This window comes from Pseudoalteromonas sp. AOP31-A2-14 (genome assembly GCF_052378035.1).
GTDB lineage: Bacteria > Pseudomonadota > Gammaproteobacteria > Enterobacterales > Alteromonadaceae > Pseudoalteromonas.
Window position 1 is genome coordinate 3016371 of sequence record NZ_JBQSXI010000001.1, and the last position, 57671, is coordinate 3074041.

At 41.0% G+C, this 57671-nt stretch carries 48 protein-coding genes (2 of these 48 cut by a window edge); 21 read left to right on the top strand and 27 right to left on the bottom strand.

The features are described 5' to 3' along the window. Together metL and metB are read right to left on the bottom strand one after the other, a co-directional pair. On the bottom strand, positions 1-1432 hold the 5' portion of the coding sequence (metL, locus tag ACT3S9_RS13960) for a bifunctional aspartate kinase/homoserine dehydrogenase II (protein ID WP_441993104.1). Its footprint begins 914 nt before the window's first position; the window shows 1432 of its 2346 coding nt (coding positions 1-1432); the start codon lies at positions 1430-1432; the stop codon falls past the left edge of the window. A 4-nt stretch (positions 1433-1436) separates the two neighbouring features. After that, on the bottom strand, positions 1437-2702 hold the full coding sequence (metB, locus tag ACT3S9_RS13965) for a cystathionine gamma-synthase (protein WP_441993105.1): 1266 nt from the start codon (positions 2700-2702) through the stop codon (positions 1437-1439). Positions 2703-2935: 233 nt separating this feature from the next. Here metB and metJ point away from each other — a divergent pair, with 233 nt between their 5' ends. Then, positions 2936-3256: a met regulon transcriptional regulator MetJ gene (metJ, locus tag ACT3S9_RS13970; protein ID WP_441834083.1), complete on the top strand. Its 321-nt coding sequence runs from the start codon at positions 2936-2938 to the stop codon at positions 3254-3256. A 62-nt stretch (positions 3257-3318) separates the two neighbouring features. On the opposite strand, the gene ACT3S9_RS13975 is transcribed toward metJ, so the two are convergent. After that, positions 3319-4560, bottom strand: a complete 1242-nt coding sequence (locus ACT3S9_RS13975) for a malic enzyme-like NAD(P)-binding protein (RefSeq protein WP_441993106.1) — start codon at positions 4558-4560, stop codon at positions 3319-3321. Positions 4561-5074: 514 nt separating this feature from the next. Then, positions 5075-5290, bottom strand: a complete 216-nt coding sequence (rpmE, locus tag ACT3S9_RS13980) for a 50S ribosomal protein L31 (protein WP_441834081.1) — start codon at positions 5288-5290, stop codon at positions 5075-5077. Between the two features lie 243 nt (positions 5291-5533). Here rpmE and priA point away from each other — a divergent pair, with 243 nt between their 5' ends. The 5 genes from priA to ACT3S9_RS14005 all read left to right on the top strand — a co-directional run bounded on the left by priA (position 5534) and on the right by ACT3S9_RS14005 (position 10636). Further along, complete coding sequence (gene priA / locus ACT3S9_RS13985; protein ID WP_441992995.1) at positions 5534-7708, top strand: primosomal protein N'; 2175 nt, start codon at positions 5534-5536, stop codon at positions 7706-7708. Positions 7709-7727: 19 nt separating this feature from the next. Then, positions 7728-8258 (top strand): SPOR domain-containing protein, encoded by a 531-nt coding sequence (locus ACT3S9_RS13990; protein ID WP_444751000.1) that lies wholly within the window; start codon positions 7728-7730, stop codon positions 8256-8258. 80 nt (positions 8259-8338) lie between these two features. Next, the gene (gene hslV, locus ACT3S9_RS13995; RefSeq protein ID WP_441992997.1) at positions 8339-8857 is read left to right on the top strand and encodes an ATP-dependent protease subunit HslV; all 519 of its coding nucleotides are present in this window, start codon (positions 8339-8341) and stop codon (positions 8855-8857) included. A gap of 11 nt (positions 8858-8868) precedes the next feature. Continuing rightward, positions 8869-10197, top strand: coding sequence for an HslU--HslV peptidase ATPase subunit (hslU, locus tag ACT3S9_RS14000; protein WP_444751001.1), 1329 nt, complete (start codon positions 8869-8871; stop codon positions 10195-10197). A gap of 64 nt (positions 10198-10261) precedes the next feature. Continuing rightward, positions 10262-10636, top strand: coding sequence for a gamma-butyrobetaine hydroxylase-like domain-containing protein (locus ACT3S9_RS14005; protein ID WP_441992999.1), 375 nt, complete (start codon positions 10262-10264; stop codon positions 10634-10636). Between the two features lie 261 nt (positions 10637-10897). On the opposite strand, the gene ACT3S9_RS14010 is transcribed toward ACT3S9_RS14005, so the two are convergent. Both ACT3S9_RS14010 and ACT3S9_RS14015 read right to left on the bottom strand, forming a co-directional pair. Further along, complete coding sequence (locus tag ACT3S9_RS14010; protein WP_441993000.1) at positions 10898-11929, bottom strand: MJ1255/VC2487 family glycosyltransferase; 1032 nt, start codon at positions 11927-11929, stop codon at positions 10898-10900. Further along, complete coding sequence (locus ACT3S9_RS14015; protein ID WP_441993001.1) at positions 11926-12477, bottom strand: phosphatase PAP2 family protein; 552 nt, start codon at positions 12475-12477, stop codon at positions 11926-11928. Before ACT3S9_RS14015 ends, ACT3S9_RS14010 begins: the two co-directional genes overlap by 4 nt. Positions 12478-12691: 214 nt before the next feature. Here ACT3S9_RS14015 and rraA point away from each other — a divergent pair, with 214 nt between their 5' ends. Together rraA and ACT3S9_RS14025 are read left to right on the top strand one after the other, a co-directional pair. Continuing rightward, the gene (gene rraA / locus ACT3S9_RS14020; protein WP_441993002.1) at positions 12692-13189 is read left to right on the top strand and encodes a ribonuclease E activity regulator RraA; all 498 of its coding nucleotides are present in this window, start codon (positions 12692-12694) and stop codon (positions 13187-13189) included. Positions 13190-13191: 2 nt separating this feature from the next. Then, positions 13192-14250, top strand: coding sequence for a formimidoylglutamase (locus ACT3S9_RS14025; protein ID WP_441993003.1), 1059 nt, complete (start codon positions 13192-13194; stop codon positions 14248-14250). Positions 14251-14319: 69 nt separating this feature from the next. Here the strand turns inward: ACT3S9_RS14025 and hutI are convergent, their stop codons facing one another. Then, entirely contained in the window at positions 14320-15564 is a 1245-nt protein-coding gene (hutI, locus tag ACT3S9_RS14030; protein WP_441993004.1) for an imidazolonepropionase, read from the bottom strand. Between the two features lie 108 nt (positions 15565-15672). Here hutI and hutC point away from each other — a divergent pair, with 108 nt between their 5' ends. Beyond that, positions 15673-16380 carry a histidine utilization repressor gene (gene hutC, locus ACT3S9_RS14035; RefSeq protein ID WP_441993005.1) on the top strand — a complete coding sequence of 236 codons (708 nt, stop codon included), beginning with the start codon at positions 15673-15675 and terminating at the stop codon, positions 16378-16380. 128 nt (positions 16381-16508) lie between these two features. On the opposite strand, the gene ltrA (ACT3S9_RS14040) is transcribed toward hutC, so the two are convergent. Beyond that, positions 16509-17783, bottom strand: coding sequence for a group II intron reverse transcriptase/maturase (ltrA, locus tag ACT3S9_RS14040; protein WP_086960535.1), 1275 nt, complete (start codon positions 17781-17783; stop codon positions 16509-16511). An 802-nt stretch (positions 17784-18585) separates the two neighbouring features. On the opposite strand from ltrA (ACT3S9_RS14040), the gene hutU reads away from it, so the two are divergent. Both hutU and hutH read left to right on the top strand, forming a co-directional pair. After that, positions 18586-20259: a urocanate hydratase gene (gene hutU, locus ACT3S9_RS14045; RefSeq protein ID WP_441993006.1), complete on the top strand. Its 1674-nt coding sequence runs from the start codon at positions 18586-18588 to the stop codon at positions 20257-20259. Positions 20260-20268: 9 nt separating this feature from the next. Continuing rightward, a complete protein-coding gene (hutH, locus tag ACT3S9_RS14050; RefSeq protein ID WP_441994668.1) occupies positions 20269-21801 on the top strand; it encodes a histidine ammonia-lyase in 1533 nt (510 codons plus the stop codon). A 22-nt stretch (positions 21802-21823) separates the two neighbouring features. On the opposite strand, the gene ACT3S9_RS14055 is transcribed toward hutH, so the two are convergent. Together ACT3S9_RS14055 and ACT3S9_RS14060 are read right to left on the bottom strand one after the other, a co-directional pair. Continuing rightward, positions 21824-22594, bottom strand: a complete 771-nt coding sequence (locus ACT3S9_RS14055) for an NADP-binding protein (RefSeq protein WP_441994669.1) — start codon at positions 22592-22594, stop codon at positions 21824-21826. Between the two features lie 108 nt (positions 22595-22702). Continuing rightward, positions 22703-23671 (bottom strand): IS30 family transposase, encoded by a 969-nt coding sequence (locus ACT3S9_RS14060; protein WP_086959932.1) that lies wholly within the window; start codon positions 23669-23671, stop codon positions 22703-22705. A gap of 875 nt (positions 23672-24546) precedes the next feature. Between ACT3S9_RS14060 and hemN the strand changes: the two genes are divergently transcribed. Continuing rightward, positions 24547-25938: an oxygen-independent coproporphyrinogen III oxidase gene (gene hemN / locus ACT3S9_RS14065; RefSeq protein ID WP_441994663.1), complete on the top strand. Its 1392-nt coding sequence runs from the start codon at positions 24547-24549 to the stop codon at positions 25936-25938. Between the two features lie 120 nt (positions 25939-26058). On the opposite strand, the gene ltrA (ACT3S9_RS14070) is transcribed toward hemN, so the two are convergent. From ltrA (ACT3S9_RS14070) to ACT3S9_RS14085, 4 genes are all read right to left on the bottom strand, one after another. Continuing rightward, positions 26059-27333 (bottom strand): group II intron reverse transcriptase/maturase, encoded by a 1275-nt coding sequence (ltrA, locus tag ACT3S9_RS14070; RefSeq protein ID WP_086960535.1) that lies wholly within the window; start codon positions 27331-27333, stop codon positions 26059-26061. Positions 27334-28140: 807 nt separating this feature from the next. Continuing rightward, on the bottom strand, positions 28141-28653 hold the full coding sequence (locus tag ACT3S9_RS14075) for a DUF2489 domain-containing protein (RefSeq protein ID WP_441992870.1): 513 nt from the start codon (positions 28651-28653) through the stop codon (positions 28141-28143). After that, complete coding sequence (yihI, locus tag ACT3S9_RS14080) at positions 28653-29243, bottom strand: Der GTPase-activating protein YihI (protein WP_441992871.1); 591 nt, start codon at positions 29241-29243, stop codon at positions 28653-28655. Before yihI ends, ACT3S9_RS14075 begins: the two co-directional genes overlap by 1 nt. A 770-nt stretch (positions 29244-30013) precedes the next feature. Continuing rightward, entirely contained in the window at positions 30014-30646 is a 633-nt protein-coding gene (locus ACT3S9_RS14085; protein WP_441992872.1) for a c-type cytochrome, read from the bottom strand. A 280-nt stretch (positions 30647-30926) separates the two neighbouring features. On the opposite strand from ACT3S9_RS14085, the gene yihA reads away from it, so the two are divergent. Further along, positions 30927-31589: a ribosome biogenesis GTP-binding protein YihA/YsxC gene (gene yihA / locus ACT3S9_RS14090; RefSeq protein ID WP_441992873.1), complete on the top strand. Its 663-nt coding sequence runs from the start codon at positions 30927-30929 to the stop codon at positions 31587-31589. Here the strand turns inward: yihA and ACT3S9_RS14095 are convergent. From ACT3S9_RS14095 to polA, 3 genes are all read right to left on the bottom strand, one after another. Further along, positions 31586-32107, bottom strand: a complete 522-nt coding sequence (locus tag ACT3S9_RS14095) for a DUF1285 domain-containing protein (RefSeq protein WP_441992874.1) — start codon at positions 32105-32107, stop codon at positions 31586-31588. The two genes, yihA and ACT3S9_RS14095, sit on opposite strands and share 4 nt — an antisense overlap. Continuing rightward, entirely contained in the window at positions 32104-32688 is a 585-nt protein-coding gene (locus ACT3S9_RS14100) for a YceI family protein (protein ID WP_441992875.1), read from the bottom strand. The genes ACT3S9_RS14095 and ACT3S9_RS14100 overlap by 4 nt, the downstream gene beginning before the upstream one ends. 388 nt (positions 32689-33076) lie before the next feature. Then, positions 33077-35812 (bottom strand): DNA polymerase I, encoded by a 2736-nt coding sequence (gene polA / locus ACT3S9_RS14105; protein WP_441992876.1) that lies wholly within the window; start codon positions 35810-35812, stop codon positions 33077-33079. A gap of 531 nt (positions 35813-36343) precedes the next feature. On the opposite strand from polA, the gene elbB reads away from it, so the two are divergent. The 3 genes from elbB to ACT3S9_RS14120 all read left to right on the top strand — a co-directional run bounded on the left by elbB (position 36344) and on the right by ACT3S9_RS14120 (position 40315). Continuing rightward, the gene (elbB, locus tag ACT3S9_RS14110; protein ID WP_441994662.1) at positions 36344-36994 is read left to right on the top strand and encodes an isoprenoid biosynthesis glyoxalase ElbB; all 651 of its coding nucleotides are present in this window, start codon (positions 36344-36346) and stop codon (positions 36992-36994) included. 159 nt (positions 36995-37153) lie between these two features. Further along, positions 37154-37546, top strand: a complete 393-nt coding sequence (locus tag ACT3S9_RS14115; RefSeq protein ID WP_441992878.1) for a c-type cytochrome — start codon at positions 37154-37156, stop codon at positions 37544-37546. Positions 37547-37735: 189 nt separating this feature from the next. Then, the gene (locus ACT3S9_RS14120) at positions 37736-40315 is read left to right on the top strand and encodes a diguanylate cyclase domain-containing protein (protein ID WP_441992879.1); all 2580 of its coding nucleotides are present in this window, start codon (positions 37736-37738) and stop codon (positions 40313-40315) included. Position 40316: 1 nt separating this feature from the next. Here the strand turns inward: ACT3S9_RS14120 and rep are convergent, their stop codons facing one another. Further along, the gene (gene rep / locus ACT3S9_RS14125) at positions 40317-42329 is read right to left on the bottom strand and encodes a DNA helicase Rep (protein ID WP_441994660.1); all 2013 of its coding nucleotides are present in this window, start codon (positions 42327-42329) and stop codon (positions 40317-40319) included. 102 nt (positions 42330-42431) lie between these two features. On the opposite strand from rep, the gene ubiK reads away from it, so the two are divergent. The 4 genes from ubiK (at position 42432) to map (ending at position 44695) form a co-directional block, all read left to right on the top strand. After that, positions 42432-42713, top strand: a complete 282-nt coding sequence (ubiK, locus tag ACT3S9_RS14130) for a ubiquinone biosynthesis accessory factor UbiK (protein ID WP_441992881.1) — start codon at positions 42432-42434, stop codon at positions 42711-42713. A 155-nt stretch (positions 42714-42868) separates the two neighbouring features. Further along, a complete protein-coding gene (locus tag ACT3S9_RS14135; RefSeq protein WP_441992882.1) occupies positions 42869-43333 on the top strand; it encodes a hypothetical protein in 465 nt (154 codons plus the stop codon). A 389-nt stretch (positions 43334-43722) separates the two neighbouring features. Further along, positions 43723-43929 (top strand): ParD-like family protein, encoded by a 207-nt coding sequence (locus ACT3S9_RS14140; protein ID WP_441992883.1) that lies wholly within the window; start codon positions 43723-43725, stop codon positions 43927-43929. Then, the gene (map, locus tag ACT3S9_RS14145) at positions 43922-44695 is read left to right on the top strand and encodes a type I methionyl aminopeptidase (RefSeq protein ID WP_441992884.1); all 774 of its coding nucleotides are present in this window, start codon (positions 43922-43924) and stop codon (positions 44693-44695) included. Before ACT3S9_RS14140 ends, map begins: the two co-directional genes overlap by 8 nt. 20 nt (positions 44696-44715) lie before the next feature. Here map and can read toward each other — a convergent pair whose 3' ends face one another. The 6 genes from can to ilvG all read right to left on the bottom strand — a co-directional run bounded on the left by can (position 44716) and on the right by ilvG (position 52221). Continuing rightward, a complete protein-coding gene (gene can, locus ACT3S9_RS14150) occupies positions 44716-45372 on the bottom strand; it encodes a carbonate dehydratase (protein WP_441834537.1) in 657 nt (218 codons plus the stop codon). A gap of 8 nt (positions 45373-45380) precedes the next feature. Continuing rightward, a complete protein-coding gene (locus ACT3S9_RS14155) occupies positions 45381-46568 on the bottom strand; it encodes a methyltransferase (RefSeq protein ID WP_441992885.1) in 1188 nt (395 codons plus the stop codon). Between the two features lie 234 nt (positions 46569-46802). After that, positions 46803-48353 (bottom strand): threonine ammonia-lyase, biosynthetic, encoded by a 1551-nt coding sequence (gene ilvA / locus ACT3S9_RS14160; protein ID WP_441834539.1) that lies wholly within the window; start codon positions 48351-48353, stop codon positions 46803-46805. A gap of 2 nt (positions 48354-48355) precedes the next feature. Beyond that, a complete protein-coding gene (gene ilvD, locus ACT3S9_RS14165) occupies positions 48356-50212 on the bottom strand; it encodes a dihydroxy-acid dehydratase (protein ID WP_444751002.1) in 1857 nt (618 codons plus the stop codon). Positions 50213-50329: 117 nt separating this feature from the next. Further along, positions 50330-50575: an acetolactate synthase 2 small subunit gene (ilvM, locus tag ACT3S9_RS14170; protein ID WP_441834541.1), complete on the bottom strand. Its 246-nt coding sequence runs from the start codon at positions 50573-50575 to the stop codon at positions 50330-50332. After that, positions 50572-52221: an acetolactate synthase 2 catalytic subunit gene (gene ilvG / locus ACT3S9_RS14175; protein ID WP_441834543.1), complete on the bottom strand. Its 1650-nt coding sequence runs from the start codon at positions 52219-52221 to the stop codon at positions 50572-50574. The genes ilvM and ilvG overlap by 4 nt, the downstream gene beginning before the upstream one ends. A 1007-nt stretch (positions 52222-53228) precedes the next feature. Here ilvG and ACT3S9_RS14180 point away from each other — a divergent pair. Next, positions 53229-54104 carry a TraB/GumN family protein gene (locus ACT3S9_RS14180; RefSeq protein ID WP_441993150.1) on the top strand — a complete coding sequence of 292 codons (876 nt, stop codon included), beginning with the start codon at positions 53229-53231 and terminating at the stop codon, positions 54102-54104. A gap of 165 nt (positions 54105-54269) precedes the next feature. Here ACT3S9_RS14180 and ACT3S9_RS14185 read toward each other — a convergent pair whose 3' ends face one another. From ACT3S9_RS14185 to ACT3S9_RS14195, 3 genes are all read right to left on the bottom strand, one after another. Continuing rightward, the gene (locus tag ACT3S9_RS14185; protein ID WP_441993152.1) at positions 54270-54701 is read right to left on the bottom strand and encodes a hypothetical protein; all 432 of its coding nucleotides are present in this window, start codon (positions 54699-54701) and stop codon (positions 54270-54272) included. Between the two features lie 123 nt (positions 54702-54824). Then, a complete protein-coding gene (gene modF / locus ACT3S9_RS14190) occupies positions 54825-56276 on the bottom strand; it encodes a molybdate ABC transporter ATP-binding protein ModF (RefSeq protein WP_441993154.1) in 1452 nt (483 codons plus the stop codon). Between the two features lie 140 nt (positions 56277-56416). Beyond that, a protein-coding gene (locus ACT3S9_RS14195) for a fatty acid cis/trans isomerase (RefSeq protein WP_441993155.1) crosses the window boundary here: on the bottom strand, positions 56417-57671 show its 3' portion. It continues 1079 nt past the right edge of the window; the window shows 1255 of its 2334 coding nt (coding positions 1080-2334); its start codon lies beyond the right edge, outside the window — the gene reads right to left on this strand; its stop codon occupies positions 56417-56419.

Consider the following 57671-nt stretch of genomic DNA (forward strand, 5'->3'; position numbering starts at 1 on the left):
TAATACCACTTGGGCTAAATAGCATCTGCTCAGAGCGAAGCAAACCCACAAGCTTAATATTAAATTGCGCTGACAATCGCATTAGTTGCTGCTCAAGCTGTTCAATAAAGGTTTCGCCCACATTGCCAAGACCGGCGATAATAAGCGCTAATTCTTGGCTTTTATTAATTAACTTATCATGCAAAATACTCAGTACATCACTAGTGAGCTTTTGGTCGGTAAGCGTTAATAGGTAATCTTGATCTTGATGACTAAAACGCGTCACGATGCTTTGTTCACTAAGTACTGTTACAGCTTGCTCTGCTAGGTGCTTAATATCCGCTTCTGGCGCTACAACCGCACAACCATTGAGGTTTGACTCAATAATATTAACCCGCCCAGTTAAATAGTTAACCACTTGGTGAGTAGCAAGCGCTGGAACTAATAAATAAGTGTCACCACTTTTGCTAAAGTGATGCAAACTATGTTGAATCAACTGGCTCAACTCACCTACTTCGCCCGCCTTTAACTTATCCACTCGCAATAAATCAATATTTTCTAGGGTAGTAATAAAGCGCTTTGCTTTACAAAAACCTTCTTTGACAATTTCGGTAGAGCTGGCATCGCAGTCATAACTACTGCGTACCAGTAATTTAGTACCTGTGTTTTTAAGTGGCGACAATGTTTTTGCATGCAGCACAGGATTACCTAAACGTGCTAATAAGTTAGCTTGTCCACGGCATACTTTAGAATACTTAATCGCTTTATTAACTTTGCGCGGATCAGTACTAAATACACCTTGCGTGTCAGTCCAAATTGAAACCTGTTTTGCTTGGCAATAATAGCCCAATAATGTTGCACTGTAATCACTACCATTACGACCAAGAGTTACTGCGTTACCTTGGCAATCAGCAGCGATAAAACCAGTAACCACATTAATTTGATGCTTATTGATTAACTCACTACATTGCTGTTGGTTTTTTTGATGTAATAACTGACCGTCATTCAAAGTGAATAGCTGACGAGCATCTATCGCTCCCGCTTCAATACCTAACTCAACTAGGTAAGCCGCTAATAAACGCGCTGACCACAATTCACCGTGCGCTAATAATGTTGCCTCGTGTAAATTATTGCTATGTGCCAATTCACTAATAGCAGCAAGCTCTTGATTGAGCAAGCTAAGTAATTTTTGTTTTTGTGCGCCTTTTAATAACGACTCAATCAACGAACGTTGGTGATTATCTAATAATAAAATAATATCACTTTGGGCTTGGTTATCCTCATGCTGATAACTATGCCAAAGCTTAACGAGTGTATCGGTTGTTTTACCCGCTGCAGAAACGACTATGCAGTCGCCCGATTGGCTATTAGCTAATACAATATTCGCAACCGCCTGATAACGTTCAGGAGAGCTTAAGCTAGAACCACCAAATTTATGAACAACATCTACCATATTATTACCATAGTGCCGTATGAGCAGCCGTTAATGCAAAGCTGCTATAAGTTGAGGATTGCGCTGTTTTCGCTTGCTCTTTGGTGTCTTGAGTTGCTTGCTGCAGCCCTTGACCAGGTTTAACTTTATTAAATACACGGTCTAAATCAGCCAGTAAATCTTTTACATCTTCAATACCTACTGACATACGGATAAGCGTATCGCCAACGCCCGCTTCTAAACGTGCTTTTGGTTCCATGCCTGCGTGAGTCATAGTGGCAGGATGACAAATTAAGCTCTCTACTCCCCCCAGAGACTCTGCTAAACTAAATTCTTTAAGGCTAGTTAAAAACGCTGCTGCATCATTAACATCACCTTTAATATCAAAACTCACCATACCACCAAAACCACGCTGCTGCGCTTTAGCAAGCTCATGTTGCGGATGAGATGCAAGGCCAGGATAATAAACTTGGCTAACAAACGGTGAACACTCGAGATACTCGGCAATCGTGAAAGCATTTTCTTGGTGTTGCTTTAAACGTACATTAAGCGTACGCAGGCCGCGTAGCGTTAGATAGCTATCAAATGGTGCGCCAGTAATACCTATATTGTTTGCCCACCAAGCAAGCTCATCACCTAACTCTTGAGTAGCTGCAATCACAGCACCGCCCACAACGTCAGAATGACCATTAATATATTTAGTGGTTGAATGCACTATAATATCAACTCCAAACTCAATAGGATTTTGTAAAGCTGGCGATAAAAAGGTATTGTCTGCGCCCACTAATGCGCCACACTGCTTTGCAATTGTGGTAATCGCTTTTATATCGGTTAAGCGTAAAATTGGGTTACTGGGGGTTTCAATCCAAATTAGTTTTGGTTTTATTTCAAGAATTTTTTGGTGATTTTCAGCTTTGGTTAAATCCAAAACCTCAAGCTTCAACAAGCCTCGCTTAGCAAGTGAAGTAAATAATCGGTAGCTGCCACCGTAACAGTCATGCGGTATTACCAGTGTATCGTCGCTGTTAAGCAGTTGCGTAGCTAAATGGACCGCTGACATACCGGTTGCAGTAATAATGCCTTTAGCACCGCCTTCAAGCTCGGCTAGGGTTTCAGCTAAGATGTCACGATTTGGGTTACCGCTGCGACCATAATCATAAGCACGCTTAGTGTCAAAGTCAGCAAATGAGTAGGTGGTCGATAAATAAAGCGGCGGTACAACTGCGCCATGGTGTTTATCGGCATCAATGCCACTACGCACTGTAATGGTTGCTTTGTTTTTTTGACTCATATCGTCACCTATATAATTGGATGTTTAGACGTCTAAAAGGTTAGGTGATCAAATATAAGAAGTCAAAGCATTTATAGCGTTATTAGACGAATATACAGCAGTAAAAACTTTTAACCTCCTAGATGGCTAAACAACAAGTATTTGACTATCTTGTTTAACAAGATAGAATTTCGGCATCTTTGCGTAGCAAAGGCTATGCAAACAATTAATAACCTGAGGCAACGATACATCTTATGGCTAAATGGAATGGTGAATATATTCACCCATACGCAGAACACGGGAAAAAATCAGAGCAAGTTAAAAAGATCACCGTTTCGATCCCGCTAAATGTATTAAAAGTTTTAACTGACGAGCGTACTCGCCGCCAAATTAATAACTTACGACATGCAACTAATAGCGAACTACTGTGTGAGGCATTCTTGCATGCTTTTACCGGCCAACCTTTACCAAATGATGAAGACTTACGTAAAGATAACGCTGAAAAAGTGCCTGAAGAAGTGAAGAAAATAATGCAAGAAATGGGACTAGAAGTGCCCATCTTAAGCGAAGAGTAGCTCTATAATAAGCATAAAAAAACCTCAGCGACGTAAATTACTGAGGTTTTTTAATATTAACTTTACGCCATGTAGTTGTCTGGCATATCTATTTGCGCTACACCCGAATCTATCGCTGCTTGCGCAACCGCTTTAGCGATGCGTGGCAATAAACGCGGATCCATTGGCTTAGGGATAATATAAGTTGCACCAAACTCTAAACTATCAACGCCAGAAGCCTTTATCACCTCTGCAGGTACTGGTTCTTTAGCAATACTACGAATAGCATCCACGGCGGCAATTTTCATCTCGTCATTAATCACAGTTGCGCGTACATCTAATGCGCCTCTAAAGATAAACGGGAAACATAAAACATTGTTTACTTGGTTTGGATAATCAGAACGCCCTGTTGCCATAATTAAATCATTACGCGCATTGTGAGCCACCACCGGAGAAATTTCTGGATCTGGGTTCGAACAAGCAAATACCACGGGTCTGTCTGCCATTAGTTTTAAATCTTCAGCAGATAATAAGTTAGGACCCGACACACCAACAAACACATCAGCGTCTTCAATAACATCCTGTAAGGTGCGCTTATCCGTATTGTTAGCAAATAATTGCTTATACTCGTTCAGGTCATCGCGGCGTGTGTGAATAACACCTTTACGATCAAGCATATAAATATGTTCACGCAGGGCACCACATTTAATTAATAGCTCCATACAGGCAACTGCGGCAGCGCCTGCACCTAAACATACGATAATAGCATCTTCGATATCTTTACCTTGTACTTCAAGTGCGTTGATCATACCAGCAGCAGTGACAATCGCGGTGCCGTGTTGGTCATCATGAAACACTGGAATGCTACAACGCTCAATTAAGGCTTTTTCGATTTCAAAACACTCGGGAGCTTTAATATCTTCTAAATTGATACCTCCAAAGGTATCGGCGATATTAGCCACAGTATTGATAAAGTCTTCTGTTGTGCGGTGCTTTACTTCAATATCAATTGAATCCAAACCTGCAAAACGCTTGAATAATAGTGCTTTACCTTCCATAACAGGTTTTGAAGCAAGCGGACCTAAATTACCCAATCCTAAAATAGCAGTACCGTTTGTGATCACCGCAACCGTATTACCTTTGCCAGTATATTTATAAGCATTAGCAGGATCAGCGGCAATTTCGCGTACAGGCTCTGCAACACCGGGGCTATAAGCGAGCGCTAAATCATGGACTGTTTCAGCAGGCTTGGTAAGCTCGATACTGATTTTTCCTGGAACGGGATGGGCATGGTAATGTAGTGCTTTTTCACGAAAATCTGACATAACGCGATTTTATCCTGCAAAGTTAAAGTGAGAGAGAGTTGCTTTTGTTAGAACCATACCTATATTATAATTAAATTCAAGCAATATCAGGTCTATCCTGTTATAAGCTATATTCGTTAATTTTATGCGTTTTGGCTACAATCTTCACCAAAAAAAACATAATTTAAACTAATATAAATTCATAATTTAGTTATATTAACCAATATATTTTTACTAAAAAATACACTTCAAGGCACACTTAGCAGTAATACCTTACTTACATTCATAATTAAGAAGTTAGAACCATATAGCAACAAGATAACTACATTTTGTGTTTTAATGACGACTATATTTTTATATAAACTGATTAAAATATAAAAACAAAAGTACACTTTGTCTGCACCACAATAAATATAGCCAGTATAAAGAAGATAAATAGTTATGTAGGAGAAACCACGTGGGCAAGATTAAATGGCAGGAAATTTAGGTATAAAAAAAGCACCCTAAGGTGCTTCTTTCAACTAAACAGCAATAATTATTTTTTGCTGCTAAGTGCACCGAAGCGCTTGTTGAAACGATCAACACGGCCACCAGTGTCTAAAATCTTTTGCTTACCAGTATAAAACGGGTGACAAGCTGAACAAACGTCTAAGTGAATATCTTTACAAAGAGTTGAGCTTGTTTCGAATTTATTTCCGCACGAACAAGTTGCTGAAATTACTTCGTACTTAGGGTGTATACCTTTTTTCATAGAAACCTCTAGTTAAGGCCGCATCGCTCTCCAAACCCGAAGTCTGGTACCATACGTCGATTAAAACAAATTAGTTAGGGCGCGTATTCTATTCAACAAGCCTGTCCGCCACAAGCTTTATATGTGATTTTTACTAAAAAACTTATTAAAAAGTAACCAATCACTTTAACTTAGGTTATTTGTTGGTATGTTTTTACAAGTATTTTTAGTACATTAAGAGATTAGTTTATCGGTGAGTTATTTATGAGTTTTGTTGAAGTTGCTATAAAAGTTCCGTTACACCGAACCTTTGATTATAAAATTGACGAACAACAACCACCGTTAACGCCAGGCATGCGTGTCACCGTCTCATTTGGTAATCAAAAAAAGGTCGCAGTGGTACTCGCACTTAAAAATACGACTGACGTGCCAGATAATAAAATCAAACAGATTATCGAAGTCATTGATGACCAACCTATTTTAAGTACGCAACACCTTGATTTACTCAAGTTCACGGCCCGCTACTATTGCTACCCACTAGGCGAAACGATTCATATAGCGCTTCCAGCGGCGCTGCGTCAAGGGCAATGCGCTGATAAAACCAGTATCAGTATGGTATCGCTTAGCGAAAAAGGCGAAAAGCTGCCATCACTTAAAGCTAAAACCCAATTAAACCTACTCAAGCAACTTGCCAATTCAGGCAAGTCGTCGCTCACAGAATTAAAAGCGCTGGGCTTTACTAAAAAAACCATCGACAGCTTAGTAACTAAAGGACTAATTGAGCAAAGCATTGAATACGACAATCAATGGCAGCAAGTAGCCCCAACAATCGGCACTAAACCAACCCTCAATAAAGAACAAGCGGTTGCCTGCACCAGTATTAATCAAAGTAACGGGTTTAACAGCTTTTTACTTGAAGGCGTAACCGGTAGCGGTAAAACAGAGGTGTACTTACAATGCCTTGAAAATGTATTACAACGGGGTGAGCAAGCGTTAGTATTAGTCCCTGAAATTGGCCTAACACCGCAAACTGTTAACCGTTTTCGTCGCCGTTTTCCAGACACGCCAATAATGCTTTGGCACTCAGCACTGACCGATAATGAACGTTTACAAACGTGGCGGTTTTGTGAGAAAGGTAGTTGTGCAATCGTAATTGGCACTCGCTCTAGCATCTTTTTGCCATTTTTAAAGCTCGGCATGATTGTCGTTGATGAAGAGCACGACAGCTCATTTAAACAACAAGATACCTTACGCTATCATGCTCGTGATTTAGCGGCTTATCGTGCTTATAGACATAAAATACCGCTAATATTGGGCAGTGCCACTCCAGCTCTTGAAACGCTACATAAAGCACTGAACAATAAATACCAATTGCTTAGTTTAACTGAGCGAGCACAAACCAGCACTGACAATCAGTTTCAACTTATCGACATGAAAGGCCAGCCCGATCAAGCCGGGATAGCCCATGCGAGCCTGGCCTTTATGCGCCAACATTTAGCGCGCGGTAAACAAGTAATGGTTTTTTTAAACCGCCGAGGCTTTGCCCCCACATTAATATGTCACGAGTGTGGCTGGCTAAGTGAGTGCTCACGTTGCAGCACCAGTGCTACATTTCATAAAGCCATTGGCCAAATGATTTGCCATCACTGCGGCGAACAAAACAATGTGCCTCATCAATGCCCCGATTGTGGTAGTACACAAATATTTCCTAATGGTAAAGGCACTGAGCAAATTGAAGAGTTTTTAATGACTGAATTTCCAGAAACGCCAATTAGCCGTATAGACCGCGACTCTACACGACGTAAAGGCAGCCTTGAAAAGGCGCTGGATGACATAAATCAAGGCGGCGCCCGTTTATTAGTCGGTACACAAATGCTGGCGAAAGGCCACCACTTTGCTGACGTTAGTTTAGTGCTAATTTTAGATGTGGATAGCGGCTTATATTCGTGTGACTTTCGCGCCACCGAACATTTAGCTCAACTCGTTACTCAAGTGGCAGGACGTGCTGGACGTAGTGGCGAACCCGGACAAGTATTACTACAAACCCATTTCCCTGAGCACCCATTATTACAAGATTTAGTAAATAATGGTTACCAAGACTTTGCACGCTTTGCACTACAAGAACGCAATGATGCAGAACTCCCCCCCGTCACTAATATGGCTATTGTTCGTGCTGAAGGTCACAACATTAAGCAAGTCGTCGATTTTTTAACGGATTTGGTTCCTGTTCAAGGCCTATCTGGTATACAATTGCTCGGTCCAATTCCTGCGCCGCTTGAGCGAGTAGCAGGTAAGTATCGTTTTCAATTACATATTCAAGCGCACGATCGCCCTCTTTTACATCAATATCTCGCGCAAATGGTCGACTATTTAAGTACCAATAAACTAGCGCAAAAGGTGCGATGGAGCTTAGATGTAGACCCAATCGACATGATTTAAGGTAACAAGTCCAACAGTTATGGCACAACACGATTTCATTAATAAAAAACCGGGCAACCGTAAGAGTAAAAAGCAACCGCCAAAGAAAAAGCCTTTGCCTATTTTACTGATTATTTTAGCTGTTTTGTTAGTTGGCGGATTTAGCTTTGGCCTTTGGTATGTGAAAAAGAATGCTGACCCTAAACTTGTTGAACAACAAGCTAACCCTACAAAAGCAAAGTCAGAGTCAAAAATAGCCAAGCCTCGCCCTCCTGAGTTCATTAAAGAAATCAAAGAGCAAGAAATTCAAGTTACAATTAAAAAGCTTGAGCAAAAAGGCCCGTATGTTATGCAATGTGGCTCATTTAAAACCAAATCACAAGCCGAAACTCTTAAAGCAAAAATTGCTTTTGCAGGCTTAATTGCCGAAATTAAAAAGTCTACTGGCAGCAATGGGGTATGGTATAAAGTACGATTAGGGCCATATAAAACCAAGCGCTTAGCCGAGAGCGACAAAAATAAACTTAAACGAAGCAAAGTAACTGGCTGTGGAATTTGGCTTTGGACTTGAATTTAGCCCATTAACCCATATTAACTTCTCATCAACCGCTTTTTACGAGTTGCCCCTGCAACTCGATGATGAGGAATAACATGACCACGATTGTAAGTGTACGCCGCGATGACAAAGTTGTAATTGGTGGCGATGGCCAAGTATCTCTTGGCAACACCGTAATGAAGGGCAATGCCCGCAAAGTTCGACGCCTTTATAATGGCAAAGTGATCGCCGGTTTTGCTGGCGGCACTGCTGATGCCTTTACCCTGTTCGAACGCTTTGAAAGTAAACTTGAGATGCACCAAGGCAACCTAACCAAAGCCGCCGTTGAAATGGCCAAAGATTGGCGTAGTGACCGAGCCCTTCGAAAACTCGAAGCCTTGCTTGCTGTAGCCGATGAAACAGCTTCCTTAATTATTACCGGTAATGGTGATGTAGTGCAGCCAGAAAATGACCTCATTGCTATTGGCAGTGGCGGTAACTTTGCTCAATCAGCAGCAACCGCACTACTTGAAAACACCGACTTAAGCGCAAAAGAAATTGTTGAAAAAAGCCTGACGATTGCAGGCAATATTTGCGTATTCACCAACAACGTCCAAACTATCGAAGAATTGTAATAGGAACTGCTATGTCTGCAATGACTCCAAGAGAAATCGTTCACGAACTTGACCAGCATATTATTGGCCAAGCAAATGCAAAAAAAGCAGTGGCTATCGCACTTCGAAACCGCTGGCGCCGTATGCAGTTAAATGACGATCTACGTAATGAAGTAACGCCAAAAAATATTTTAATGATTGGTCCAACCGGTGTGGGTAAAACTGAAATAGCCCGTCGTTTAGCCAAGCTTGCTAATGCGCCATTTATTAAAGTCGAAGCAACTAAGTTCACCGAAGTAGGTTATGTCGGTAAAGAAGTTGAAACCATTATTCGCGACTTAGTTGAAGTAGCGATTAAAATGACTCGCGAGCAGCAAACTGAAAAATTTAAGCACCGCGCAGAAGAAGCTGCTGAAGAACGTATTTTAGATGTGTTACTGCCGCCGGCAAAAGATTCTCACGGGGAAAGCCAGCGCGATGACAATTCATCAACTCGTCAATCATTTCGTAAAAAGCTGCGCGAAGGCCAGCTTGATGATAAAGAAATTGATATTGATTTAGCCCAAGCCCAGCCTAATGTTGAAATTATGTCGCCACCGGGCATGGAAGAAATGACCAATCAATTACAAGGCATGTTCCAAAACATGTCAAATGATAAGCGAACTAAACGTAAGTTAAAAATTAAAGAGGCCTTTAAGTTATTAACTGAAGAAGAAGCGTCTAAATTGGTTAATCCTGAAGAGCTTAAAGAACAGGCTATCTTCTCTGTTGAGCAAAACGGTATTGTGTTTATTGATGAGATAGACAAAATCTGTAAACGCGGCGAAGCCTCTGGTCCTGATGTAAGCCGTGAAGGCGTGCAGCGCGATTTACTTCCGCTTATTGAGGGTTCAACGGTAAATACTAAGCATGGCATGGTGAAAACCGATCACATGTTATTTATTGCCTCTGGTGCGTTTCAAATGTCAAAACCGTCAGACATGATCCCAGAGCTACAAGGACGCTTACCGATTCGTGTTGAACTTGAGGCACTTACAGCTAATGACTTTGAACGCATCTTAACTGAGCCTCACGCATCATTAACTGAGCAACAACGTGAGCTATTAAAAACTGAGCAAGTGAGTATTGAGTTTGCTGACGATGCAATAAAACGCATTGCTAAAGCCGCTTGGCAAGTAAACGAGAAAACCGAAAACATCGGTGCTCGTCGTTTACATACCGTGATGGAAAAACTGATGGAAGAAACTTCATACGATGCCTCGGAAAAAGCAGGTTCGAGTTTAGTAATTGATGCCGCCTACGTTGAAAAGCACCTAGGAGCTCTAGTTGAAGATGAAGACTTAAGTCGCTTTATTCTTTAGACACCTTTTAAGCTATACTATATTAAGCCTCCCACTGGAGGCTTTTTTATTAAGAGTATTTTTTATGAAACAAGTCACTAAAGTTCATTATCACAAGCAAAGTAAAACCCTCGACGTTTATTTTGATGATGAATCACATGCAACCTTCAGCAGTGAGTTTTTACGGGTGCACTCTCCTTCTGCAGAGGTGCAAGGGCACGGCAATGAACCTATGAAGCTCGTGCTTGATAAGCAGTCAGTTGGTATTAAAAAGATTGAACCCGTCGGCCATTACGCACTACGTTTAGACTTTGACGATGGTCACAATAGCGGCTTATTCAGCTGGGCTTACCTTCATCACTTACAAGATCAGCAAACCAGCTTGTGGCAAACTTACCAGCAGCGTGTTGTAGAACATGAAGCGAGTAAAGACAGCGTACCAATTAAGTTTGTGCCCTGATTGTTAGCTAATTGGAAAGTTAGAACAGCCAAGCGTTAAAGCTAGCAATGTAGTTGTTGGTTAAGCGAAGCTGAAGACCCAAAAAACGCGCAAGGTAACGAGGCCTCAACTCCAACTTAAACCACTGATTTATCATTATAATCCTTACTCAATCTCCCTAGCGCCGACAAGGCTATAAACCCAAAGCAGCACAAAACTGTTTAAACTTATAAAACAATCAGCTTGATGGGTTTATCGTCTATACAAGTACCTGCTAAAATATTATGAAGTAATTGACCGCCACAAAAATTGATGCAATTGTTGAGTGTTTTGCCATTGCTTGGCTTTTAACCATGTAATTAATGGCGTGGGATCACTTGGGAAATTAATTTTTTTTCGTTGTTGGCTATTATGCCAATCATCAAGTACATACGGGTTAAGGTAATTCATAACGTGGGCAGCCTGCATTGATAATAACGTTTTAGCATTGGCCGTTTGTTCGAACTGGCCGCTGAGTGGTTTAAGCAACAATTTTTTACCCAACTTTAATGCTTCACTCGAAAGCTCAAACCCCGCATTTCCAATAACGCCACAGCTATTGGCTAGATCATTTAAAAAGCCATCTCGTGACGGCGTACGTAAATGAATATGCCCTAACGAGCTGTTTTTGGCATCTGGGTGGTAACAATAAAACTCTTTTTCAGGAAAGTCTTTAAAGTAATCAACAATACTGACAAGCTCTTCAAAAGGTAAGTAAACCAACACCTTATTATTAACAACAATCTGGTTATGATGCTGATTTTGAACAATAAATGGTGGAATAATGTTCTGAGAAAAAGGTTGCCAATGTACGCCTAAATAAATATTCGCTGGGGCATAGTGCTTAATTAAGCAGCGACGCAGCCCAGCCCAACCAAACAATGGCACCTTAGGTGATAAAAATGCTGCTTGATGGCTCATTCCTACCACTGGCTTATTCTGCCTTTTAGCCGCCCACGCTGTTATGGGTTCAAAGTCATTGAATACAAAATCATAAGGGCTTAAATCAAGCTTTTTTATATCTTTAACTAATTGACATACGCGCGCATTTTTTAGGGTTTTATAACTATTAATTTGGCCACACTGCGTGCTAAACGAGAGTCCTGCAAAACTGCGGAAATCTCCAAAATCATCCATGTCAAAATAACTATTTTTCGCCCGGCCTGAGAAAACATAATCAACCTGCACTCCCAGTGCTTTAAAGCTTTTTGCCATGACTCGCGCTCGAGTTATATGACCATTACCTGTTCCTTGAATTCCATACAATATTCTCATAAGACCTCAACACACATTAGCGCGAGCACCCCACAGCTTGAGCCTATTAACGCGCCAATAACCACATCAGCGGGAAAATGTACGCCTAATAATACTCGCGATGCTGCAACTCCTGCCGCCCAACTAAGCCAAAGCCAACTAAATACAGGAAAATACTGACTTAAGATCACTGCGACTAAAAATGCCCCTGCGCTATGCCCTGAAGGTAAGCTAAACCGATCGCTAGGTACGATATAAGCGCCTTTAACTAAGCAATCGCATGGTCGAATACGTGCAAAGCTATTTTTTGCCACGTAATAAATTGGCCGCTCAATCAAAAAACCGACTAATAAAGTTAATCCCAAATAAGGCTGCTGCTCAGTACCAAGCCAACTAAGCAACACTGCCAGTAATAAATATAAACCGCCATCACCACTTTTTGAAAAACCTAACGCGGATACTTTTAACCAATTCGGAGAGTTACCATTAAACAGCTTAAGAAAAAGGGTCTCGTCAACCTGCGCTAGTTGTTGCAATAAACGGTTTTGTACTACATTTTTGTCACTCATGGTTTACTCCTAAAGCTGTACAAACTATGTACAAGCTCAGCTTAGACGTTAAAAATAACAATCGAGTGACGTTTTTAAGACACTAATGTTGCGCACTATGAGCTAGAGTATATTTTGTGCAAATTATCCCTTTAAAGGTGCATTAAGTCGTTGTTATTGCAATTAAGCAGGGTATACTAGTTAAGAATCAATAGTCTCTTTAGAGGATAATAAAATGGATTACAGCACTTCAGATTTATGCGATCACTTTGCCGATGTGGTTGATGTGCTCGAACCAATGTTCATTAACTTTGGTGGGCGTCATTCGTTTAGTGGCCGCATTAAGACCGTTAAATGCTTTGAAAACAATGAGCTGATCCGCGATATACTCTCTCAAGATGGTGAACAATGTGTACTATTAATTGACGGTGGCGGTTCAACTCGCCGCGCATTAATTGATATTGAACTTGCTGAACTTGCTATTGAAAATAATTGGGAAGGTATTGTTGTATATGGTGCCATTCGCCATGTTGATGAATTAGAAGAGCTTGATATTGGCGTGCAAGCTATCGGCTCTATTCCTGTTGCCGCTGATAGCCAAGGTGCTGGCGAAGATGCCATAGGTGTTAACTTTGCTGGCGTATCTTTTTTTGATGATGACTTCATCTACGCCGATAGCACCGGCATTGTGCTATCTGCCGAAGAGTTAGAGCTGGAAATTATAGAAGCTTAAAAGTGAGCCAGCACTTAACTGTTTATACAGAGGCGACCGTTAAACATTTATGCGGTCGTCGTCATAATGAAAAAAAAGTATGGAAATCGCTCGCCTTGCTCGACACGCAGGTTGATCCCTTAGCCGCTATGCATGATGCCAAGCAATTTGGTATTCGTTATGTGCTATTGGGAGTTTGCGAAGATATTGGCCCTCGCGCTAACGGTGGTAATGGCGGCGCAGAAGATGGCTGGCAAGCGTTTTTAAATCGTTTTTTAAACCAGTCAAATAATCAATTTGTAGCCACCGAAAAAGTACTCCTACTCGGTGAGGTCAACCTGGATGATTTAATTCAAAAAGCACAGCACCTCGATAATCAAAACCCGGAGCAATTAACACAACTTAGAACGCTATGCGCAGAAATCGATGAGCGTGTTACGCAAGTGCTTAAGCTCGTTTTTGCCGCAGGGCTTGAACCAATAATTATTGGTGGCGGGCATAATAATTGTTATGGCATTATTCGCGCCTTGAGTCAGTCTAAAAATGCGCCTGTTAATGCAATTAATTTTGACCCTCATGCTGATTTTCGTGATTGTGAAGGTCGCCATAGCGGAAATGGCTTTCGTTATGCTTATGAGGAAAAATACCTTAATAACTACCATGTTATGGGATTTCATGAGCAAAAAAATAACCAAGCCATTATTGATGCTTTAAAAGCCGCCCATTTCTCTTATGATAGCTACCAACAGATACAAGTAAAACGAGATATAACCCTAACTGAAGCATGCCAAAAAGCGCTCTGTAACCTTAATGACGGCCCGCTTGGTATTGAAGTAGACCTAGATAGCATTTCACATATGCCCGCCAGTGCATATACCTATTGTGGGTTTAGCGTGAGCGATGCGGAGCATTTTGTTTATTTAGCAGCAACACAAAAAAATACCCACTACATTCATTTATGCGAAGCTGCTCCCAATCAAGACCCCAATGGTTTAACTACCGGCATGAACGCCTCGGGACAAATTATTACAGCTCTGGTGAATACTTATCTTGGTGCTAGAGAGTCTAGACACAACGCTTAACCCCCTAATTGCTGTTGCTTCAGCCAACACAGATGAGCGTAAATAAATACAGCTAAAACAACAAAAAAACTAGTTAAGCCGACCAAAAACCCACAGGTTCAACAGTTTATTTACACCTAATTGATAACTTAATTGTGCGGGGTGTGATATTTGCCAATGAGCAATATCTGCTCGCATACCCACTTTTAATATTCCACGATCTACTAAGCCCAGTGCTTTTGCCGCATTTCGTGTTACACCTGTTAGAGTTTGCTCTGGCGTTAACCTAAATAACGTGCATCCCATATTCATCATCAATTGCAATGAACACAGTGGTGATGTGCCAGGGTTAAAATCGGTGGCTATCGCAATTGGCACGTCATGTTGCTGTAAAAGCGCAATGGGCGGTTGCTTGGTTTCTCGTAAAAAGTAAAAAGCACCAGGCAATAATACCGCCACTGTGCCCGCCTCTGACATCGCTTTAACACCAGCTTCATCTAAGTGTTCAATATGATCGGCCGATAGGCCGTTAAACTCAGCCACCAGCATTGCACCTTGCTGGTTTGAAAGCTGCTCAGCATGGCATTTTACCGGTAAGTTATGTTTTTTAGCCGCAGCAAATACCCGCCGTGTTTGGGCGTTACTAAAGCCAACATTTTCACAAAAAACATCTACTGCATCGGCTAAATCAGCACTGACTATTTGTTCAAGCATGTCGTTACACACCAGCTCAATATATTCGTCACTACGGTCTTTATATTCCCCCGGTAAAGCATGCGCACCTAAAAAAGTCGTTTTTACATCTACCGGATGATTTTCACCAAGCAATCGTGCTACTTCGAGTATTTTTATTTCGTTTTCACAGTCAAGTCCATAACCCGACTTAATTTCAACGGTGGTAACACCTTCACCATAAAGTGTATTAAGGCGATCTTTTGCCTGCACAAATAAACTTTCATGATCCGCCTCACGGGTGGCGCGCACAGTGCTGGCAATGCCGCCCCCTTGCGCGGCTATTTGTTCATAGCTGACACCTTGTAAGCGCTGCTCAAACTCTTCTGCACGTGAGCCTGCAAAAACTAAATGGGTATGACAATCAATCAAACCCGGTGTTAACCACTCCCCTTTAGCGGAAATGGTCGGAGTGGAAAACACATCAAATTTAGGTAAATCAGTTTGCTTACCAAGCCATGCAATTAAGCCATCTTTTATCGCTAATGCTGCATTTTCGATGGTGCCATACGGGGCATCGATACTGATATCCATAGTAGCAATATTGGCATCCGTGATTAATAAATCCCACTCTGGGCATGCGTCATTTACAGTTATAGCCATAACCATCCTTTAAAATGTTTTTATCAGCTTAACAAGCCATCTTGTATATACAAGGTAACTATGCCATCTTTGTAATCAGATAAAAACGTTAAAGTATCGCTTAATACTATGAGCACACCTAAATTTGCCCAAATTAAACAATTTATTGTTGCTAATATTCGTTCTGGTCTGTGGCTTGAAGACCAGCGCGTGCCTTCTGAAAATGAACTATCAAAGCAGTTTAGCGTTAGCCGTATGACGGCACGCCGGGCACTTAGCGAGCTAACAGAAGCCGGAATATTAAATCGTAGCCAAGGGTTAGGTACGTTTGTAGCGAGTTTTAAATCGCAATCATCTATGCTTGAAATTAAAAACATTGCTGATGAAGTAAAAGCCCGAAGTGGCGCTTATAGCTGCACCATTAAAGCTTTAGAATCAATCAATGCGCTCGCACCAATTGCTATTGCTCTAGGTGTTGATATTGACAGTGTAGTTTATCGCAGTGTGATTGTGCATAACGAAAACGATCATCCCTTGCAGGTAGAAGAGCGGTTTGTGAACCCAACGCTTGCAAGTAATTATTTACAGCAGAATTTTCATGCCCATACGCCCCATGAATATTTATCGAGTGTGGCACCACTTACCGAGGCGCATCACACAGTAGAAGCAATTATGCCCAATAGCGAAATGTGCCAATGGCTAAACTTATACTATGAAGAACCCTGCTTACAGGTAATTCGCCGTACATGGTCATCGCAAGGTATTGTTAGTTTTGCTCGGCTAGTATCGCCAGGTAACAAATACCGTTTAGGTGGGCACTTAACATTTAAGAAATAAATTTAAAGACTATAATTTTTACAGGTATAAATATCATCGAGTAGGGTGAGGCTTATGCCTCATCCCTCTCACAGAACCGTACGTACGGACCTCGTATACGGCTCCTGTACCCTTCACATTTTATCAACTTATTTCCTAAACGCCGATAAAGCAAGCCATCCCGTATTCACTTTTTCTATTGGATATAAACCAAGCTCCTCAAACCATTGGTTTGGCATCGATACACAAGATAAAGGGCTTAGTGAGTTACGCCACGAGTTCATCTTAATGAACTTAAACGGTGGCTTTTTTCCTAACTGCTTTAGTCGTCGATGTAGCCTTGATGGCTTCTTCCACAACCTCAGCTGTATTGCCCTTAGTCTTCGTCTGATCCAACCTGCCAAGGCTTTTAGCTCTCGTTTACAATTGGCTATACTAAAATAATTTACAAAACCGCGCACAACTGGATTTAGCCGTTTTATTACTTCTGCTAAATTTATGCCGCCGTTACGTTTTGTTAATTGCTTCACTTTTTGTTTAAACCCGATGAGTTTTGATGCTTGTATCCGTGTCCACTGGCTACCTATCTCTACTCCCAAAAACTTCACTCCTTTGCTGCTATGAGCAATATGGGTTTTATTTTGGTTCACGGTTAATTTCAAGTCTCGCTCTAGTATCTGGGTGGATGCCTTAAGTGCTTCTTGCGCTGCTTTTTCTGTGCTGCACAAAATCAAGATATCATCTGCATACCTCACTATTCGGTGATTACGCTTTTTCATTTCTTGATCGAAAGCATCTAGGTAGATATTGGCCAATAACGGGCTAATTACGCCACCTTGTGGGCTTCCTATCGTACTAGCCTCCCAGTGTTCACCTATCATTACTCCGCTTTTTAAGAACTGATTAATCAGTTTTAAAATACTACCGTCCGTCACTTTGCGTCTAACACTCCTAATTATCAAAGCATGATCAAGCAGGTCAAAACACTTCGACAAATCCATGTCTACGACCCAGTCGCGATGGTATTTACGGATAAATACACTTGCTTTACTGATAGCGTCATGACAGCTTCGTTTCGGCCTATACCCATAACTCGATGGGTGAAAGTCGATGTCGAATATCGGTTGGAGTATGTTCAATAGTGTTTGTTGCACTATTCGGTCTCGAACTGCGGGGATACCTAGCATTCTGACACCGCCATCATCTTTGGGTATTTCCACCCGTTTGACAGGTTGTGCCCTATATTGCTTGGTTTGCAGCTCAAGTTGCAGTTGTTTTAAGTTTGCTTCTAAATTCAGGGCGAATGCGCCTACGGTCTGCCTATCTATTCCGGCCGCTCCTTTAGCTGCTTTCACTTTTTTGAATCCCTTGTACAGGTTATTAATGTCTAATAATTGTCCGTACAAGCTGTAGTAAACTGTCATTTTCTGCCTTTGCTTGCGGTATGTCTGCTCGTGTCACTCTACTTATCGCTGATTCTTCATGATGACATTAGGTGTGCTAGCCTTTTTTGGCAATCTGCCTAAGTGGTCAGTCATTACTCCATTGCTCGCCCTTCAATTCTCAGCGTCTACATTCCTGTTTGGCCGTCATATTTTGGCTATTTCCGTCGAAATACTTGTGAGCCGATAAACAAAAGTTCCCGTCTTTCATACGCTTAAAGAATACTTCCCCCCTTCGCAATCAATTAAAGCTTTTGGCTAAAGTTGACCCCATCAAACATAATGTTGATGGTCGGCTTGGTTTTCCCCTCCACACCATTACTGGCTTTCATCGGCCTAGCCTTACTCACTACTACGGGTTCATCTGCCACCTCACACCGACACTAAATCTTGGCTTTCACCTTGAATTTAGGCCACTTACTCTCATTAAGTTTAGATGCCAGGCTTCCCCAGTTACTGCACTGGCTCCCTGTTAGAAATCCCACCCTCAAGCACAGTATTGGTCTGACTAAGTATAGGGCGTTGCGCTATTTTGCACGCTGACCCACCAATACTGCCGAAACAGGTTACGGTTAGTTGTGTACCTCTAACTTCTTATGGCTTCCTTCAGACCCCACCGTTGGCCAGTGACGCCCTTGCCATTCAGATTATCTTCCCCTTAGTCAGGGTGATAAGGCATCTTTCAGCCTATCGGGTTTGCCAGCTTCGCTGGGCAAACAAAAAGATGCGCTTTACAGCGTATTTTTTAAAAGCATTAAGCTTGTATATACAACAGGATCATATAATGAACAATAGACTCGATGAATCACGCATAATTCGTGCTCCTCACGGAGATAAAATCAGCGCAAAAAGCTGGCTTAGCGAAGCGGCAAAACGCATGCTAATGAACAACCTCGATCCAGAAGTAGCAGAACATCCTCATGCGCTAGTGGTATACGGTGGTATTGGCCGAGCAGCCCGTGATTGGCCATGTTTTGATAAAATAATAGAAACCCTTGATAGACTTGAAGATGACGAAACCTTACTGGTGCAATCAGGTAAGCCTGTTGGGGTATTTAAAACTCACAGTAATGCACCACGCGTATTGATTGCCAATTCAAACCTCGTGCCGCACTGGGCTAATTGGGAACACTTTAACGAGCTAGATAAACTTGGCCTAATGATGTACGGGCAAATGACTGCTGGTTCATGGATTTATATTGGCTCTCAAGGCATTGTGCAAGGCACCTACGAAACCTTTGTCGCCATGGCAAAGCAGCACTTTGCTGGTGATGCTAAAGGTAAATGGGTATTGACCGGCGGCCTAGGCGGTATGGGCGGCGCGCAACCCCTTGCAGCAACAATGGCGGGCTTTAGTGCCTTAGTAGTTGAGTGTGATGAAAGCCGTATCGATTTTCGCATTAAAACTCGCTACGTTGATGTAAAAGCAGTTGATTTAGACGATGCCTTAACTCGTATTAACGATGCATGCGCTAAAGGTGAGGCGCTATCAGTTGGCTTATTAGGTAATGCCGCTGACGTATTTAGCGAGCTAGTGAAGCGTAACATTACTCCAGATGTAGTGACCGACCAAACTTCTGCTCACGATCCGCTAAATGGCTACTTGCCACAAGGTTGGGATATGCGCCACGCCGCCAACATGCGCGAAAAAGATGGTAAAGCCGTGATAAAAGCTGCTAAGCAATCAATGGCGGTGCAAGTAAAAGCGATGTTGGCACTGCAACAAGCCGGTGCTGCAACGACCGATTACGGCAATAATATTCGTCAAATGGCCTTCGAAGAAGGCGTAGTGAATGCTTTTGACTTTCCTAGCTTTGTGCCAGCTTATATTCGTCCACTGTTTTGTCAAGGTATTGGCCCGTTCCGCTGGGTTGCACTTTCTGGCGATCCAGAAGATATTTATAAAACTGATGCTAAAGTAAAAGAGCTTATCCCCAACGATAAACACTTACATAACTGGCTTGATATGGCCCGTGATCGCATTCAATTTCAAGGCCTACCAGCACGTATTTGTTGGCTTGGCTTAAAAGACAGAGCGCGCTTAGCGCTGGCATTTAATGAAATGGTAAAAAATGGTGAGTTAAAAGCCCCGATTGTTATTGGCCGTGACCATTTAGACTCAGGCTCAGTAGCTAGCCCTAACCGTGAAACCGAAGCCATGAAAGACGGCTCTGATGCAGTATCAGATTGGCCATTATTGAATGCCTTACTTAATACCGCAGGCGGTGCGACGTGGGTGTCATTACATCACGGTGGTGGCGTTGGTATGGGCTTTAGTCAGCACTCTGGCATAGTGATTGTTGCTGATGGTACTGATGAAGCCGCTATTCGTATAGGCCGAGTACTTTGGAATGACCCTGCAACAGGCGTTATGCGCCACGCCGATGCAGGCTACGATAGCGCCATTAATTGCGCCAACGAACAAGGTCTCGACCTACCTATGCTGAATAAAGAATAAGGATTAGTCATGTTTGAACACACTCTCACACCAGGCCAACTTGATTTAGCCAGCTTGCGTCAAATTAGTTTATCACCAATAAAACTAACACTCGCTAAAGATAGCGACATTAAGATTGCAGCCAGTGCGCAAACGGTGCAAGACGTAATCAACGAACAACGCACCGTGTACGGTATAAATACCGGCTTTGGCTTATTAGCCAACACAAAAATTGCAGAGCATGAACTTGAGCTACTACAACGCTCTATTGTACTTTCTCACGCTGCAGGCATTGGCGAGTTTATGAACGACAGTACGGTACGCTTGATGATGGTATTAAAAATCAATTCATTATCGCGTGGCTTTTCAGGTATTCGCTTAAAAGTAATTGAATTTTTTATAAAACTACTTGAAGCAGAAGTTTACCCGTGCGTGCCAAAAAAAGGCTCTGTAGGTGCATCAGGTGACTTAGCGCCGCTTTCACACATGTGCTTAGCGCTTTTAGGTGAGGGCGAAATGCGTTATCAAGACAAGTTAATCAGCGCTACCGAAGGCCTTGAAATAGCTGGACTCGAACCCCTTACTCTTGCTGCTAAAGAGGGCTTAGCACTATTAAATGGCACCCAAGCATCGACCGCATTTGCACTACAAGGGTTATTCCGCGCTGAAAACCTATATGCACAAAGCTGTGCTATTGGCTCGATGAGCATTGAAGCCGCCATGGGGAGTCGTTCGCCATTTGATGCACGTATTCATGAAATACGCGGTCAGCGTGGGCAAATTGATTCCGCCGCTATATTTCGCGAAATACTAGGTGATAGCTCACAAATTAGTGAAGCTCATGTCGATTGTGAAAAAGTACAAGATCCATACTGCTTACGCTGCCAACCACAAGTACTAGGCGCCTGTTTAACTCAAATTCGCCAAGCCGCTGAGGTATTATTGTGCGAATCAAACGGCGTTACCGATAACCCGCTAGTATTTGCAGATGTAGGCGATATTATCTCTGGAGGTAACTTCCATGCAGAGCCCGTTGCTATGGCTGCTGATAATTTAGCTCTTGCGATTGCTGAAATTGGCGCGTTAGCTGAGCGACGTATTGCACTATTAATTGATTCAAACCTGTCAAAGCTACCGCCATTTTTAGTTGAGAACGGCGGCGTTAACTCAGGCTTTATGATTGCCCAAGTAACCGCGGCGGCGCTTGCCTCTGAAAATAAGTCGTTGGCACACCCAGCCTCTGTTGATAGCTTACCGACCTCAGCAAACCAAGAAGATCACGTATCAATGGCTACTTTTGCTGCACGTCGTTTAGGTGAAATGGCCGACAACACGCAAGGTGTGTTGGCAGTTGAATGGTTAGCATCGGCGCAAGGGCTTGATTTTAGAAAGCCACTTAAAGCGTCCGATAAAGTAGAGCAAGCTAAAGCGACTTTACGTGAAAAAGTAAGCTACTACGATAAAGACCGTTACTTTGGCCCCGATATCGAAGCCGCTAACGCCTTATTACAACAAGGCACACTGTGTAGCTTATTACCTAGCGCAGTATTGCCATCTTTTTAAATAACGACTTTTTAAATAATTTTTATATATCGTATTGATAATTAAAACCTAAGCCCTCTATAGCCGAGCCATCAACAATGCGTTCGGCTTTTTCATCACCTAAAAAGCTTGGCATAGCCGTACCGTGTTGTTGGCTTTTTTGACGGTAATAGTCAGCTTTAGTTGGATGAAACGGATTAACCACATTATAAACAGATGCCGCATTTTGCCAGTTGTGTATTAACGTATTAATGGCATTTATTACATCTTGCTGATGCACCATGTTAACGACTTGCTGGCTTGAGCTATTAAGTTGTTTACCAGCCACAAATCGACCTGGCTCACGTTCTGGACCAAGTAACCCTGCTAAGCGAATTACCTTTGCCCCAGCCCCTAAGGCAAGCTGCTCTGCGTCATACAAACGCTGTTGCCGTTGGGTAGTACAAGTAATGTCACTTTGTTCATCGTAAACCTGGTTATCGCTATTATAGACACCTGTTGATGAGCACAATATAAAGCCTTTGCAGTTTAGGTTTTTGCCAAGCGCCAATGACTTTTCAAGCGTAACCAAATAGTCACTGTCATCGTCACGGCTACGCGGTGGTATAGCGCATACCCAAAATGCATCTTCTAAATCAAGCTGATGAATTAGCTGATTACCTTTAAGCTCTAGCTGTCTTAAAAAATCATGGTTATGTTCGGTGCTTCGATGTGTACCTTGCACCTGCCAACCTTTTTTCTTGGCATCTAAACATAAAGCATGGCCTAACCAGCCAGCCCCTAGCACAACTAAATTATTATTTTTAGTTCCCATAGTCAGATAATCCTTACCTTGTAAAAAATTATTGTCTTGGCTTAATCGTACTTAATAGCGATTATGCCAAAGATATGATTACTTGAATTCAAGTATTAAGTGCAATCATTATGCAGCCACCAGAACTTCTGATTGCCCCGTAAATAATTCATGAGGGGTTTTATACCCTCTTGTTTTTCTTGGCCGATGGTTGAGCTTATCAACTGCCGCCTGTATCTCTGCTTCACTTAGCGCCATAAAGTCAGTTCCCTTGGGGAAGAAGCGTCTAAGTAAGCCGTTGGTATTCTCATTTATGCCCCGCTCCCATGATGAATAGGGATGAGCGAAATACACATCAGCTTCTAATTTTTGTGCAACATGCTCATGGTGAGCAAACTCTTTTCCATTATCTAACGTCACGGTAATAACCTTACCTTTATATGGTGTCATACACGTGATCAGCGCATCGGCTGTTATTTTCGCATGCTTGCTTTCAATTCTGTGAACGACTGTATATAACGTTTTACGTTCAACCATTGTGACAAGCGCATTTTTACGCCCTTTACCTATCACTGTATCGCCCTCCCAATCACCAATCCTAGACTTTGAATCCACAATACTTGGGCGTTCATCAATGCTGACTCGATTAACTATCTGTCCACGTTTATCATAGCTTCCATAGCGTTTTTTATACTTTTTACATGCACGAGTGAGTGTCTTATGTAGCTTGCCACCACGAGCCTTGTCTCTGTAAATATATTGATAAATTGTTTCATGATGTAAAACGACCTGTTTCTCTAAAGCTAAGCGGCCTGCCACTTGCTCAGGGGAAAGTCCGTCATGCAACAATTTATTAATCCAGTGAGTGACGTCCTCTGTTAACTTACTTGCTTTGAAAGATGACTTACGTCTTTGTTCAGCAAAGTTATTGGCTTGGTTAGGCCGATAGCCTTTAAGTCCTTTATTGCGTTTTAGCTCTCTAGAAATAGATGACGGTGAACGAGTTAGTTCTTCAGCTATCTGCTTTTGGTTATTTCCTGCTTTTATTAACGCGTAAATCTGGTATCTTTCTTCTTGTGTCAGCTGTTTATATTTCATTAAAGCAATTTCCTTTGGCGAGAAAATGGCCGAATTATAACAGCTGGCCATCTAATCTGAGAAATTGCACTTATTATCCGAATTTAGGTTATATAGAGTCTAATTAATAATAAAACTTACACTTTATCCTCGATAATTTATCACTTAGAGAAAATACTTTTACTGATTGGCGGAACTCTCAGTGTATTACTGATCATCGCTTCCAGTTTTTTTGTCAATCATATCGCCTCATTATCACGTCATGCGATAGAACGCGAAACCCAAACGTACCTTAAATCTGAACAACTTACTATACAAGGTTACTTTTCACGTTACGGTAAAGTGGTCGAAAACTTTATTAATAATCCGCACTAAAATTAAATCATTTATACGTAAGCTCTATATCGGTAGATCTTACTACCGGCGACGCTTCTGCTGCAGTACTGCAACCGGCTTATAATAACCAGCAAGGCCTAGTTGGTTTTGGAAGGGGTAGATGTACAGCTTAATAAAATAGTCGAAGACACTCGCTTCAATGGCCAAGGTTACGGTTTCTTACTGAGCAGTTAGTCAATGCCACGGCGCAGCTGCGATCAATAACTAAAGTACAAGATCAAAGTCATCATATAGCCACTTCAACAGAGCAGCAAACCGTAGTTGCTGAAGACATTAATAGCAGTCTATCGGCTATAAATACCTTATTGAATAGCACCGCGAACCATGCCCATGAACTGTTGCCGCACTCAATAAAACGGTGATTCAGTTTAAATTACAATACATCGCCAGCACTTATCTTAAAAAGAGCGCAATTCAGCGCTCTTTTTTGTTGTAGATCAATAAACCTGTCAGGGCTTTTTTTTATACTACCCGCCTTATGAATGTTAAAGGTGCGCGTGATGATTGATTTACCAAAGTGGGATAAAAACTTAATCAATAAATATAATGTGTCTGGACCAAGGTATACCTCTTACCCGACCGCTTTATCATTTTCAGAAGGTTATCAGCAGAAAGATTTGATAAGTGCGATAAACGCCTCAAGCAGCAACAAGTTATCGCTTTATATTCATATCCCCTTTTGTAGCCAGCTTTGTTACTACTGTGGCTGTAACAAGGTAATTACTCGTCATCAGTCCAAAGCTGACGTGTATATCGATTACCTTGAAAAGGAAATCATCGCTCAAGCTATTTTATTTAAACATTATAAAGTGGAGCAACTGCATCTTGGTGGCGGCACCCCGACTTTTCTAACCCAAGCGCAAATGAGCCGTTTAATTAGTGTATTAAATCAAAATTTTAATTTTGCCATAGATGCAGAGCGCGCTATCGAAATAGACCCTCGTTCACTTGCTAAAGGAATGCTAACCCAATTACGCCTATTAGGTTTCAATCGTGTTTCATTTGGTATTCAAGACTTTAATGACGACGTGCAATTAGCTGTAAACCGCCCACAAAGTGTTGATGAAGTAAAAAGCTTAATTACTGAGTCTCGCGAGCTTGGCTTTAAATCGATTAACGCCGATATGATTTACGGCCTGCCACTGCAAACACCTGAGAGCTTTAAGCAAACTATTGAGCAATTAATAGCGCTCAGCCCTGATAGAGTCTCTGTATTTAATTATGCTCATTTACCAGAGCGATTTGCCGCTCAGCGGAAAATCAAAGATGCTGACTTACCAAACGCGAACGATAAACTGACTATGTTTAAAAATACTCTAGCGCAAATGATACAGGCAGGATATCAATTTATAGGTATGGATCACTTTGCAAAAGCGGACAATGAACTAGCTATCGCACAAAATAGCCAACAATTACATCGTAACTTTCAAGGCTATACCACTCATGGCGATTGTGATTTACTCGGTTTAGGGGTGTCATCAATTTCACAAATTGGCACCGCTATTTTACAAAATAAAAAAGACTTAAAGTCCTATTATCATGAAATTGAGACTCAGCACGGCAGTGCAATTACTAAAGGTATAGACTTAAACCAAGACGATATAATTCGTGCAGAAGTAATAAGGCAGCTTATTTGTCACTTTGAATTAGATACACAAAGCATCGAGACTAAATTCGCACTTAATTTTGATGCTAATATCAGTTTTAATGATTACTTTAGCGACTCAATTAAAGCCCTTGAGCCGTTAATTGCTGATGGAATGGTCTGTATTGAGGGGAGTAAAATTAAGGTAACACCGCGTGGAAACTTATTTATTCGCATTATTTGTATGTGTTTTGACGCCCATTTACAAAAACAAGTTAACGCCACTCGATTTTCTCGAGTTATTTAAATACGTACGCACAAGCCCAATAAAAACATCGAGTAGGGTGAGGCTTATGCCTCATCCCTCTCACAGAACCGTACGTACGGACCTCGTATACGGCTCCTGTACCCTTCACATTTTATCAACTTATTTCCTAAACGCCGATAAAGCAAGCCATCCCGTATTCACTTTTTCTATTGGATATAAACCAAGCTCCTCAAACCATTGGTTTGGCATCGATACACAAGATAAAGGGCTTAGTGAGTTACGCCACGAGTTCATCTTAATGAACTTAAACGGTGGCTTTTTTCCTAACTGCTTTAGTCGTCGATGTAGCCTTGATGGCTTCTTCCACAACCTCAGCTGTATTGCCCTTAGTCTTCGTCTGATCCAACCTGCCAAGGCTTTTAGCTCTCGTTTACAATTGGCTATACTAAAATAATTTACAAAACCGCGCACAACTGGATTTAGCCGTTTTATTACTTCTGCTAAATTTATGCCGCCGTTACGTTTTGTTAATTGCTTCACTTTTTGTTTAAACCCGATGAGTTTTGATGCTTGTATCCGTGTCCACTGGCTACCTATCTCTACTCCCAAAAACTTCACTCCTTTGCTGCTATGAGCAATATGGGTTTTATTTTGGTTCACGGTTAATTTCAAGTCTCGCTCTAGTATCTGGGTGGATGCCTTAAGTGCTTCTTGCGCTGCTTTTTCTGTGCTGCACAAAATCAAGATATCATCTGCATACCTCACTATTCGGTGATTACGCTTTTTCATTTCTTGATCGAAAGCATCTAGGTAGATATTGGCCAATAACGGGCTAATTACGCCACCTTGTGGGCTTCCTATCGTACTAGCCTCCCAGTGTTCACCTATCATTACTCCGCTTTTTAAGAACTGATTAATCAGTTTTAAAATACTACCGTCCGTCACTTTGCGTCTAACACTCCTAATTATCAAAGCATGATCAAGCAGGTCAAAACACTTCGACAAATCCATGTCTACGACCCAGTCGCGATGGTATTTACGGATAAATACACTTGCTTTACTGATAGCGTCATGACAGCTTCGTTTCGGCCTATACCCATAACTCGATGGGTGAAAGTCGATGTCGAATATCGGTTGGAGTATGTTCAATAGTGTTTGTTGCACTATTCGGTCTCGAACTGCGGGGATACCTAGCATTCTGACACCGCCATCATCTTTGGGTATTTCCACCCGTTTGACAGGTTGTGCCCTATATTGCTTGGTTTGCAGCTCAAGTTGCAGTTGTTTTAAGTTTGCTTCTAAATTCAGGGCGAATGCGCCTACGGTCTGCCTATCTATTCCGGCCGCTCCTTTAGCTGCTTTCACTTTTTTGAATCCCTTGTACAGGTTATTAATGTCTAATAATTGTCCGTACAAGCTGTAGTAAACTGTCATTTTCTGCCTTTGCTTGCGGTATGTCTGCTCGTGTCACTCTACTTATCGCTGATTCTTCATGATGACATTAGGTGTGCTAGCCTTTTTTGGCAATCTGCCTAAGTGGTCAGTCATTACTCCATTGCTCGCCCTTCAATTCTCAGCGTCTACATTCCTGTTTGGCCGTCATATTTTGGCTATTTCCGTCGAAATACTTGTGAGCCGATAAACAAAAGTTCCCGTCTTTCATACGCTTAAAGAATACTTCCCCCCTTCGCAATCAATTAAAGCTTTTGGCTAAAGTTGACCCCATCAAACATAATGTTGATGGTCGGCTTGGTTTTCCCCTCCACACCATTACTGGCTTTCATCGGCCTAGCCTTACTCACTACTACGGGTTCATCTGCCACCTCACACCGACACTAAATCTTGGCTTTCACCTTGAATTTAGGCCACTTACTCTCATTAAGTTTAGATGCCAGGCTTCCCCAGTTACTGCACTGGCTCCCTGTTAGAAATCCCACCCTCAAGCACAGTATTGGTCTGACTAAGTATAGGGCGTTGCGCTATTTTGCACGCTGACCCACCAATACTGCCGAAACAGGTTACGGTTAGTTGTGTACCTCTAACTTCTTATGGCTTCCTTCAGACCCCACCGTTGGCCAGTGACGCCCTTGCCATTCAGATTATCTTCCCCTTAGTCAGGGTGATAAGGCATCTTTCAGCCTATCGGGTTTGCCAGCTTCGCTGGGCAAACAAAAAAAGCAGACTCTAGTCTGCTTTTTATATTAACTAAGTACCGAACAAATCTCTTGAGCACCATTTAGGTTAGTTAAACACAACCTTATCGCTACCCGGCTCGGCTTTAAAATCAACAATCAGCTTTTCGCAGTCTGCTTTAATTGCTGCGGTGTTTGCCTCTTCAGCACGCCAGCGGGCAGTATCTTGTTTAAAAACATCCTTCTTCGAATACTTTTTACGAGCCTCATGAGTAGGCATATCTTTTACCACATCATACATAGCATAAATGCCTGGGTAACGCTCAGTAAGGTCTTGTTCTTGCTCAAAACTGTATTGTGACATCAATACCCAAATACGTAAGCACCCTTCAGAGAACTCGCACTGCTCTTCATTCATCGCACGAGCAATTAAATGAATACTATCAGCAAGCTTTAAATTTCGCTGCTGACGTGACTTCGCCAACTCCTGCTGTTTCTTTAACTGCTGCTGTGCAATATATTTTTTTTGGGTATTTAGTTTATAAAGAAGTTGGCCTGCGTAAAATGCTAGCCCTGCGATGATCGCAGCGCCAACACACAGAGCTAAGATCATCATATCCATTATTTTTCATCCTCATCATCTAGCCATTCGCTGGCTAAATCGTCCGATAAGTACTGATCGAAATCACTATTACCTTCTGTAATTAATTCTTCATCATCAAAGTCATCTTCAGGTTCGTCTTCGATACCTAAAGTTTCACATAGTTGCTGATGACGGGCGATGCGGCTATTAAAATACTTAGCATCTTTACCCGTTAATAATTGCCCACGCTCGTGTAGCTCAACGAGCTTTAATAAACGCTCGTCACTTTCCAGTGCCGCTAACTCTTGCTCTGGTGAAAGCTCTGGTTGGCTTGCTTTTTTAAGCTCTGCTTGCGGCTTTAAATGACGCTTCATCTCAACTTTTGGCTCAGCTTTAACTGGCACCAATGAGATAGGCTTTTTACTACCGACACGCTTATCTTTAGATTGCTGATTACCACCTGAAGTTTCATTGTTGAGTGCTTCAGGTGCATTACGAGAGCCCGGCTTAGCCCCCTTGGTTTTCTTTACTCGTTGCTCTTTTAACGCACGCATTTCTTTAAGTTTATCTTGGCTTAAGCGTACCGGGCCGTTTGATGGAATTTTGCGTGACTTTTTCTTTCTACTCATATCTTGCTCGTCTCACTTAAGAGGTTTTGCGCAACGCGCATTTTGGCGTCGCAGTGCTGGCCTTGCCAGGAGAATTTTTTCTGTGCGGGTTGAGGTTGGGTGACTCAACGACTCGCGCACCACATATTCAAGTGACTTAAATATGTTCATCTCTATTGTAACAGCACAAATAAAAAGGCGGTAGAGAAAACATCTCTACCGCCTGCTAATCTGAGCGCCATTTAACTGGACTCTTCTCCCTTCGACTTTTTAGTCTTTATTATTTTTATTATTTTTATTACTATTGTTCCATATTGTTATTTTTATTATCTTCCATGTACCATTCCATTTTGTTTTTATTATTAAACTTCCATGAGCTTTTATTATTTTCGGTCTTCAATGACTCTTTTTTAGTTAGTTCCCTTATTAACACCAACCGATGTTATATCCCCTATATTGTTGACGCGCTACTTTCCGTATAGTTAATTCCATATTGTTTTTATTTTTTAAGCGACAGGGGATAATTTACGCATTAATAATTTCGTTACAACTAATTTATATATCTTTTCTTACATAAAACATATTGCAACAAGACAACTTTGTTTAATAACATTAACTTAAAATAAAAACAAAAATAAAATTAAGCTTTAGCTTACACACAAGTATAGTCAATGTCTTACAAGTAAAAAGGTAATATCAGTCAGATTACAAAAACAAAAAAAGCAGCTAATGCTGCTTTTTAAATAACTTTTTGTATTTTAGTGCTATCTAAGCATTAAATAAATACAACTTTAGTGCAAGCCACCAAGGTACTTAGATAATACTTCAATATCTTTATCCGTTAGCTTGGCAGCAATATCTTGCATCATTTCGTTATGGTCATTATTACGTGTACCTTCACGAAACTTTTCAAGCTGTGACTTAATATACTCAGGATGCTGAAAAGCAATTTTTGGAAAGTTTGCCAATGAAGAACCATTACCACGAGGGCCATGGCATGCGGCGCACGATGGAATACCACGTTCTACATCGCCTGCTTTGAAAAGCATAGAACCTGCTTCAACCACATTTTCAGGCGTTGCGCCTTCGCTCATGTTCAAAGATGAAAAATAGGCTGCCAAGTCTTTCATATCTTGGTCACTTAAAGGCATTGCCATACCGCTCATTACTGGCTCCATACGACCTTCTTTACCACCTGAAGTCATACCGAGTTTAAATTCAGTAAGTTGCTTATATATGTAATCTGCGTGTTGCCCAGCAATTTTTGGGTAGATGTTAACCGGTGCATTACCGTCTGGGCCGTGACAAGCCGCACACGTTGCTGATTTTTCTTTACCTGCGTTTACATCGCCATCGAATGCTGTTGCGTTGCTTGCTGACAACGCACCAAGCAATATAGTTAAAGATAGTGCTATTTTTTTCATGGTGAATTCTCTGTTTCCGACCCTGTGCCATCTACAATATGGATGTTGTGATTTCTATATTCTACACGATAATAAATTCTCTGGCACGTTTTCTGCCCGTATTAAGCTTATAAATTATAGGGTTTTGCCTAAATAAAGTTTAAAACAAGCTATTTAAGTACATTAAACCTAAGTTAGCATAGCTAAATACGCTTTTGAATACGTCAGTAATAGTATAAAATACGCGTATTGAGTAAATTTAGTTTACTTTTATTTTTTGCTTATGTACTTAGGAAAGCCCGTGCTCAAATCTCGTATCAAATATAATACTGCGTCGTTCGTAACCAGCGCTCCAGACATCACTAAATTACCTGCTGATACGGGAATTGAAGTCGCTTTTGCTGGTCGTTCTAATGCAGGTAAATCAAGCGCATTAAATACTTTAACCGATCAAAAGATCGCCCGTACCAGTAAAACCCCAGGCCGTACGCAGCTAATCAATACGTTTGAATTGGCTGAAGTGGATAATATGCGCCTTATAGATTTACCGGGTTACGGTTTTGCTAAAGTACCTATCGAAATGAAGAAAAAATGGCAAAAGTCATTGGGTGAATACCTACAAAAACGCCAAAGCTTAAAAGGCATTGTAATTTTGATGGATATTCGCCACCCATTAAAAGACTTAGACCGTGATTTGATTAATTGGGCAATTGGCAGTGAAATTCCGATATTAGCTTTACTAACAAAAGCCGATAAGTTAAAGCAAGGTGCACGTAAAGCACAAGTTTTACAGGTTCGCCGTGAATTAAGCGCACTCGAAGGTGATATTACAGTGCATGCTTTTTCGTCATTAAAAGGGACTGGCTTACCAGAAGTAGCTAAAAAGCTTGATGAATGGTATTTGGGGCCTGTTATTGCAGTACCACCGACTGATAATGAAACAACGCCTAAGTCTGACGCTTAAGTAGACAAGTAGAAACGCTCACCTACAGATTGAATGAAATAGCCATGCTCTGATGCTTCGGCTATTTCAGCCCACTGGTAAAACACGCTCCGAGATACCCGCGCACTACAGCCATAAGGTAGCCGTAAATACGGCACATCTTGTCCTTGATAATCTTGAACCAGTAACGGTTGCTCATTGGTAACCAGCCACGTGCGTTGTAAATTATCAACACAGCACAGTACTTGCCCTTGTCCGGTTTGTTCAAAGCACCAATCAATAATAATAAAAGGAGCGTCGTGTACGGTAATGGCTATTTTTTCTACTGGCGTTTTTAAGTAAAACTGATTTTCCTCTTTACAAAGTACCGAAGCAAACAGTTTAACCATCGCAATGCGAGTTATTTCACTCTGGCAGTAATGCCACCTTCCTTGCTCATCAATAACAATAGGTAATTGTCCGCAATGAGTTGGCTGCCAAAGATCAAAAGGCTTGTTTGGCACAGATAACTGCTGCGCCAAATCACTGAGTGATATCACTGCTTATTAAGTGTCAATGCAAAAGTAACTGGTACCGCAGTAGCAATAGACGGTAAACCTGCAAGCTCTTGCAGTTTAGCTACGCCCTCAGTTACAGAAAAATCACCGCTATTGATGATAACAGGGGTAAATGATGACACAGTTATATCGCCTTTTTCAGACACGCTAGCTAATACATCAATTGTTAGCGACTTTTTCGTACCATGAAAATCAAGTTCAGCACTTACGCCACTTAGTACATGTTGACCTGCTGATAACTGTTTAATTTTATCACCTAAATCGGCGGTTAATGTTGCTTTAGAAAACGTTGCCGTTTCAAATAAAAACTCACCCATACGCTCATTACGAATTGGGATATTAGTTTCAACTGAGCTTAAGTCGATAGCTAATGTAAAAGCACCTTTAGCTGATAACTCACCGCTAATGGTTTTAAAATGATGAGCCTCAGCAATGCTATTTTTTTTCACCGATACAAAGCTTACGCGACTTTGCTGATTATTTAACTGCCAATCAGCATGCGCAAATCCTGCCATTAATAAACTAGATAACGAAAGAGAGACTATCGCAAGAGATTTAACCATGACGCATTTCCTTTGGTATTTAATAAATGAGCTTTGATGTTATCACTTGCAGCGTTTAGTGCAATAAATAGAAAGTCAGGAAAAAGACAGCAAAAAGAAAAAATCGGCTCACCCAAAATAAGGCGAGCCGGTATAGCAAACTGAAGAGAAGCTATCAACACGTTGCACCCTTACGAGTGCACCATCAACAGGATGTCCTACAGGATGAGGACGGGCGGACTTTAGCAAATAAGCATTAATAAATAAACTAAATATGGGGACAAACCAATAGAATTGATAAACATATAACTAATACCAACATACCCGTTCAACTATTTACTTTTTTTTACAAGGTACATTCAAAACAGAAGTGAATTGCCTATAGACTGATCACTTCTGCTTAGAAGAGTTAGTGGGCTTGCTGCCAATTGTCGCCGCTGTCAGCTTCAACCAATAATGGCACATCAAGCACAGCGGCTTGTGACATCAATTTACAAATTTCTGCAGTGTAGCGCTCTACACAGTCGCTTTTAATTTCAAAAACCAATTCATCGTGTACTTGCATGAGTATTTTGACAGTATTTGGCGTTTGTTCAGCAACCCACTTATGAACCGTTAGCATGGCCTTTTTAATAATATCGGCGGCTGTACCTTGCATAGGTGCATTGATTGCTGCACGTTCTGCGCCTTTACGACGCATACCATTACGGGCGTTAATTTCTGGTAGATGTAAACGACGACCAAAAATTGTTTCCACATAGCCATTTTCGGCGGCTTTTTTACGTGTTGATTCCATATATTCAAGCACTCCCGGAAAGCGTTCAAAATACTTATCAATATAATGCTGGGCTTCATGGCGTGGCACATCTAGTTGACGTGCTAAACCAAAGGCCGACATACCGTAAATTAAGCCAAAGTTTACCGCTTTTGCTTTACGGCGCATATCGCTGGTAACTTCATCAAGGCTCACTCCAAAAACTTCTGAGGCGGTGGCGCTATGTACATCAAGGCCATCAGCAAAGGCACTTAATAAGCCTTTGTCTTGCGATAAATGCGCCATAATACGCAGCTCAATTTGACTGTAATCGGCAGCCACAATTTTATAGCCATCGGCTGCTGTAAACGCTTCACGAATACGACGACCTTCTTCTGAGCGAATAGGAATATTTTGTAAGTTAGGATCGGTAGAGCTTAAACGCCCTGTCGCCGTTATCGCTTGATGATACGATGTATGCACACGGTTAGTTTGCTCATTTACCATCAATGGCAGTTTATCGGTATAAGTTGACTTAAGCTTGGATAAACCACGGTGCTCAATAATGACTTTAGGTAATGGGTAATCATGAGCCAGTTCTTGTAATACTTCTTCAGCGGTAGACGGTGCGCCTTTTGGAGTCTTTTTAATAATTGGCAATTCTAGCTTTTCAAACAACAATACCTGTAACTGCTTAGGCGAACTTAAGTTAAACGGTTCGCCAGCTATTTCATAGGCTTCTTTTTCAAGCTCAATCAAGCGCTCGCCTAGACGTTGACTATGCGCTGCTAGCATTTTGCTATCAATAGCCACCCCAGTGCGCTCAATATCTGAAATAACACTGACTAATGGTAGTTCAATCTCTTCAAAAACTGATTTTAGCTTTTCATCTGCCGCAATTTTTGGCCATAAAACCTCATGTAAACGTAGCGTAATATCGGCATCTTCTGCCGCGTAGGGGGCGGCTTTTTCAAGCTCAATTTGATTAAAAGTAAGTTGCTTCTTACCTTTACCCGCAATTTCTTCAAAGCTGATATTTTTATGACCTAAGTATTTAAGTGCCAATGAGTCCATATCATGGCGAGTACCGACACTATTAAATACATACGACTCCAGCATAGTGTCAAACTTAATACCATTAAGCTCAAACCCAGCATTGGCAAGCACACTTTTATCGTATTTTAAATTTTGCCCGACTTTAGCTTTATTTTCATCGGCTAAAATTGGGCCAACTTTTGCCATTACGGTTTCAATGCTGAGTTGCTCAGGTGCATCTGGGTAGTCATGGGCTATGGGAATATACGCGGCTTCACCCGTTTTAACGGCAAAACTCATACCGACTAATTGCGCTTGCATATAATCAAGACTAGTTGTTTCAGTATCAAAAGCGAAGAGTTCAGCTTCGTTAAGCTGTTTTACTAATGCATCGAGCTGTTGTTCGGTTAATATAGTCTCATAATTGGCATCAGCGACTTTTGGTAATTCAGTTTCATCGCTTGGTACAGCTAAATGGGTGTCAGTATCTTTTGGGTTATCTAACAACTCAGCTAACCAGCGACGAAATTCGCATTCGCCATAAAGCGCAATTAATTCATCTCGATTTGGCGCTTGAAGCTTGAAGGTTTCTAAATTTGACTCAACTTCAACATCGCACTTAATTGTAGCTAATTCATAGCTAAGAGGTAAATGCTCAACTGCCGCGGCTAGCTTTTCACCTATTTTACCTTTGATTTCAGCACTATGATCAAGCACCCCTTGTAACGATCCATACTTTTGTAGCCACTTAACCGCGGTTTTAGGACCACAACCTTCAACACCAGGAATATTGTCAACTTTATCGCCCATTAACGCGAGATAATCAATAATCAATTCAGGACCAACACCAAACTTCTCAACCACGGTTTGGGGATCTGAAATACTGTCGGTCATAGTATTGATCAAAGTGACATGCTCGTTTACTAGTTGAGCCATGTCTTTATCGCCTGTTGATACCAATACATGGCGCTTTTGCTCAGAGGCAATACGTGCAAACGTACCAATAACATCATCCGCTTCAACCCCTTCAATACTAATAAGCGGAAAACCCATGGCTTTTATAATATTGTGAATAGGCGCTATTTGTGTGCGTAAGTCATCGGGCATTGGTGGGCGGTTAGCTTTATATTCGCTATACATATCATTACGGAAGGTTTTACCTTTGGCATCAAATATCACGACCATATGACTCGGATCGTATTGTCTGATCAAGCTTTTAAGCATATTGATCACACCATAAATAGCCCCTGTTGCTTCGCCTTTTGAGTTAGTTAAATGTGGTGGAGAATGATAAGCACGAAATAGATAAGATGAGCCATCAACTAGAATTAGCGGATTTTCAGGGATCTGAGCCATGGTGTAATTGGATCCTAAATGAGAAAAACAAAGTAATGTTAAGCATGCCATAAGGCCGCACAGAAAACGACTGTGAATTAATAACCAGTGTATAGATACAGTTAGCACAAGTTGTGGATAACTATGTAGATAACAACCACAAATGATTCTTCCGAAGTGTTAAATACACCTAGAAAAATAACTTAAGATTATGTTTTATATATAAAAAAGATAATGCGAGGTTCTTTTTTTATTATTTTAAACCAATGTGGAAAAAGGTTTTAGTCAAATTCCTTTTAGCTATTCATACTGGATTATTTTAGTCCTTTTAAATAACCGGACAAGCATTCTATCACAATGGATCTAAGATCATAGTGATCCTTTATACTTTTTTACACTGACCAAACTTTTAAAAAAGCATATAGAGCGAGTTACCTTGGTTACAATCAGATCTTTGCCCGTAAACTTTTTATTTTTGCGGTTTATCTTACTCTGCTTTACCATCTGAACTATGGGTTTTATGTACAAGCAACTTCATAGGGAGTTTATATAATGAAAAAAATAGCCGTAATTTTATCTGGTTGTGGTGTTTATGACGGTGCTGAAGTTAATGAAGCGGTACTCAGTTTATTACACATTGCGAAGGCCGGCGCAGAGTATCAGTGTTTTGCACCTGATATTATGCAAATGCACACTATAAACCATTTAACCGGTGAAGAAATGGCATCGGATCGTAATGTATTAGTAGAGGCGGCGCGCATTGCCCGAGGTGAAATAAAACCAATAACTGAGCTAGATGCTGCTGATTTTGATGCCTTAATTTTACCTGGTGGTTTTGGTGCAGCAAAAAACCTTTCTGACTTTGCAGTAAAGGGAGCTCAGGCGCACGTTCAAACAGATGTGCTCAAAGCTTGTAAAACGTTTGCTGATAATAATAAACCCGCAGGTTATATGTGTATTACCCCTGCTTTGATCCCATTGATTTATTCAGCTAACGCCAAAGTAACCATTGGTGATGATCAAGATACGGCTAGTGCGATAAATGCGTTAGGTGCAGAGCATGTAGCCTGTCCAGTTTCCGAAATTATTATTGATCAACAGCACAAGCTCGTAACAACACCCGCTTATATGCTCGCCGAGTCTATTTTAGAAGCTGATGCAGGTATTGAGAAGTTAGTAACAGCAGTGCTTAAAATGTGCTGATACTAAGATAATTTTTTGCGCTAGCGCAAAAAAATGACATTTTTTTGCAAATAAAAAACAGTTCCAGCATTTTATAAATGACGGCTAAGCGTTATAATCGTTTTAAATTCCGTCATCTATCGTGATTGATCACGTTCCACTCGAAGTGAGCAAGGCAAAATGAAAAAACTATCAGCAGCATTATTATTGCTAGCAACTACCGCATACGCACAACCGTATGATAACTCTATGGCTGAAGATGCAATTAAAAAACGTATTGCACCCGTTGGTGCGGTTTACCTAGAAGGTGATAAAGCAGCCGCTGCTGAAGTACCATCAGGCCCACGTACTGGCGAACAAGTTTACCAAGCAGCCTGTTTTGCTTGTCATGGTACCGGAGCACTAGATGCACCAAAATCAGCAGACGATTGGGCACCACGTTTAGCTAAAGGCGCAGATACTTTGTTAAATCATGCTATTAATGGTTTTAATGCGATGCCACCAAAAGGCACATGTATGGACTGCTCAGATGATGAGCTACAAGCTGCTATCGACTTCATGACTAAAAAGTAGTATACAAACTAAATTTAATACTAAAAAAGGCTGGTTTAAACCAGCCTTTTTTATTACCAAAAAGTTAACAGCACTAATTTAGTAGTAATTTAATATTATTTCTAAGGCTATTACATCCTTGACGACAGGTACAAAAAGTGGAATTATAAGGGTAATAATTAAACAATAATAACAGTCGGTTCAACGTCATTGGAAGATAAAACAGACTTACTGAGTAAACTAGCTCGAAGAAACAAACGCTTAGAGTTACTAGTTGAAAAGTACAAGCAATCACATCATCTACAAAATGCTCTTATCCAATTATCAGAGCAAGCCAGCACTGTGGCTGAATTAAACTTACTATACCCTGCTATACATAATATTTTACAAGACTACATTCCCAGTAAAAGCTTTTATGTAGTATTACAAAACCAATTTACGCACACACTAGAATTATCTTACTTTGCTGATGAAAAAGACGGTATTTCGGCGCCGCTTAATCAAGATCACAACTTTAATCACGGTGTTACCGGTTATGTATTCGAGCAAGGTAAAACCACCTATTTTAGCCGTGAGCAAATGCAAGCTGATGCAGACAGGGGGAAGTTTCGTTTACTTGGCACACCCGCCGAGCACTGGGTCGGTGTTCCGGTATTTCGTGATAACTTAATTATTGGTGTACTCGTTGCGCAAAGCTATGACTTAGAGCAAAGCTACAGTGATCAGCAAATAGAGCTATTGGAAGTCATGTCGCTTTATTTAGCAACCGCGATTGAACGCGTTAAAAAACGCGAGCTACTTGAGTCTGAAGTGAAAATTCGTACCCGTGCTCTGACTCAAAGTAATGAAGCACTAAACCTTGAAATTGATCAGCGAAAGAGCGCACTAGAGCGTCAACAAATTTTATTTAAAATTTCCGAGTTAGCCACACAAAGTAAATACATAGTCGATATTTACCTACAAGTACACGAAATTATAAAAAACATTACCTATGCCGAAAACCTTTATATTGCACTTTATGATAAAGACACTGGCTGGCTAAGTTTTCCCTATTGCGCCGACGAATTTCATAAGAATAATCAACCAAGACCTTTCGCCAAAGGGTTTAGTGAGCTGGTATTAAGCACTGAAAAAACGCAACTTATTGACTTAAAAAGAGCGGATAAATTAATAAGTGACGGTATTGTAAAACGTCCTGAGAAAACCCCAACATCACAATTAGCCACCAGTTGGCTCGGCGCTCCGCTTAAAACAGCACAAGGTGTAATTGGCTTAATTGTTTGCCAAGCTTATCAAAATAAACATGTTTTTAATAACGATGACTGTGAGCTTATTACTTTTGTATCCCATCAAATAGCCAATGTATTGCAGACTCATTTAGCTAATCAAGCACTTAAGCAAAGTCATCAAGAGTTAGAATACCGAGTTGTTGAAAAAACCAAAGAAATAAGCCAAACCAACATGCACCTACAAATGCAGATTGAAGAGCGTAAAAAAGTAGAGCAACAGCTTTATCATGATGCTCACCATGATTCATTAACAGGGCTACCAAATCGCAGCTTATTTTTGACCCAGCTTGAGAAAACCCTGCAATATTATCAGCATTTTCCTGAGCAAGAATTTGCCGTGCTGTTTATTGATTTAGATAAGTTTAAGGATATAAACGATCAATTAGGCCATCAAGCGGGCGATCAGTTTCTTATTAGCGTTAGTGAAGCATTTACTCAATGTATCCGTGAACATGACTTATTAGCCCGTTTAGGTGGTGATGAGTTTGTGATTTTACTTACTCATCTTACTGAGCGACAGCAAGCCGAAGATATCGCTAAGCGATTAATCGAGTTAATGAAAAAACCCTTTTGTGAAAAGGGAGTGAGCATGCAAAGTGGTGCCAGCATTGGTATTACTTATTCAAAACGTAATTATAAAAATACAGATGAAATTATTCGTGATGCAGATGCTGCAATGTATTATGCAAAAAATGCCGGGCGCAGCCGCTTTGAATTTTTTCACCCGCTATTAAATGCAGGTAATAATGCACCAGATAAAGAGGTGATTCACCACCTTGATAAACTCCCGCTACACTTTCGCAGCGCTGAAATTATTACCCTAGATGCACAAGAACAATCAGAGTCATTACTAGAAGCGTTTGGCGAACACCCTGTTTTAGGCAGTACCAACTTTGAAATATTAAGAAAGTTTACCAGCGACAAAGATCTGCAGTTGAAAGTTGAATTACAACTTATAGAGCAAGCTCAAAAGCAGGCCCAGCAAGCAAAGCTTAATACCATACTATTGCCTTGCTCTAGTCTGTTATTAGAAAAAGAACCGTTTTTAGCGTTATCTCGATTATTGAACAAAATAGGCCCGGTAGTAAAAAAAATCTGTTTGTTATTTAACGAGCAAGAAATTAGATACGCTTCTACGTCTCAATCTAATAACCTGAGCACCCTTAAAAAGAATGGTTATACCATTGGATTAAATGACTTTGCTAAAAATCGCTGTGAATTAAACTTAATATCAGAGCAAGATTTTGATTATATATTGCTCAGCTCAACCTTCAGTAAACGCATATTACAAGAGCGTAGCTATAGCTTGCAGCTGCAAGGGGTATTAGCTATTACAAAAATTAAAGCCATTAAAGTAATAGCAAAAGGCCCGTCCATTTTAAATTTTAGGGCCTTATTAGATAAGCATGGCTTAGCTCTTTTTGTGGGCAAGCAGCACGTATTAAATCAATTAAGTAATAAAATACACCACATACAAGAGATACAACCAAATAAGTTATAAACTATTTTTTTAACATCGCTCGTAAATTAGCCACGCGCGCTTGGCCTTTTTCCATTCGTTCAGATTGAGAGCTTGGCGCTTTTTTATTCTCAAACTCCAAGTCATCTTGTGGTAACTCTTGCACAAAACGGCTTAACTCAGTTTGTGAAGTTTCACCGAATTGACGACGTATTTTAGCGTAGGTCATCGTCAGTTCTTGCTGCGCACGAGTTATCCCTACATAGGCTAAACGGCGCTCTTCATCAACATTTTCTTCATCAATACTCACCTGGTGCGGCAACAACCCTTCTTCCATACCAACCATAAATACATACGGGTATTCCAGACCTTTTGATGCATGTAAGGTAAGTAATTGCACCGCATCACTTTCGTCTTCATCTTCGTTGCGTTCAAGCATATCGCGCAGGGTTAACTTACTCACCACTTCCACGAGTGTCATAGGCGGATTATCAGCATCCCCAGTGAGCATATCGGTGATCCAACGATATAGCTCAGACACATTTTTCATGCGCATTTCAGCGGCTTTAGCGCTCGGTGATGATTCGTACAAATAGGCTTCGTAATTAATTTGCCTAATCAAGTCTTTTACCGCTTCGAGTGTATCGCCGCGTACTGCATTGTCCGAAAGCTCCACGACCCAACGAGCAAAACCATTGAGCGCATTTAAGCCTCGCCCTTTTAAGCGATATCCCAAGTCATTATCAAAGCAAGTGGCAAATAAACTTATGTGTTTTTCATTTGCTAACGTGCCGAGCTTTTCAAGCGTAACCGTACCAATCTCACGTCTTGGAGTATTTACAACTCGTAAAAAGGCATTATCATCATCTTGGTTCACTAATAAGCGTAAATACGCCATCATATCTTTGATTTCTGAGCGCGAGAAAAACGACATACCACCGCTAATTTTATAAGGAATGCGGTTACTCATTAATGATTTTTCAAAGCCTCGCGCCTGGTGATTACCCCGATACAAAATAGCGTAATCTTTATAGCTGGTACGCTTCATAAACTTATGCGATATAATCTCAGCCACCACCCGTTCAGACTCATGCTCTTCATCACGACAGCCAATCACTTTAATCGGCTCACCATAACCCAGCTCACTAAATAGTTTCTTTTCAAACTCGTGAGGATTATTGGCAATCAAAATATTTGCTGCTTTTAGAATACGCCCAGCACTTCGGTAGTTTTGTTCAAGCTTAATTAATCGTAAACCGGGATAATCCTTACTCAGCAAAACTAGGTTTTGTGGCCTTGCGCCACGCCACGAATAAATCGATTGGTCATCATCACCTACCACTGTAAAACGGGCACGCTCACCTACAAGTAGTTTTACAAGCTGATATTGACTAGTATTGGTATCTTGATACTCATCAACCAACAAATAACGAAACCGTTGCTGCCAACGCTCACGCGAAGTGTCATTGCCTGACAATAGCAATGTGGGGATCATGATTAAATCATCAAAGTCGAGTGCATTATATGCACGTAACTGCGTGCTATAGCGAGCATAAAGCTGAGCAAAAAGTGCTTTTTGTGGCTCGCGAGCTTCTCTAATAGCTTGCTCTGGCAGCACTAATTCATTCTTCCAGCTACCAATTTGCATTTTTAGTAAGTTAAGTAAGTCTTTATCTTTTTTTAATTCATCTTCGGTTAAATCAGCTAACAACTGGCTTGTATCTTGGTCATCAAACAGCGAAAAGCCCGGTTTAAACCCTAAAGTCTTTAACTCCTTTTTGATAATCTCTAAACCAAGCGTATGGAAAGTAGAAACCCAAAGCCCTTTCGACTCTTGTTTTCCTAGCGTTTTCAGTACCCGCTCACGCATCTCCTTAGCAGCTTTATTGGTAAAGGTTACAGCGGCAATATTACGCGCTTGATACTCACACTTTTGCACTAAGTAGGCGATTTTATTAGTAATAACCCGCGTTTTACCCGAGCCTGCGCCCGCCAGTACAAGACAAGGACCACTTATATATTTTACCGCTTCATCTTGTTTAGGATTGAGTTTCATAACCACCAAAGAGATTTTATAAAGACGAGCAATTTTACCGTAATCACTACACTACGCCTAGCCAATAAGGTATATTATCTTTTTTAGCATTGAGGGACTAACATGATCAACCCAGCAAAACTTGAAGAAATTGCCAAACAGATCACGAGCAATATGCCACAAGGCGTAAAAAATCTCGCTGACACTATTGAAGGGCGCACTAAGCAAGCATTACAAAGTAAGTTAGCAGAAATGGATTTTGTTAGCCGCGAAGAGTTTGACGTGCAAAGCCAAGTATTAATGCGAACTCGCGAAAAACTGACCGACCTCGAAGCTAAAGTAGAACTTTTAGAACAGCAATTAAGCGAAAATAAACAAAATAATTTAGATAATAAAGAAACATAGTCGTCAGTTTTATTTAGTGAATTTATGACCAAGCTAACACTATAAATTTAAGCTAAACGAGACTGATAACCCATTCACTTAAGAAAGTGAACTACGCCCTGAACTAATAGTTAACAGCTCTGTGGCTCTCAATAATATTGGAGGAATGAATCTTTATGTTTACTAAAGAAATGGTGCACACAGCACTGCAAACTTGGTGTGATAACGTGGTTAAAGTTGGCAAAGTCCACTCTGAGGGAGGAGATGCGGCAGCTTTTTCACTACAAGTGTTATCTGAAAATTATGATTATGATAATGGTAAAGTATTATTTAAACCAACACTGACATTTGGCCAACAAACATTTCGTCCAACTAAAGAAGGTGCATTATCTTATTTTGTTGGCGGAAACAGCGATTTTCCAAATGATAATGGCTTCAAATTAAAGCCTTGGGTGAAGGTTTGGTATAGTAAAGAAGATTTTATCATACATAGCGATCTAGCAATCGTACAATGTAATGTTCACTTTATTGGTGAAGATGACAGCCACATTTTTGTGAATAAGAGTTTCGTATTTAAATTATGTGACGATGGCAAAGTAAAAATCATCCTGCATCAATCATCATTACCTTACCAGCCATAATCAACAGAACAGCCTTAACGGCTAAGGGACTATGAGGCACGCTTCATCTTCCCTTGCACAAATTTTATTCTCTTACTCTTTAAACGAAGCGCCTCTTAATCTCTTAGTGAATAAACCACTTAAAACCTAATAACATAAAGAGAAAAGAATGAGGAGTTCAATCGAAGGAGAGCAATCTTTATGTGAAAGATAGACTCACAACTTTTGCACCAAGTAAGAAGCACTTTTATCAGTAATTAGCGATCCCTGCCAATACCCCGCATCACCACTAATGTATTTTACCGCTTCACTTGTTTAGGATTAAGTTTTATTACTATCAAAGAACTTATACTTGAAATACATGCAAAACAATATACGATATATATACGTTTTATATATTGGTAACTTTCATGGGCATTGTCAAAATTAGCGACGAACTCCACGAAGAAATTCGTAAAGCCAGCAGCACGATGGTGCGTTCAATCAATTCACAATCTGAATTCTGGATAAAAATAGGCATGCTTGCGGAGCTTAACCCGACCATGACTTACGCTGAAATTTTAAAACAACAACTGGCGCAAGGTGATGTCATTACAAGGGACTTTCAACATGAGTAATATCGTAATCAAAACACCCGAACAAATTGCTGTAATGCGTGAATCTGGCCGTTTACTTGCTCAGGTATTTACCTATTTAGATAAGCATGTGCAAATCGGTATAACTACAATGCAAATTAATGATTTAGTTGAGCGTTATATTGTGGATGAGCTCGCCTCACGTCCTGCAAGTAAAGGGCAATACGATTACCCGTATGTATTAAATAGCTCCGTTAACGAGGTTGTTTGTCACGGTTTTCCTGACACTAAACGCGTTTTGAAATCAGGTGATATCGTTAATATTGATATCACGCTGGAGAAAAATGGCTATATTGCTGACTCCAGTAAAATGTACATGCTTGGCGATGTATCACCACTGGCGAAACGTTTGGTTGATAAAACCTACCAAGCCATGTGGCAAGGTATCAAAATGGTCAAGCCAGGAGTGCGCTTAGGTGACATCGGCAACGCCATAGCAAACTTTGCCCATAGTAATGGTTATAGCGTAGTTAAAGAATACTGCGGACATGGCATTGGCGAGCAAATGCATGAAGAGCCACAAGTACTGCATTATGGTAAACGCAATACAGGTGTCGAGCTCAAAAAAGGCATGACGTTCACTATTGAGCCTATGATCAATCAAGGTGCGGCAAAAATAAAAACTAAGCCTGATGGCTGGACTGTCGTTACACGCGATAAAAAATTATCTGCACAATGGGAGCACACTATCGCAGTGACAGCTGATGGTTATGAAGTACTTACTCTACGCGCCGAAGAAAGTGCGTAGAGTAACGGCTCGAATGGTCATTATTTAATATTACGGTCAAATACCCTTTTCGCCGCGCTTTTATAAGTATCTGCCATTTCATCAGTACACGTCACAACGGATTCTAAATCATGTAGATGGCCATTAACTAAGCCATAAACCCAACCATGAATAGTTAGCTCTTGCCCTCGTTTCCAAGCTTCTTGCACAATATTGGTACGACATACATTACGCACTTGCTCTATCACATTTAACTCAACTAATGCATCAAGGCGCTTCTTTTCAGGTACTTCATATAATTGCGTCATGTGCTTTTCTTTAATGTCATCCACATGACGCAGCCAGTTATCAATAAGGCCAAACTTAGCATCGTCAAGCACCGCTTGTACGCCACCGCAACCATAATGACCTACCACCATAATGTGCTTCACTTTTAACACTTCAACAGCGTATTGCATCACTGACAAGCAGTTATGGTCAGTATGTACAACGACGTTAGCAACATTGCGGTGTACAAATAACTCACCTGGCATCAAATCAACAATTTCGTTAGCGGGCACCCGCGAGTCTGAGCAACCTATCCATAAATATTCTGGGTTTTGTTGCATAGATAAAATTTTGAAAAACTCAGGATCATCTTTACTTGTTCGTTCGGCCCAGCGTTTATTATTCTCAAATAAATTCTTTAACTTTCTCATTGGCTCTCTTATGCTGTCTGTGACGTTAAACTAGCTTGAATTAAGATATTGCGAGGCGTTAATTGTTTTTCGCAAAACGTTTTGACGGTGACTTTATAGCCTCGCTCTTGCAAATATAAAGCACGGTCGAGCACGAGCCAAATTTCAATGGCTCTTCTGAACACATGTCGAACCAGTTCAACTCGATCTGTAATCTTTCTGCGCATCTGTCCTTTCAATAAAAACTCTGAGTAATCAATACCATGAGGTATTTCCAACTCCTTTTCACCTGCTGCCCATGTACAAAAGGCTTTAAATGAATCCGAAAAGATGGCTTTACTTACCGAAGGCACACTGACATACCCTTGTGAACCCGTGACGGATTTACGTAAAGCATCAAAGCCGAGTCGCCATTCAACTTCAATATTACGCATTTTTGCCACGCGGGTTGGTGCGGTTACCGTTTCTTGTAAAGCTAACTTTAAGTCACGATGGGTCAATGCTAATACGTTATTTTTTGCTTGCACACTAAGCGCCTGATAATGATTAGGTGTAAACAGGTGATAGCAGCACGGGGATAAACTTATTTGCTTAGTGCCCGCATTACTTGCATGCTCCATAAACCGCTGATGTAAAGCACCACAAGCATGAAGTGCTACAGCGTGGAGTTGCGGCTTAAAAAAATCGCTAACAGGATCGCTCAATACATCAGCTTGACTAAACTGCATTGCTAAGCCTTGCTGCTTTGCACTCTTTTGACCTTGTTCGCATAAGGTTTGTTGTAGTTCAATACTGTGCACATGGGCAGCGCCATTAAAAGCCAGCATCCGTCCTAAATGACCTTTACCCGCACACCACTCCAGCACGGGAGTATCATTGCTGTTTAAAGCACTAGTAAAGTCTTGTAACTGCTCAAGTTTGCGCCCTTTAATACCATTACTTATCCAAAAAGGATAAGTAATGCGCGCCGCTTTTTCAGACTCTAAATGGCATAGCGCTGGCAATTGTTTAAGGACTGGAATGTATGGATCAAAAAAGTCATATAACGCAGCTTGGTTACTATCAAGTTCAGCCACTTGCACATCACTTAACGAGTCAACCGCAACACTTAATTCAGGCCATGGGAAATGGTCGAAATCAAAGGCGGTGCACTGCCAATATCTACGGGTATTAAATAACAGTGTATCTAAGGCTGTAAACTGTTCAGCAAGGGTCATAAAACGTAAGCGATGAAAAAATCATAGCGTTATCATACGCTCTTTCTCACCATCAGTCGTATATAAACTAACAATTGATAAAACTAAACGTTCTATGACTGCAACCAACGCACGTAACAAAGTGAAATTTCTGACACTACACTTTATAACTGGCAGCAAGCCTGCACTGAAACTGATAAAGTTTAACTGAAAATTTAACTTAATAAGTAAGCTCTTCTAGCGAAGAGCATCACTTTATTGATTTGCCGCCTTCGTTAATGCCGCATTTGGCTGGCTGGTCAAAAACTGCGTAAAACATGGATTACTAGTCTCATCTTGCACGTTATAACCTAAACGATTTAAATGCTCGTTGAATACATCATATTGGCTTGGCTCAATAGCAAAACCAGCTAATACATTCCCCATCGAACCACCATGATTACGATAATGAAATAAGGTAATATTCCAGTTACTGCCTAAGGTATCTAAAAAGCGTGCTAACGCTCCCGGGTATTCAGGGAACTCAAAGCGCAACAAGCGTTCATGTAGCTGCTCTGGGGCTTTGCCACCTACCATGTAACGTACGTGTAACTTAGCTAGTTCGTTATCTGACAAATCGCAAAATTGGTAGCCCTTTGAGGTTAAATCGCCTTTAAGCTCATCCAATTCTTGCTGACCTTGCCTAAGAGCGATGCCAACAAAAATCTGTGCCTCACCGGGCCCTGCAAAACGGTAATTAAACTCAGTAATTGCACGACCACCAAGAGATGCACAAAATTGCTTAAAGCTTCCTTTTTCTTCCTTAATTGTCACAGCTAATAACGCTTCGTTTTTTTCACCAAGCGCGGTGCGTTCAGCAACATAACGTAAGCGATCAAAGTTTAAGTTAGCACCCGATAAAATAGCCGCTACACTTAGCCCTTTTTGACCACTTTGCTGGCACCATTTTTTAAGGCCTGCGGTAGCAAGTGCGCCTGAAGGCTCTGCAATTGCACGGGTAGAGACAAAAATATCTTGCATCGCGGCACATATTTCATCACCGCTAACAGTGACCACTTCATCACAAAATTTTTGTGCTAAACGAAAAGTCTCTTTACCGATTATTTTAACGGCTACGCCATCTGCAAAGCTGCCAACACGTTCAAGTTCAACCGGTTTACCAGCTTCTAATGCCGCTTTTAGGCAAGCGCTTTCGTCAGCTTCAACACCAATAACTTTAATATCAGGCCTGAGTGATTTAATATACACCGCCATACCCGCTAATAAACCACCACCGCCAACGGGAATAAATACCACATCGAGTTGGTTCAACTGCTGCATTAGTTCACGCGCTACAGTGCCTTGACCGACAATAACATCAGGGTCGTCAAAGGGTGGCACAAATACACCATTACGTTGCTCAGTAAGCTCAAGGGCATGCGCTTTAGCGGCATCAAAATGATGACCATGCAATACCACCTCACCGCCTAAGCTACGCACTGCGTTAACTTTAATTTCAGGCGTAGTGACAGGCATAACAATCGTTGCTTGATGACCTAAATGCGACGCACTTAGTGCCACTCCTTGAGCATGATTACCCGCAGAAGCTGTGATCACCACCGAGCCTTTAGGTAGCTGTGCTAGTTTGTTATAAGCGCCGCGTAATTTAAACGAATATACTGGCTGCTGATCTTCACGCTTAAGCCATACCTGGTTACCAAGGCGAGTACTTAGATCAGCCATATCGCTGACCTGTGTCACTTTTGCCAAAGGCTCCATATTAGCTTGGATAATAGCGCGAAAATAATCGAGTTCTTCTGAAACCATAATTAGCTAAGCTCCTCCAGTTTAACTAAATCACGAACTGCGCCTTTATCAGCACTAGTGGCTAATAATGCGTACGCTTTTAATGCCGAGGAAACATAACGCTCACGGTTAAGCGGCTTGTAAGCAAGCTTACCGCGGGCCAGCTGTTTTTGTTTGCGTATTTCAAGTTCTTCATCGCTTATTGCTAAGGTGACTTCACGACTGGCGATATCAATAACTATTTTGTCACCATTTTCAACGTAAGCAATCACACCTCCACTGGCCGCTTCGGGGGATACATGACCAATAGAAAGCCCTGAAGTACCGCCAGAAAAACGCCCATCCGTAATAAGTGCACACTGCTCGGCTAGCCCTTTTGATTTTAGATAACTAGTTGGGTAAAGCATTTCTTGCATGCCTGGGCCTCCTCTTGGCCCTTCATAACGAATAACCACGACATCGCCTGCTTTTACTTCGTCATTTAAAATACCTTCTACAGACTCATCTTGTGATTCATAAACTACGGCGTTGCCTTCAAAGTGCAGCATTTCATCTACTACCCCAGCACTTTTAACAACACAACCATCAACCGCTAAATTACCCGACAGCACAGCTAAGCCACCATCTTGACGATAAGCATGCTCAACACTACGAATACAACCATTTTCACGGTCGTTATCGCCTTCATCCCAACGATAACCTTGGCTCATGCCTTTCGTAGTACGAATACCCGCAGGGCCGGCACGATAGAACGTACGTGCCACTTCATTATTAGGGTCCGTCGCATCCCATTTTTTAACAAGCTCAGCCATAGTCATACCGGCAACATGGTTGACTGACATATCTAGCAACCCTGCTTTACCTAGTTCACGAACTACAGCCATCATACCGCCTGCACGGTGTACATCTTCTATATGATACTCAGGTGTCGCTGGCGCTACTTTACATAAAAAGGGTGTTTTACGAGACAATGCATCAATGTGCGACATATCAAAATCAACGCCTGCTTCTTGCGCCGCGGCGAGTAAATGTAATACCGTATTTGATGACCCCCCCATGGCAATATCTACCACCATGGCGTTCATAAATGCAGTACGGTTGGCAATGGAGCGAGGTAATACTTCATGGTTATCTTTTTGATAATATTCGCGACATAAATCAACAATGCGTGAGCCAGCTTCAACATAAAGCTGCTTGCGATCTTTATGAGTAGCAAGCGTAGTGCCATTGCCCGGTAATGCCAAACCTATTGCTTCCAATAAGCAGTTCATTGAGTTGGCGGTAAACATACCTGAGCACGAACCGCACGTTGGGCAAGCTGAACGCTCAACCTGTTCAGAATCGGCATCACTTACATTAGTGTCGGCACCTTTTACCATAGCATCAACTAAATCTAATTTGATGTCGATGTCTGCAAGCTTAGTTTTACCCGCTTCCATCGGCCCGCCAGAGACAAAAATAACCGGAATATTTAATCGCAGTGATGCCAGCATCATACCTGGAGTAATTTTATCGCAGTTAGAAATACAGATCATCGCATCGGCGCAGTGACCATTCACCATGTACTCGACAGAGTCTGCGATTAAGTCGCGCGAAGGTAATGAATACAACATACCGCCATGCCCCATTGCTATACCATCATCAATGGCAATGGTATTAAATTCTTTGGGGATACCGCCGGCATCTTTAATGGTGTCAGCCATTAATTCACTTAGCTGATTAAGGTGCACATGCCCGGGTACAAATTGGGTAAATGAGTTTACCACTGCAATAATCGGTTTACCAAAGTCTGAATCTGTCATGCCGGTGGCTCGCCACAATGCACGTGCACCTGCGCGTTTACGACCCTCGGTAGTTGTTGCACTTCTTAATTTAGCCATAGTTACCTCTGTTTTGCAGCAGTTACCTACTGCGTCCTCATTCTGAAATTCAATTAGTTAGCTAAGTCGTTGCTTAGTCCACTTTGTATTTATAGTCTTTCTTAACTAGCAAACAACTTACATTGCTTGCTGTTGTATATTTTCCTGCAGAGTGACCTGCTTTACATCCACCAGCTTACTAAGTTGACTGGTTAATAGATAAATAGGTTTGTCACTATCAACGCTCATTGCTACTTGGTAACAACCGTCATCCATTGATAATTGTAAGTCGTTTAATTCAAAGCCGCGGTGGCGCACTACACGTAAAAAGCGCTCAATAGCAGCACTTTGATTTTTTAATGTGATGGTTAAATCATGTTTCATTGTGCTCTCTCCGTCATCATTTCATCATTGGCCGCACCAGGGGGAACTAAAGGCCAGACATTTTCTTTATTATCAATACAAGCATGAACAATATAAGGGCCTGTACTTTCAACCAGTCTAGTAATGGCATCGTCAACTTGATTAGCATGTGTGATGGTTTGCCCGGGAATACCAAATACTGCAGCTAACTGCACAAAATCAGGGTTGTCCGATAAATTAGTTTCGCTGTAGCGGCCATCAAAAAACAGCTCTTGCCACTGACGTACCATGCCTAAGCGTTGGTTGTCTAAAATAAGTATTTTTACTGGTAAGTTATTACGACGAATAGTCGCTAATTCTTGAATGTTCATCATGATTGAGCCATCACCTGAAACCGTAATAACAAAATCATCAGGCCGTGCTACTTGCGCACCAATTGCCGCAGGTAAACCAAAGCCCATCGTACCTGCGCCGCCGCTACTTAAGTGGTTACTCGGGTGTGAAAACTTCATGTGCTGCGCCACCCACATTTGATGCTGACCAACATCACAACAAACAACCCCTGCTTTTGGCATACGCTGACTTAACTGATTAAGTAAATAAGGGGCAAATACTTTTTCACCTGGGTAATCGTAACGCCACGCATGCTTAGTCATCATTTCTTTATTATGCTCTCGCCACTGTGCATCAGTAACAAAGCATTCAAGTTGCACTAACGAGACTTTTAAATCTGCAATTAACGAGGCTTCTACAGGCTTTCTTTTACCTATTTCTGCAGCGTCGATATCTAAATGGATAACTTTCGCTTTAGCTGCAAATTTAGCTAAATTTCCGGTAACACGGTCATCAAATCGCGCACCTATACACACTAAAACATCGCACTCTTGCACAGCTAAATTGGCCGCTTGGCCGCCATGCATGCCTAACATCCCTAAATCAAACTCATAATCAGGTAACACGCTGCCCAATGCTTTTAAAGTTGATACCGCCGGCATCTGGGTTTTTTCTAAAAACTGCATTAACTCAGTTTGTGCACCCGCGGCTTGTACACCACCGCCTACATAGGCAACGGGCTGTTTTGCTTCGCTTAATAACTGGTTGGCAATAGCTACTTGGTTTAAATCAAGCTCTGGTAAATCATCTTCTGCAGCAAGCCATGGATGAAAAGGCACTTGCGCCATTTGAATATCTTTTGGGATATCAACTAATACAGGACCCGGACGACCGCTTTGCGCTAAGTGTATGGCTTCTTGTAGTGTTTCGGCTAAATCTTCTGGGCGCTCCACCATGTAACTATGCTTAGTACACGACAAAGACATACCTAATACATCTACTTCTTGAAAGGCATCAGAGCCGATTGCCGCTGTCGGTACTTGTCCGGTGATTGCAAGTAACGGTACTGAATCCATCATTGCATCAGCAAGAGCAGTAATTAAATTGGTAGCGCCTGGGCCTGAAGTTGCAAAACACACCCCTAACTTACCCGTACTACGTGCAAAACCCACTGCAGCAAATCCAGCACCTTGCTCATGACGCGTTAAGTAGTGTTTAACTGGCGCGCCATACAAAGCATCGTAAATCGGCATGATGGCTCCACCGGGATAACCAAACACCTCATTTACGCCATGCTTGGCTAATAAATCGATTGTTAACTCTGCGCCTGTCATTAATTTATCCTCATTCCTCAGTGATATACATGTAATACTTGCTTTAAACTAAAAACCTTAAAACTAAAAAGCCCCCCGAACTTGTTAAGTGCGGGGGGCTCTCTAATGCTTATCTTTTTTAAAGCACTAAGTAGCCCCCGCGGTAATAATAATCACCACGATGTTAATCAGGACTAGGTTTAGTGCGTTAGTAAGCATGTAATTAATACCAAAGTTTGTTCATTAACTTGTTCAATATTGCGAAGTAATCATATTTCTTCGCTGTGTTTATGTATTATTACCGCGATGGTGCTTTTAAGTCAACCTAAAAACAATCTAATAAAACCTTTCCCAACGCATTTAAAAGGCATAAAAATCTAATAAAAATAAATGAGTAGATTTATTTCTCTCATATAGCTAAGAAATGATATTTCATACCTGCTAATAGGCTTTTTTATGGTTTGATTAATTTTTAAAAATAAAACGAATTAAAAAGTAATAACGCATCACAGTAAGCAAGTAGCTTCGCTTAAGTAACTCTTTAAGTATTGAACCCTATTATGTGCTCATCGAGCTTTTGAGTGGCGGATTAATGTCTAGTCCTATTTTTTATCAAACTAAAAAATTGCATTTAGCCGTATTTAAATAATCCGCTTTTACTTTAGCCTATAGTGTTGGTTTATTTATCGTGTTGCTTGTCGCTTTGAGATCAACGCTCATCATCAAGTTAAGTCACATTTTTCCTGCTTATTACATTACCGAATAACAAAAATTAAGGTAGTATTTATACTTAAACCACCCGAAGATACGAATTTCAGATGGCATTAAAAGCGATTTAAGCAAGGTATTGACTGCAAATAATAGTCGTTTTTTAACTAATAACGTAAACCAGCCCGTTGGGCGTTACACAGACACTTACTTTCATCGTTGTTACTTCTATAAAGGGGCTGGCATTGTGAAACGCTAAATTATGCATCTTGAGGTGGTTGGGTACCTCTCACTCTGCTTTTTATCTATTAAGGAAAATTATGAATATTTTGCCACGCTTAACAGCCTACTTAACTTTTACACTACTACTAACGAGTTTTGCTAGTAATGCTGAACCTGCCTTGTGGCAAATTGAAAAAGAAGGGGTTAAGTCGTATTTATTTGGCACTGTACATGTTGGCGACAGTACCATGAAAGGACTGTCTAAAAAAGTAACCAACGCCATAAATGCCAGCGAAAAAGTAATTGTTGAAGTTGATATCAGTACCATTAGCCCTGCTGAAATGCAGCGCCGTTCAATGCCATTTATGATGCTTAAAAACGGCCACAAGCTACAATCTCAATTATCACAGCAAAATTACCAAAAGCTCACTGATTACTTTAAAAATAAATCAATAGATATTGCCATGTTCGATAAGTTTGCACCGTGGGCCGTAATGGTCACTATGATGCAAATTGAATTTCAAGAAGCCGGCTTTTCTGAGCAAAATGGTATCGATAAGCAAGTGATTACTTATGCTAAAAGTAAAAACATTCCCATTGGTGAGCTAGAAACGCTTGAGTATCAAATGGAAATGTTCACTAACTTATCGCTACTTAGTAACGAAATGATTGAAGAAACCTTTGAACAACTCGCCGACGTAGAAAGCTACTTTATAAACTTAGTCAATGCATGGAAAACGGGCGATATGGATACCCTTACTGATTATTACAACACCAGCTTTGATGACAGTAATTACGGTGAAATTAGCGAACAAGTGATGCTGATTGAGCGCAACGATAATTGGGTTAAAAGCCTCACTCCACGCATAGGCAAAGAAAAACTATTTATCGCCATAGGCGCGCTACACCTGCCTGAAAAGCACGGTTTATTAAAACAACTTAAAGACCAAGGCTTTACTATCACTCGCCTTTGATTAAACGTCAATGAAGGATATAAACGCTTAGGCAGCTCAACTTAAGCGTTTATATTCCCTAAAAAAGATTCTAACAGGTAACTATATAACGAAAATACTCAGTCAATAACATGATATCTGAAGTCAATATCTGACCCTCTACTATCTGTTGATTGCTTGTTATGTTTACTGGATCTGAAACATTGATTGAATTTGATCATCAAACGTGAATGTATTTAATACCCATTCATTACGAGGTTTATAAAAATAAAACTTCCAACGAAGAACATGTTTATCAAATTTTTGGAGATACAATATTAGCATTAGAGATTCGCCAACTTCTTCTATAGCAGCTACTTCTACACTAATAGTTTTCCCAAAACGCTGTTCAATAACAGGTTGCTGCATCTTCATTTGATCGATTAACGCAAAGTATTCATCATCTGGAACTATGAGGTAAGGTTTTGTAAGCTTAGTTCCTGCTTCCATATTACCTTTGCCCATTTCTGCCATAACACTTTTAGCTAATTCTTTTGCTTTTTCCTTAGAAGGTAAAGTGTCAGCTAATGTATTTAAGCTAAACAAAACTAAACTAAGGATTAATAGTACACTCTTCACGGTAACTCCTTTATATGATGTAAATATAACAGCTTATTCTGTCCCATTTAGCTGGTTAATAGCACTTAAGAACGGCATACATTACACGCTGTCATACATTTATAAACAAACAATTAAAACAACCTACGCTTTAAAATCTGCCATATCTAAATAGTGTACTATGCCGGCTATTTTATCTTTTGCATGGTGGTTTACATAAATTACGGTACTGCTGCCTGCGGCACATATTTTTTCAATCAGTAGTAATACCCGCTGGCGGTTTGCTTCATCAAGCCCTAAACATGGCTCATCCAGGATAAGTAATGTGGGGTGTTTAACCATAGCCCGTGCAATCAGTAGCATGCGTTGATCCCCATACGAAAGCGTTGAAAACGAGCTGCTCTTAAGTTTACTCAAACCTAATAACTCCAGCCATTGGGTTGCTAGGTCTATCTGCTTTTGGGTCGCTTGTTGATATAAGCCAATGCTGTCGTAAAAGCCTGAAATAACTGTGTTAAGCGCAGAAATACTCACTCGATAATCCATATGCAGCGCATTAGATATATAACCAATATGTTGCTTTATATCCCAAATACTTTCGCCGCTGCCGCGTTTAAAACCAAATACTTCAATGTCGTTGTTGTAACACTGCAGATTATCACCGGTGATTAAATTAAGTAGACATGTTTTTCCTGAGCCATTTTTACCACTTAACTGCCAATGCTGACCTTTATTAATAGTCCAATCAAGCTGTGAAAAAATAGACTTATCAGCATATTTAACATGGCCTTGAGTTAGCTTTACTAGTGTTTTATTGGTAAATATGGGGGCGCTGTGTGAGCTGTCTTTATTAGGTATGGTTAGTGTTGTTTGCTGTAAGTGCATTAGCTTAAATAAATCAGCGCGTTGCTGCATATCCGGGTGGCTAAGCTGATGTACTAACTTGCCATTATCCACATAACCAAAGTGGCTAATAAAAGCAGGAATTTCATCTAATCTATTCAGCACGAATACCATACAAGTACGAGCGCTAAGCTCAGTTAAAAAAGCGTTTAACTTTTCGGTCATACTGCTATCAAGACCATCAAAAGGCTCGTCTAATATGACTAATTGCGCGTTACTACTCAGTGCTTTAATTAACATTAGCTTTCGAGTTTCACCGGTAGAAAGTGCTCTGAACTGCTTAGTTAATAATGGTTCGAAGTCAAAATCATCAATTAAACGCTGGCAAAGTGTATGGTCAAACAATGGGTTATCCGCGCTGTGCTGTGCGATTATATCTTGCACCGTTCGCGCTTTGGTTTTTCCATCTAAAATATCATCTTGGTTACAAAGTAGTTCTTCGTTAATGAGCTCTTTTTGCGTTTGCGACGAAACAATTTGATAGCTTACATCATCCTCAGTTCGCTGCCCTTCAATGATCTTGGCATTACCCACCAATAATGCACTGAGTGCAGATTTACCCGCGCCATTTTTGCCAAGCAATACCCAGTGCTGATCAAGTGCTACATGCCAATTAATATTCTTTAAAAGAAACGCTTGATCTGGTTGGAAAGATAAACTGGCATGGACATTTTTTAGTTGAATTAAGGGCACGTTTTAACCTTAGTGAGTGATAACTTAATATTTGAATTTCAATAAAAATACCTGAGTTAGCCCGCGATGGCTAGTCATAACCTGTTAGCAAACAAAACCCCAGCGAGGTCACTGGGGTTTGTCAAAAACAAGTGTGTGCATTAACGGTTTTCTAGGCGATTATAATCAAACAGTCCGTATTCTATTTCGCGGTACTGTTTGGCAACTTGGTGCAAAATATCGCTGTATTGCCAAAACTGTGGATGAGTTCGGCGAATAGCCAGCTCAGCTTTTAAATCACGGTAATCTTGTTCAGTTTTTAACAGCGGCATTTGCTTTGCAAACTCTGACACTTGCTGTTCATTGTGCAAATACCAAATTGCTTCTGGGTAATCGCCAATAAAGCCAGGTACTATTGTTACTGTATCCTCACTATATGCACGTTGCCCCTCTTCGTTTAATAAACTAGAGATATTATAGTGTGCGTTGTGGTGAATTATTGAATAAGCTGCATGCTCGTTATCACCTTCTTTAACTAGCACAAATGATACTTGCGGTAATAAGTTAATCGCTTTTGCCGGCATAGTATTAATTGCCTGCAGATCCTTAGGTACTTTTTTATAATCATAACGCGGACTTAAAACTGGTTTTAATGCTTTTTTAATTAAGCCGTACAGCTCGTGCTGGTGTTCATTTGTCTTGTAAGCAATACCTGTAGGCTGACTAAACTCTTTACTGTCTTCAAAAAATGCGGTTAAGCTTAATGGTGCTTTACGGTACCAATTTGCTTTAAGCTCTTTACGTACTTCTTTTGGTAAAAACGCTAAAAAGTTTTGTTCTCCTTCAAGACGTAAGAAATCCATATAAAGTCGCGTGATCAGTTGATGACCAACATTACCGTATACGTCAAAGCCTGCGACCAATAAGTAATGAATACGCTCAAATAATGCATAGTCTAGTACCCACATAGTTTTTGGTTCTTGGCCTATTAGCCCTTTAACTACGGTAGCACTGTCAAAGTGGCGGAATATAGTCAATGCCGCATTCTTATTAATGCCCTCACCCTGCCATAACATATCTGTAGTAAGGTTTTCGTCGTCCTTAAATATCTTATCCGCTAGTTCAGCTTTAGCTTTGAGGTATTGATTTTGGCGTTTTGAATACTTAACCCAACTTGAGATAGGTAGCGCATTACTTTCTTCTGCCGCAGGAAGTTCCAATGCATCTTCGTGCTGCAATAACATTTCATCAACTGCTGGTGTGGCCACTTTATCAGGATCTGCAAAGGCAACCCAAAATTGGTCATTTATTACATTCAGTGCTATCTGACCACGACAGACTGGTCCTTTAATAAAGCCCATAATTATTAGCTCAGATTCATCAAGCATAAATTGATATTTAGACTTTACCGGAATA

Bases quoted from the DNA above. Each gene is read 5' to 3' on its own strand.
- polA (WP_441992876.1), bottom strand. From the start codon at position 35,812: ATGGCTCAGATCCCTGAAAATCCGCTAATTCTAGTTGATGGCTCATCT.
- ACT3S9_RS13990 (WP_444751000.1), top strand. From the start codon at position 7,728: ATGGCACAACACGATTTCATTAATAAAAAACCGGGCAACCGTAAGAGT.
- metJ (WP_441834083.1), top strand. From the start codon at position 2,936: ATGGCTAAATGGAATGGTGAATATATTCACCCATACGCAGAACACGGG.
- ubiK (WP_441992881.1), top strand. From the start codon at position 42,432: ATGATCAACCCAGCAAAACTTGAAGAAATTGCCAAACAGATCACGAGC.
- ltrA (WP_086960535.1), bottom strand. From the start codon at position 17,783: ATGACAGTTTACTACAGCTTGTACGGACAATTATTAGACATTAATAAC.
- hutI (WP_441993004.1), bottom strand. From the start codon at position 15,564: ATGGCTATAACTGTAAATGACGCATGCCCAGAGTGGGATTTATTAATC.
- metB (WP_441993105.1), bottom strand. From the start codon at position 2,702: ATGAGTCAAAAAAACAAAGCAACCATTACAGTGCGTAGTGGCATTGAT.
- ilvM (WP_441834541.1), bottom strand. From the start codon at position 50,575: ATGAAACATGATTTAACCATCACATTAAAAAATCAAAGTGCTGCTATT.
- hemN (WP_441994663.1), top strand. From the start codon at position 24,547: ATGATTGATTTACCAAAGTGGGATAAAAACTTAATCAATAAATATAAT.
- can (WP_441834537.1), bottom strand. From the start codon at position 45,372: ATGAGAAAGTTAAAGAATTTATTTGAGAATAATAAACGCTGGGCCGAA.
- hutU (WP_441993006.1), top strand. From the start codon at position 18,586: ATGAACAATAGACTCGATGAATCACGCATAATTCGTGCTCCTCACGGA.
- ACT3S9_RS14085 (WP_441992872.1), bottom strand. From the start codon at position 30,646: ATGAAAAAAATAGCACTATCTTTAACTATATTGCTTGGTGCGTTGTCA.
- ACT3S9_RS14140 (WP_441992883.1), top strand. From the start codon at position 43,723: ATGGGCATTGTCAAAATTAGCGACGAACTCCACGAAGAAATTCGTAAA.
- ilvA (WP_441834539.1), bottom strand. From the start codon at position 48,353: ATGGTTTCAGAAGAACTCGATTATTTTCGCGCTATTATCCAAGCTAAT.
- yihI (WP_441992871.1), bottom strand. From the start codon at position 29,243: ATGAGTAGAAAGAAAAAGTCACGCAAAATTCCATCAAACGGCCCGGTA.
- ACT3S9_RS14015 (WP_441993001.1), bottom strand. From the start codon at position 12,477: ATGAGTGACAAAAATGTAGTACAAAACCGTTTATTGCAACAACTAGCG.
- elbB (WP_441994662.1), top strand. From the start codon at position 36,344: ATGAAAAAAATAGCCGTAATTTTATCTGGTTGTGGTGTTTATGACGGT.
- ACT3S9_RS14100 (WP_441992875.1), bottom strand. From the start codon at position 32,688: ATGGTTAAATCTCTTGCGATAGTCTCTCTTTCGTTATCTAGTTTATTA.
- ACT3S9_RS14060 (WP_086959932.1), bottom strand. From the start codon at position 23,671: ATGAAATATAAACAGCTGACACAAGAAGAAAGATACCAGATTTACGCG.
- ilvG (WP_441834543.1), bottom strand. From the start codon at position 52,221: ATGACAGGCGCAGAGTTAACAATCGATTTATTAGCCAAGCATGGCGTA.
- ltrA (WP_086960535.1), bottom strand. From the start codon at position 27,333: ATGACAGTTTACTACAGCTTGTACGGACAATTATTAGACATTAATAAC.
- rpmE (WP_441834081.1), bottom strand. From the start codon at position 5,290: ATGAAAAAAGGTATACACCCTAAGTACGAAGTAATTTCAGCAACTTGT.
- ACT3S9_RS14005 (WP_441992999.1), top strand. From the start codon at position 10,262: ATGAAACAAGTCACTAAAGTTCATTATCACAAGCAAAGTAAAACCCTC.
- ilvD (WP_444751002.1), bottom strand. From the start codon at position 50,212: ATGGCTAAATTAAGAAGTGCAACAACTACCGAGGGTCGTAAACGCGCA.
- ACT3S9_RS14055 (WP_441994669.1), bottom strand. From the start codon at position 22,594: ATGGGAACTAAAAATAATAATTTAGTTGTGCTAGGGGCTGGCTGGTTA.
- rep (WP_441994660.1), bottom strand. From the start codon at position 42,329: ATGAAACTCAATCCTAAACAAGATGAAGCGGTAAAATATATAAGTGGT.
- ACT3S9_RS14180 (WP_441993150.1), top strand. From the start codon at position 53,229: ATGAATATTTTGCCACGCTTAACAGCCTACTTAACTTTTACACTACTA.
- ACT3S9_RS14135 (WP_441992882.1), top strand. From the start codon at position 42,869: ATGTTTACTAAAGAAATGGTGCACACAGCACTGCAAACTTGGTGTGAT.
- ACT3S9_RS13975 (WP_441993106.1), bottom strand. From the start codon at position 4,560: ATGTCAGATTTTCGTGAAAAAGCACTACATTACCATGCCCATCCCGTT.
- hutC (WP_441993005.1), top strand. From the start codon at position 15,673: ATGAGCACACCTAAATTTGCCCAAATTAAACAATTTATTGTTGCTAAT.
- ACT3S9_RS14010 (WP_441993000.1), bottom strand. From the start codon at position 11,929: ATGAGAATATTGTATGGAATTCAAGGAACAGGTAATGGTCATATAACT.
- rraA (WP_441993002.1), top strand. From the start codon at position 12,692: ATGGATTACAGCACTTCAGATTTATGCGATCACTTTGCCGATGTGGTT.
- hutH (WP_441994668.1), top strand. From the start codon at position 20,269: ATGTTTGAACACACTCTCACACCAGGCCAACTTGATTTAGCCAGCTTG.
- ACT3S9_RS14075 (WP_441992870.1), bottom strand. From the start codon at position 28,653: ATGGATATGATGATCTTAGCTCTGTGTGTTGGCGCTGCGATCATCGCA.
- ACT3S9_RS14155 (WP_441992885.1), bottom strand. From the start codon at position 46,568: ATGACCCTTGCTGAACAGTTTACAGCCTTAGATACACTGTTATTTAAT.
- map (WP_441992884.1), top strand. From the start codon at position 43,922: ATGAGTAATATCGTAATCAAAACACCCGAACAAATTGCTGTAATGCGT.
- priA (WP_441992995.1), top strand. From the start codon at position 5,534: ATGAGTTTTGTTGAAGTTGCTATAAAAGTTCCGTTACACCGAACCTTT.
- hslU (WP_444751001.1), top strand. From the start codon at position 8,869: ATGTCTGCAATGACTCCAAGAGAAATCGTTCACGAACTTGACCAGCAT.
- hslV (WP_441992997.1), top strand. From the start codon at position 8,339: ATGACCACGATTGTAAGTGTACGCCGCGATGACAAAGTTGTAATTGGT.
- ACT3S9_RS14115 (WP_441992878.1), top strand. From the start codon at position 37,154: ATGAAAAAACTATCAGCAGCATTATTATTGCTAGCAACTACCGCATAC.